General features: G+C 35.6%; 46 protein-coding genes, 1 other RNA gene and 2 other annotated features. Of the genes, 5 read left to right on the forward strand and 42 right to left on the reverse strand.

The window, feature by feature from the left end; translation table 11 throughout:
- The 11 genes from leuS to Q5O86_RS09615 all read right to left on the reverse strand — a co-directional run.
- The coding region (gene leuS, locus Q5O86_RS09565) for a leucine--tRNA ligase (RefSeq protein ID WP_302626922.1) at positions 1-1590 on the reverse strand (1590 nt) is incomplete at its 3' end.
- 75 nt (positions 1591-1665) lie between these two features.
- Positions 1666-3030, reverse strand: coding sequence for a L,D-transpeptidase family protein (locus tag Q5O86_RS09570; protein ID WP_302626923.1), 1365 nt, complete (start codon positions 3028-3030; stop codon positions 1666-1668).
- 151 nt (positions 3031-3181) lie between these two features.
- Complete coding sequence (locus Q5O86_RS09575; RefSeq protein WP_302626924.1) at positions 3182-3841, reverse strand: HAD family phosphatase; 660 nt, start codon at positions 3839-3841, stop codon at positions 3182-3184.
- Positions 3842-3852: 11 nt separating this feature from the next.
- Positions 3853-4623 carry a tryptophan synthase subunit alpha gene (trpA, locus tag Q5O86_RS09580; RefSeq protein WP_302626925.1) on the reverse strand — a complete coding sequence of 257 codons (771 nt, stop codon included), beginning with the start codon at positions 4621-4623 and terminating at the stop codon, positions 3853-3855.
- Positions 4616-5800 (reverse strand): tryptophan synthase subunit beta, encoded by a 1185-nt coding sequence (trpB, locus tag Q5O86_RS09585; protein ID WP_302626926.1) that lies wholly within the window; start codon positions 5798-5800, stop codon positions 4616-4618. The genes trpA and trpB overlap by 8 nt, the downstream gene beginning before the upstream one ends.
- A gap of 24 nt (positions 5801-5824) precedes the next feature.
- A complete protein-coding gene (gene trpC / locus Q5O86_RS09590) occupies positions 5825-6598 on the reverse strand; it encodes an indole-3-glycerol phosphate synthase TrpC (RefSeq protein ID WP_302626927.1) in 774 nt (257 codons plus the stop codon).
- An 8-nt stretch (positions 6599-6606) separates the two neighbouring features.
- Entirely contained in the window at positions 6607-7623 is a 1017-nt protein-coding gene (gene trpD, locus Q5O86_RS09595) for an anthranilate phosphoribosyltransferase (protein ID WP_302626928.1), read from the reverse strand.
- A 44-nt stretch (positions 7624-7667) separates the two neighbouring features.
- Positions 7668-8240: an aminodeoxychorismate/anthranilate synthase component II gene (locus tag Q5O86_RS09600; protein WP_302626929.1), complete on the reverse strand. Its 573-nt coding sequence runs from the start codon at positions 8238-8240 to the stop codon at positions 7668-7670.
- A complete protein-coding gene (trpE, locus tag Q5O86_RS09605; protein WP_302626930.1) occupies positions 8240-9697 on the reverse strand; it encodes an anthranilate synthase component I in 1458 nt (485 codons plus the stop codon). Before trpE ends, Q5O86_RS09600 begins: the two co-directional genes overlap by 1 nt.
- Before the next feature lie 57 nt (positions 9698-9754).
- Positions 9755-10006 (reverse strand) — a binding site (T-box leader).
- 39 nt (positions 10007-10045) lie between these two features.
- A complete protein-coding gene (locus Q5O86_RS09610; protein WP_302626931.1) occupies positions 10046-12118 on the reverse strand; it encodes a translation factor GTPase family protein in 2073 nt (690 codons plus the stop codon).
- A gap of 181 nt (positions 12119-12299) precedes the next feature.
- On the reverse strand, positions 12300-16130 hold the full coding sequence (locus tag Q5O86_RS09615) for a family 43 glycosylhydrolase (protein WP_302626932.1): 3831 nt from the start codon (positions 16128-16130) through the stop codon (positions 12300-12302).
- Positions 16131-16397: 267 nt separating this feature from the next.
- Here Q5O86_RS09615 and Q5O86_RS09620 point away from each other — a divergent pair, with 267 nt between their 5' ends.
- Positions 16398-17516: a prephenate dehydrogenase gene (locus Q5O86_RS09620; protein ID WP_302626933.1), complete on the forward strand. Its 1119-nt coding sequence runs from the start codon at positions 16398-16400 to the stop codon at positions 17514-17516.
- 116 nt (positions 17517-17632) lie between these two features.
- Here Q5O86_RS09620 and aroA read toward each other — a convergent pair whose 3' ends face one another.
- The 5 genes from aroA to Q5O86_RS09645 form a co-directional block, all read right to left on the reverse strand.
- A complete protein-coding gene (gene aroA, locus Q5O86_RS09625; RefSeq protein WP_302626934.1) occupies positions 17633-18913 on the reverse strand; it encodes a 3-phosphoshikimate 1-carboxyvinyltransferase in 1281 nt (426 codons plus the stop codon).
- A gap of 55 nt (positions 18914-18968) precedes the next feature.
- Positions 18969-19994, reverse strand: a complete 1026-nt coding sequence (gene queA, locus Q5O86_RS09630) for a tRNA preQ1(34) S-adenosylmethionine ribosyltransferase-isomerase QueA (RefSeq protein WP_302626965.1) — start codon at positions 19992-19994, stop codon at positions 18969-18971.
- Positions 19995-20038: 44 nt separating this feature from the next.
- Entirely contained in the window at positions 20039-20494 is a 456-nt protein-coding gene (dtd, locus tag Q5O86_RS09635; protein WP_302626935.1) for a D-aminoacyl-tRNA deacylase, read from the reverse strand.
- A 68-nt stretch (positions 20495-20562) separates the two neighbouring features.
- Positions 20563-21189, reverse strand: a complete 627-nt coding sequence (locus tag Q5O86_RS09640) for a response regulator transcription factor (RefSeq protein ID WP_302626936.1) — start codon at positions 21187-21189, stop codon at positions 20563-20565.
- A gap of 24 nt (positions 21190-21213) precedes the next feature.
- Complete coding sequence (locus tag Q5O86_RS09645) at positions 21214-22269, reverse strand: sensor histidine kinase (protein ID WP_302626937.1); 1056 nt, start codon at positions 22267-22269, stop codon at positions 21214-21216.
- Positions 22270-22394: 125 nt separating this feature from the next.
- On the opposite strand from Q5O86_RS09645, the gene Q5O86_RS09650 reads away from it, so the two are divergent.
- The 3 genes from Q5O86_RS09650 to Q5O86_RS09660 are packed head-to-tail and all read left to right on the forward strand — an operon-like array spanning position 22395 to position 25647.
- A complete protein-coding gene (locus Q5O86_RS09650; RefSeq protein WP_302626938.1) occupies positions 22395-23336 on the forward strand; it encodes an ABC transporter ATP-binding protein in 942 nt (313 codons plus the stop codon).
- A gap of 9 nt (positions 23337-23345) precedes the next feature.
- Positions 23346-24494, forward strand: coding sequence for an ABC transporter permease (locus Q5O86_RS09655; RefSeq protein ID WP_302626939.1), 1149 nt, complete (start codon positions 23346-23348; stop codon positions 24492-24494).
- Positions 24481-25647: an ABC transporter permease gene (locus tag Q5O86_RS09660; RefSeq protein ID WP_302626940.1), complete on the forward strand. Its 1167-nt coding sequence runs from the start codon at positions 24481-24483 to the stop codon at positions 25645-25647. Before Q5O86_RS09655 ends, Q5O86_RS09660 begins: the two co-directional genes overlap by 14 nt.
- A gap of 45 nt (positions 25648-25692) precedes the next feature.
- Here the strand turns inward: Q5O86_RS09660 and Q5O86_RS09665 are convergent, their stop codons facing one another.
- The 12 genes from Q5O86_RS09665 to Q5O86_RS09720 all read right to left on the reverse strand — a co-directional run bounded on the left by Q5O86_RS09665 (position 25693) and on the right by Q5O86_RS09720 (position 39495).
- Positions 25693-26535, reverse strand: a complete 843-nt coding sequence (locus Q5O86_RS09665; RefSeq protein WP_302626941.1) for an Rpn family recombination-promoting nuclease/putative transposase — start codon at positions 26533-26535, stop codon at positions 25693-25695.
- A 193-nt stretch (positions 26536-26728) separates the two neighbouring features.
- Positions 26729-29146 carry a phenylalanine--tRNA ligase subunit beta gene (gene pheT / locus Q5O86_RS09670; protein ID WP_302626942.1) on the reverse strand — a complete coding sequence of 806 codons (2418 nt, stop codon included), beginning with the start codon at positions 29144-29146 and terminating at the stop codon, positions 26729-26731.
- 14 nt (positions 29147-29160) lie between these two features.
- The gene (pheS, locus tag Q5O86_RS09675; RefSeq protein WP_302626943.1) at positions 29161-30180 is read right to left on the reverse strand and encodes a phenylalanine--tRNA ligase subunit alpha; all 1020 of its coding nucleotides are present in this window, start codon (positions 30178-30180) and stop codon (positions 29161-29163) included.
- 167 nt (positions 30181-30347) lie between these two features.
- Positions 30348-30575 (reverse strand) — a binding site (T-box leader).
- 57 nt (positions 30576-30632) lie between these two features.
- Positions 30633-31433 carry a hypothetical protein gene (locus tag Q5O86_RS09680; protein ID WP_302626944.1) on the reverse strand — a complete coding sequence of 267 codons (801 nt, stop codon included), beginning with the start codon at positions 31431-31433 and terminating at the stop codon, positions 30633-30635.
- The gene (locus Q5O86_RS09685; protein WP_302626945.1) at positions 31390-32415 is read right to left on the reverse strand and encodes a hypothetical protein; all 1026 of its coding nucleotides are present in this window, start codon (positions 32413-32415) and stop codon (positions 31390-31392) included. Before Q5O86_RS09685 ends, Q5O86_RS09680 begins: the two co-directional genes overlap by 44 nt.
- Complete coding sequence (locus tag Q5O86_RS09690) at positions 32412-33047, reverse strand: ABC transporter ATP-binding protein (protein ID WP_302626946.1); 636 nt, start codon at positions 33045-33047, stop codon at positions 32412-32414. Before Q5O86_RS09690 ends, Q5O86_RS09685 begins: the two co-directional genes overlap by 4 nt.
- A gap of 33 nt (positions 33048-33080) precedes the next feature.
- On the reverse strand, positions 33081-33974 hold the full coding sequence (locus tag Q5O86_RS09695) for a hypothetical protein (protein WP_302626947.1): 894 nt from the start codon (positions 33972-33974) through the stop codon (positions 33081-33083).
- Entirely contained in the window at positions 33967-34587 is a 621-nt protein-coding gene (locus Q5O86_RS09700) for a hypothetical protein (protein ID WP_302626948.1), read from the reverse strand. The genes Q5O86_RS09695 and Q5O86_RS09700 overlap by 8 nt, the downstream gene beginning before the upstream one ends.
- Before the next feature lie 9 nt (positions 34588-34596).
- Positions 34597-36162, reverse strand: a complete 1566-nt coding sequence (locus Q5O86_RS09705; RefSeq protein ID WP_302626949.1) for a DUF6034 family protein — start codon at positions 36160-36162, stop codon at positions 34597-34599.
- A gap of 57 nt (positions 36163-36219) precedes the next feature.
- Positions 36220-37239, reverse strand: coding sequence for a C39 family peptidase (locus Q5O86_RS09710; RefSeq protein WP_302626950.1), 1020 nt, complete (start codon positions 37237-37239; stop codon positions 36220-36222).
- Between the two features lie 149 nt (positions 37240-37388).
- Entirely contained in the window at positions 37389-38831 is a 1443-nt protein-coding gene (locus tag Q5O86_RS09715) for a cell wall metabolism sensor histidine kinase WalK (RefSeq protein WP_302626951.1), read from the reverse strand.
- A gap of 1 nt (position 38832) precedes the next feature.
- The gene (locus Q5O86_RS09720; protein ID WP_302626952.1) at positions 38833-39495 is read right to left on the reverse strand and encodes a response regulator transcription factor; all 663 of its coding nucleotides are present in this window, start codon (positions 39493-39495) and stop codon (positions 38833-38835) included.
- A 183-nt stretch (positions 39496-39678) separates the two neighbouring features.
- Between Q5O86_RS09720 and Q5O86_RS09725 the strand changes: the two genes are divergently transcribed.
- Entirely contained in the window at positions 39679-40536 is an 858-nt protein-coding gene (locus Q5O86_RS09725) for a YihY/virulence factor BrkB family protein (RefSeq protein ID WP_302626953.1), read from the forward strand.
- Between the two features lie 18 nt (positions 40537-40554).
- Here Q5O86_RS09725 and Q5O86_RS09730 read toward each other — a convergent pair whose 3' ends face one another.
- From Q5O86_RS09730 to Q5O86_RS09790, 14 genes are all read right to left on the reverse strand, one after another.
- On the reverse strand, positions 40555-41178 hold the full coding sequence (locus Q5O86_RS09730; protein WP_302626954.1) for a GyrI-like domain-containing protein: 624 nt from the start codon (positions 41176-41178) through the stop codon (positions 40555-40557).
- A 68-nt stretch (positions 41179-41246) separates the two neighbouring features.
- Entirely contained in the window at positions 41247-41471 is a 225-nt protein-coding gene (locus Q5O86_RS10930) for a WYL domain-containing protein (RefSeq protein ID WP_368074769.1), read from the reverse strand.
- Positions 41417-41896: a helix-turn-helix transcriptional regulator gene (locus Q5O86_RS09735; RefSeq protein ID WP_368074770.1), complete on the reverse strand. Its 480-nt coding sequence runs from the start codon at positions 41894-41896 to the stop codon at positions 41417-41419. Before Q5O86_RS09735 ends, Q5O86_RS10930 begins: the two co-directional genes overlap by 55 nt.
- Before the next feature lie 244 nt (positions 41897-42140).
- Entirely contained in the window at positions 42141-42587 is a 447-nt protein-coding gene (locus tag Q5O86_RS09740; protein ID WP_302626955.1) for a GNAT family N-acetyltransferase, read from the reverse strand.
- A 209-nt stretch (positions 42588-42796) separates the two neighbouring features.
- A complete protein-coding gene (locus Q5O86_RS09745) occupies positions 42797-44167 on the reverse strand; it encodes a SpoIID/LytB domain-containing protein (protein WP_302626956.1) in 1371 nt (456 codons plus the stop codon).
- Positions 44168-44464: 297 nt separating this feature from the next.
- Positions 44465-44642, reverse strand: a non-coding RNA gene (gene ssrS / locus Q5O86_RS09750) — 6S RNA.
- Between the two features lie 216 nt (positions 44643-44858).
- Complete coding sequence (locus Q5O86_RS09755; RefSeq protein ID WP_302626957.1) at positions 44859-46550, reverse strand: phosphoenolpyruvate carboxykinase (ATP); 1692 nt, start codon at positions 46548-46550, stop codon at positions 44859-44861.
- 234 nt (positions 46551-46784) lie between these two features.
- Positions 46785-47441, reverse strand: coding sequence for a UDP-N-acetylglucosamine pyrophosphorylase (locus tag Q5O86_RS09760; RefSeq protein WP_302626958.1), 657 nt, complete (start codon positions 47439-47441; stop codon positions 46785-46787).
- A gap of 34 nt (positions 47442-47475) precedes the next feature.
- Positions 47476-49296 carry a glutamine--fructose-6-phosphate transaminase (isomerizing) gene (glmS, locus tag Q5O86_RS09765; RefSeq protein ID WP_302626959.1) on the reverse strand — a complete coding sequence of 607 codons (1821 nt, stop codon included), beginning with the start codon at positions 49294-49296 and terminating at the stop codon, positions 47476-47478.
- Complete coding sequence (locus Q5O86_RS09770; protein ID WP_302626960.1) at positions 49296-51395, reverse strand: DNA topoisomerase; 2100 nt, start codon at positions 51393-51395, stop codon at positions 49296-49298. Before Q5O86_RS09770 ends, glmS begins: the two co-directional genes overlap by 1 nt.
- A 9-nt stretch (positions 51396-51404) precedes the next feature.
- Positions 51405-51980 (reverse strand): 5'-deoxynucleotidase, encoded by a 576-nt coding sequence (yfbR, locus tag Q5O86_RS09775; RefSeq protein ID WP_302626961.1) that lies wholly within the window; start codon positions 51978-51980, stop codon positions 51405-51407.
- 145 nt (positions 51981-52125) lie between these two features.
- Positions 52126-53616, reverse strand: a complete 1491-nt coding sequence (gene thrC / locus Q5O86_RS09780) for a threonine synthase (RefSeq protein ID WP_302626962.1) — start codon at positions 53614-53616, stop codon at positions 52126-52128.
- A 13-nt stretch (positions 53617-53629) separates the two neighbouring features.
- Positions 53630-54115: a 3-isopropylmalate dehydratase small subunit gene (gene leuD, locus Q5O86_RS09785; protein WP_302626963.1), complete on the reverse strand. Its 486-nt coding sequence runs from the start codon at positions 54113-54115 to the stop codon at positions 53630-53632.
- A 9-nt stretch (positions 54116-54124) separates the two neighbouring features.
- The coding region (locus tag Q5O86_RS09790; protein ID WP_302626964.1) for a 3-isopropylmalate dehydratase large subunit at positions 54125-55052 on the reverse strand (928 nt) is incomplete at its 5' end.

The following is a 55052-nucleotide window of genomic DNA, read 5'->3' on the forward strand; positions in this document are numbered from 1 at the left end:
TCTCATATCCACAGGAAGATTGTCATGAGCTCTCTGCTTTGAGACAAGCTCCTTATCATTCTTACTATCAACATATCTCAGGAAATACCACGAGGAACCTGCCCATTGTGGCATTGTATTTGTCTCGCGCTTCGCAGGCTTTCCACAGCAAGGACATGTTGTATTTACCCATTCGTCAATTGCTGCAAGCGGTGACTCCCCTGTGCCTGTAGGCTCATAAGATTCTACATCCGGCAACAACAATGGAAGCTGTTCCTCCGGAACAGGAACAGGTCCGCACTCAGGGCAAAGAATAATAGGAATTGGCTCTCCCCAATATCTCTGTCTTGAAAATACCCAGTCACGCAGCTTATAATTGACTGTAGCCTTTCCAAAGCCTTTTTCCTCAATGATATGAGGCGCTTCTTTCTTTAAAACAGCCGACTCCATACCATTCCATTCACCCGAATTAATCATTACACCGGCTGCCTCTGTATAAGCCTCTGTCATATTTTCAATTTCTTTTCCATCCTTCGCAATTACCTGAATAATAGGAATATCAAACTTCTTTGCAAATTCAAAATCTCTATCATCATGAGCAGGTACACACATAATTGCCCCTGTACCATAATCTGCCAATACATAATCTGACAGCCAGATTGGAACTTTTGCGCCATTTAATGGATTCACTGCATAACTTCCCGTAAACACACCTGTCTTTTCTTTTCCCTGCAATCTGTCTACAGATGATTTATTTGCTGCCATCTGGATATATGCCTCCACATCAGCTTTCTTTTCATCTGTCGCAAGAGAAAGCGCCATATCATGTTCCGGTGCAAGAACCATAAATGTCGCACCGTGTAATGTATCCGGTCTTGTTGTGTAAACAGTAATTTTCTCTTCTCTATTCTCCACCTTAAAGTCAACTTCTGCACCATAGGATTTTCCAATCCAGTCCGACTGCATTTTTTTAACCTTTTCCGGCCAGTCCAATTTTTCTAAATCATTCAAAAGTCTATCTGCATATGCTGTAATTTTAAGCATCCACTGTTTTAAATTCTTCTTTGTTACCTCTGCACCACATCTCTCACAACATCCATTGACAACTTCTTCATTTGCCAAACCGGTCTTACAGGATGGACACCAGTTAATCGGCATTTCTTTCTGGTACGCAAGTCCCTTTTTAAACATCTGAACAAATATCCACTGTGTCCATTTATAAAAGTTAGGGTCGGTCGTATTTACTTCCATATCCCAATCATATAAAGCGGCGATTTCATTAATCTGTCTCTTAATATTTTTAATATTTTCTGCTGTAGAAATTGCAGGATGTGTTTTCATTTTAATTGCATAATTCTCTGCCGGAAGACCAAATGCATCCCATCCCATCGGATGGATAATATGATATCCATGCAGCATCTTATATCTGCTCCACACATCACTAATAACGTAACCTCTCCAATGTCCTACATGAAGCCCTGAACCGGATGGATAAGGAAACATATCCAAACAATAGTATTTAGGCTTTGTTGTGTCAGCGTTTATAGGACTCACATCCCAATTGTGACGCCACTTTTTTTCAATTTCCTTATGGTTATAAGGTGTTTTCATAATTATTTCCTCCTAAAAACTGCATGTATATTTATAATGAAACTAACTTTGCGCTTTCAACGTAATCATAGTTTATTATTTTGCTGTTGTTATCTCCTCTGTATTTTTTTCAGAAGATTTTTTTGTCTTTTCTTCTTTTTTCTTTTTCTTATTTTTTTTCTTTGTAGTCTCCTCTAATCCCGCCTTTTTCTTTCGCTTGGATTCTTCTCCCTTTGACGGTTTATATTGGGCGTTTTCTCCGCCTTTCTTTACCTTAATCTCGACCATCACCTGACAGGAGCCCACATTTCCCGATGAATCCTGAGCTTTTACGACAACCGGAAATTTCCCCTCATCTAATTCCTCCTTTTCCACCGTATATGCTGTAATTGTAACATTGCTCTCGTTTGCCGATGCACTGGACTTTACCATATTGGTGATATCTTTGATATTAGATTCTTTATTCATGTCTTTTTTATCCAGACTGTCAACCTCATAAGTAAACAAATTTCTGGAACATGAAACTTTTGGGGGAGTCGTGTCTCTCACTGTAAACTTCTGCGCAATTTTCAATTTTTTACCTGAAGAATATTTACAATGAAACGTAATTTTTGTTGTACCCAATTCATCCGTATCTATTTTGTTGTATTTTAAAGAACCTGTAATATTTTTTCCTTTTTCATCTAAAGCTAAAAGATTTCCCAGATAGTCTGCTTCCTGTCCCTTTTCCACATACACTGTAGATACGCCGCTAACAATATGTCCGTTTTTAATTTTCCTGTATGGATTATTTTTGTCAGGGTCCGTAGGGTCCCACCCACAATATTTGTGTGCTTTCACCGTTTTTCCCGCAGGCATCGGAAGTTTACTTTTCTTTTTCCCATTAACTATCACAATCTCAGTATTCGTTTTACAGTTATCATAAATCCAGTAAGCGTCGCCGGCTGTCAACATAATACATGCACCGGACTTTTGCTTCTTTCCTATGGCTCTGTATGACGTTTTCATCAATGCATAATCATACTTATCCTTGTAACCTGCTGATTGTATCCACGCTTTTTCTCCAAATTGAGTATTATATTTATGCCAGTTTCCATTGATATCAATCCATGCATAAGTGTTAGACGTCTTGTACTTTCCTTTTTTTACACTACTTCCAATAGAACATGAAAAGACTTTATATGGAGTCTTTTTCTTTTTATTCTTTGAATACTGGTACACAATAACAGCATTTAATCTTTTATTCACTTCAATATAATAATCATCAGAACCCTCTATATCTGCCTTTCTGGTCTCTGTCTGAAGACCTTTTCCGTCGAGAGTCCCCGCCTTATCTGCTTCTTTATTTACCTTTCCCTGGAAATACATAAGAATCCCAAAAATAATGCCTGATACCACTAATATCTCAATCATGGTAACAACAATATTTTTAAACTTCTTACTTTTTACCATCTGTTTCATATCCAAAGCAATTACCTCTAATCAATCATTATATAAGCACATTATCAAATATTATACAATATTACACACATTTTTCAAGGAACTGTTATAACAATTTTCGCTTCTATTTCAATATGAGTATCAAAAAATCTTTTTGACACTCATATCTTACTTAAAAACCAATACGACTTATCACATTTTCATACTCATTCCAATCTCTTACATATATATCAACAATTTCTTTTATTTTTTCTGTGTCTACATCACTCGAAAAATCATAAATCCCTACTGTTTTTATACCTGCTTTATGGGCAGTCCTCAAAGAATATAAGGCATCGTCAAAGAGCCATGTGTCTTCCGGACTGCTCCCCATGGTCTTCATTGCCCTATAAAAAATCTCAGGCTTATCTTTTCCCTGCCCCACCTCACTTGTTGTAAATATTTCTTTAAAATATTTCATAAGGCCTAATCGATTAAAAGCTGTTTCTATCATTGGCCTGTCGGTAGATGTCGCCACAGTCATCTCAATTCCCTGAGCATAAGCATACTCAATAAATTTCAAAACATTTTCTTTTGGCACGGCCTCATCCCTATAAAAATCATAAACCATTCCGTTAATTCCACTCATAATATCTTCAATACTATTTGCAAGATGATGTCTTTCTTTTAAATACTTTGCCCCTTCCAGCATGGTAAGTTCAAACATAATCCTGCCCAAATCATAATCAATATGAACTCCCATTTTTTCCAGATAACGCTTTCCTGCATCTACCCAGATAACCATAGAATTAAGTATTGTACCATCAACGTCAAAAATAAATGCTTTTTTCATTTTCCCTCCATCTATCTTATGGCATCTTTCATTTCTTTTACATACTGTCCAACATATGGCACACTGTCCCTTCCATGTTCTGCCACAATTTTTACTATTGCACTGCCCACAATTGCTCCGTCTGCATACTTGCATACCTCGGCAGCCTGTTCCGGTTTTGCAATGCCAAATCCTATCGCACATGGCACATCCGTTGCTTCTTTTACCAGCTTTGTCATTGCCCCGAGATCTGTTTCGATATCTGTCCGGATTCCCGTAACCCCAAGAGATGATACAACATAAACAAATCCCTGCGCAGACTTTGCGATTTTATTAATTCTCTCCTCTGAAGTCGGTGCAATCAAAGGAATCAAATCAATTTTTTCCTTATCACAGTAAGGTGCTAATTCTTCTCTTTCCTCATAAGGACAGTCCGGTACTATCACACCGGAAATTCCACATTCTGCACATCTTCCCATAAATCTTTCTGTTCCATATCTAAAGATAACATTTGCATATGTCATAAATACCAGAGGTATTGTAACCTGTTCTTTTATCTCTTTAATAGAATCAAATAATTTATCTGTTGTACATCCGCCTTTTAGCGCACGCAAATCCGCTTCCTGAATAACAGGCCCTTCCGCAATCGGGTCAGAAAAAGGAATACCTATCTCAATTACATCTGCTCCGGATTTTTCCATCTCCAAAATTAATTTCTGCGTGGTTTCTAAATCCGGGTCTCCACCTGTTATAAAGGCAATAAATGCCTTACCGTTTTTAAATGCCTGACTAATTTTACTCATAAATCTGTACTCCTCTATATCTTGCTATCGCCGCAACATCCTTGTCACCGCGCCCTGAAACATTCACAACAATAATTTTATCTTTCGCCAATGTGGGTGCATATTTTATTGCATAAGCAATGGCATGTGAACTCTCAATTGCCGGTATAATTCCCTCTACTCTTGACAGATACTCAAATGCCTCTACCGCTTCCACATCAGTAATCGCCACATATTTAGCTCTTCCAATATCATGCAGATGTGCATGTTCCGGTCCGATTCCGGGATAATCAAGCCCGGCAGAGATAGAATACACCGGCGCTATCTGACCATCATCATTCTGACAGAACAGTGATTTCATTCCATGGAAAATACCTTCTGTACCATTTGCAATTGTCGCAGCATTTTTAGGATTATCCACACCAAGTCCTGCGGCTTCACATCCTATAAGTTCAACTTCTTTATCCTCAATAAAATTATAAAAGGCGCCCATAGCATTTGAGCCACCGCCTACACATGCAATCACGGCATCCGGAAGTCTTCCTTCCTGTTCAAGCATCTGCTCCTTTATCTCTCTGCTGATAACGCTCTGGAAATCCCTTACAATTGTTGGAAATGGATGTGGTCCCATAACAGAACCTAATACATATAATGTATCATCCATTCTATTTGTCCACTCTCTCATTGCCTCATTTACAGCATCTTTTAAAGTCTGTGTTCCACTGGTTACTGCATGGACTTTTGCACCTAAAAGCTCCATTCTGAATACATTGAGCGCCTGCCTCTCACAGTCCTCTTTTCCCATATAAATTTCACATTCCATATCCATAAGTGCGGCAGCTGTGGCAGTCGCCACACCGTGCTGTCCAGCTCCGGTCTCAGCGATTACTCTTGTTTTCCCCATTTTTTTTGCCAATAGAACCTGACCTAAAACATTATTAATTTTATGGGAACCGGTGTGGTTTAAATCTTCCCTCTTTAAATAAATTTTTGCACCACCTAAATCCTTTGTCATTTTATCTGCATAATATAAAAGTGATGGTCTGCCCGCATAATTATTGAGAAGTTCGTTTAATTCTGAGATAAACTCCGAATTATCTTTATAATAATTGTAAGCCTCCTCTACCTCATTGACAGCAGTCATTAATGTTTCGGGTACATACTGCCCGCCATGAATGCCAAATCTTCCTTTGCTCATAATTTTATCCTTTCTAACCTCCGTTTATTTTGCCAATTCTTCAAGCACTAGTCTCTTATTCTCTGCTTTCATAAATGTCTCTCCGATTAAAACACCATTTACATTGGCTTTTCTCAACCGTTGTATATCCTGATTGGTTTTAATCCCACTCTCAGCTACAAACAATATATTTTCCGGAACCAGTTTTCGAAGACGCTCACTGTTTCCAATATCAACGGTAAATGTTTTTAAATCTCTATTATTTACACCTATCATTCTCGCTCCTGCTTTTATTGCCCTATGAATCTCTTCTTCATCATGCGCCTCCACAAGAGCTGATAAACCTAAATTATCACATATACTAATATATTTGTTTAGAGCCTCATCGTCAAGTATAGAACAAATAAGCAATACACAAGATGCGCCATGAATTTTTGCATCATATATCATATATTCATCTATCACAAAATCTTTGCGAATCAGAGGAATATTAACATTTTCACTAATCTCTTTCAGGTACTTTTTATCTCCCTTAAAATAATCAGGCTCCGTCAAAACGGAAATACATGCTGCGCCTGCCTGTTCATAATCTTTTGCAATATCTACATACGGAAAATTTCCGGCAATAATTCCCTTTGAGGGAGATGCTTTTTTTACTTCACAGATAAAGCTGATATCGTCACCTGCTATCGCTTTTTCAAAAGAAAATTCCCCCTTTTCCATAGATAGCGCCTGCTTTTTCACTTCTTCTAACGGCTTTTCTTCCTGTTCTTTTTTTATTCTAATTCTTGTTGCATCAACTATTTTATCTAAAATCATTTTTTCTCCTATGCCGCAAAACTGTTTGACATTTCAACAAATCTCTCCATCTGTCTCAATGCCTTTCCACTATCAATAGCTTCTCTGGCAATTTCTATTGCCTCTGCATATGACACATCATCTCTTGCTATATAAATACAAGCACCTGCATTCAATAAAACCGCATCTCTTTTTGCTCCTTTTACTCCGCTTAAAATATCTCTTGTTATCTTTGCATTCACCTCTGCCTCTCCGCCTTCCAGGTCTGCCTTTTTACACAAATGAAAGCCATAATCTTCAGGATTAATCTCATAAGACTTAATCTGTCCATCTCTGATTTCACAGACGGTTGTTTTTGCACTCGGTGTAATTTCATCCATTGTATCCTGCCCAAAAACAACCATAGCCCTCTTTACACCAAGTTTTATCAATACCTGTGCAATTGGTTCTACCAGCTTTTCTTCATATACGCCAATGATATTCATATTTGCTCCCGCCGGATTTGTCAGTGGACCGAGAATATTAAATACAGTTCTAATACCAAGCTCTGCCCTTACGGGACCAACATACTTCATAGATGTATGGTACTTCTGAGCAAAAAGAAAACACATACCTATTTTTTCTAACATTTCCTGACTTTGTTTTGGCTCGATTGTAATTTTCGCTCCTAAAGCTTCCAGAACATCCGCTGCACCTGATTTACTGGAAACCCCTCTGTTCCCATGTTTTGCAATTTTGCATCCGGCAGCAGATGCCACAAATGCCGATGTGGTAGAAATATTAAAGGTATTTGCCTTATCTCCCCCTGTTCCTACAATTTCTAAAACATCCATATCATGTTTCAATTTTACACCATTATTTCTCATTCCCATAGCAGAACCCGAAATCTCATCAATGGTCTCTCCTTTCATTCTCAATGCCACTAAATATGTTCCGATTAATGTTGACGGTGTCTCCCCGCTCATAATTTCATCCATAACCGTCATAACCTCTTCATACGATAAGTTTTTTCCTTCTACTAATTTTCCGATTGCCTCTTTAATCATCTTTTATATTCCTCCTAAATTTATATACTAACTTTTCATTTTGTTTATAATTTCAAAAAATTTCCTACAATTATTTTTCCCTTTGGTGTCAAAACCGACTCAGGATGAAACTGTAACCCATATATATTATAATTTTTATGTTTCACAGCCATCACTTCATTATCTATTTCATCAATTGCAATTACTTCTAACGCCTCTTTTATTGTATCCATATTTGCAGATAGAGAATGATATCTTGCCCCTTTAAACTTTCCATCTAATCCCTCAAATATTGGTACATCTTTTAACACTGTCATAATACTCTGCTTCCCATGCATTAGTTGTTTGGCATAAGAAACTTCTGCTCCAAAGACTTCACATATACTCTGATGCCCCAAACACACTCCCAGAATAGGATATTCTGCTTTTAACTCTCTCACAACATCTTCACATATCCCTGCATCCCCAGGTTTTCCCGGCCCCGGAGACAAAATAATATGTGACGGATTTAGTTTTCTTATATCATTTATCGTGCATTCATCATTTCTAACCACTAAGATATCACCACCGGCTAACTCCCCTACCAATTGCACGAGATTATAAGAAAAACTATCATAATTATCAATTAATAATACCATTATCTGTTTACCTCATTTCCTCTCTTTATTGCATCAATTACTGCACCGGCCTTATGAGCACACTCCATATATTCGTTCTCAGGTATACTATCTGCCACAATCCCTGCTCCTGCCTGGACAAATACTCTATCACCTTTTTTTACCGCCGTTCTGATAGCAATACAGACATCCAGATTTCCTGATAAATCAATGTATCCTATCGCTCCTCCATAAACACCTCTTGGCTCTTTTTCTAATTCATCAATAATTTGACAGGCGCGAAACTTTGGAGCTCCGGACAATGTTCCTGCCGGAAGTAATGAGGCAACTGTATCACAACTGTCCTTATCCTCTCTAAGCGTTCCGCAAACTGTTGATGCAATGTGCATAACTTTTGAAAATCTATGAATTTTCATATATTCCTCTACATAAACACTCCCATATTCTGCGATTCTTCCAATATCATTTCTTGCCAAGTCAACGAGCATATTATGTTCTGCCAGTTCTTTCTCATCCTTTAACAAATCAATTTCAAGTTCTTTATCCTGTTCCTCCGTCTTTCCCCTAGGTCTTGTTCCCGCAACCGGAAATGTGGTAAGTTTCCCATCCACTAATTTCACCATTGTTTCAGGAGATGCTCCTGCAATCTGCATATCTTCTGACTGTATAAAATACATATATGGCGACGGATTCGTAGTTCTGAGAACCCTGTAAGCACTCATCAGGCTTCCCTTGTAACCTGCTTCAAATCTTCTTGAGATAACTCCCTGAAAAATATCGCCCTCTCTAATATAATGTTTTGTTTTCTCGACCATCTCACAATATTCTTCCTTGGAAACATTGCACTGAAAGTCTACGTTTTCATCTACTTTCGTCTCAGGAAGAGAGTGTTGGTCAAAAATTAGTGCAATCATTTTTTCAATTTCCAAAAGCGCTGAATGATACCCCTGCAATCCGTCCTTTGCTTTCATATTTGCGATAACCATAATCTTTTGTCTAAAGTGGTCAAATACAATTACTTTATCAAATAACATTAAATGATAATCATCCATATCACTACTCTTAATTTTTAATTTAGGTTCGGCATAAGCAATCATCTCATATCCAAAATACCCTACAAATCCTCCTGTAAATGTGGGCATTCCTTGTATTTTAGGAGATTTATATTTTTCCAGCTGTTCCCTTAACGCATCCATAGGATTTATTGCCACCGTTGTCTCAATCTCTCCACTTTTCTGTGTAACTTTTCCATCTTTACATGCAATATGAAGAACCGGCTCATATCCCAAAAAAGAATACCTTGCCCATTTTTCTCCACCTTCAACACTTTCTAAAAGAAAAAAATTCTTTCCAAAAACCTCCATCTTCCTTAAAAGAGATATTGGAGTAATCATATCTGCATATATCTCCCTGCAAATAGGAATCATACTGTAATCTTTTAGTAATGGTTCAATTTCTTCAAATTTTTGTGTATTCATATTTCCTCCTCAAAAATTATTAACTTTTGGGACAAAAGAAAAGCTTTTGTCCCTTAAAAAAGGGACAAAAGCTCTAATAAACTTCTGCGGTGCCACCCAAATTAATGTATAACACATTCTCTCACTACATACCATCATATGCATTCTCTTTTAACGGCGAGTCTCCGTCAGCGTCTACTTCTATCAACATTATAGTTTCAAGCTGCCCTCCTAAGTCCATTCGTTACTGATAGTTTATTGTCTCACACCTGCCGACAACTCTCTGAAAAACCTCTCAGTTAACTACTTACCCTTAGTCAACGGTTTATCTTTAATAATTTTAAATCCTCTCTTTCAAAAAGTCAAGTTTTAATTCTGTTCTTTTATTTGTCTCTCCTGTACATCCGGTGGTGCCTGTTCATATCTCGACACTACATATTCAAAATCTCCGCTTCCTCCTGTGATGGAACGAAGCGATGTGGAATACCCATATAATTCAAGCATTGGAACTTCGGCTTCTATCAACTGTTTTCCATCCACTGGTGTCATATTCAGAATACGTCCACGCCTCTTGTTTAAATCACCCATAATATCACCGGAATATTTATCCGGAGCAGTTACACTCAACATAGCAATCGGTTCTAATAAAACTGGAGCTGCATCCATAAATCCATTCTTAAATGCAATAATGGTTGCCATCTTGAAAGCCATTTCTGAAGAATCAACCGGATGATAAGAACCGTCAATTAATGTTGCCTTGACCCCCACAACCGGATAGCCTGCAAGGGGACCTGCTTTCACACACTCTTGCAGTCCCTTTTCTACTGCCGGGAAGAAATTTCTAGGAACTGCGCCCCCAAAGATTTTTTCTTCAAATTCGTATGGCTTAGATAAATCTCCTGAAGGTTCAAATTCCATAACAACATCACCATACTGACCATGTCCTCCGGATTGCTTTTTATGTTTTCCCTGTACCTGTGCCTTCTTTCTAATCGTTTCCCTAAAAGCAATTCTTGGTTTATCCAGCTCTATCTTAACCTTATATCTGTCTTCTAATTTTGATGCTGCAATCATTATCTGCTGTTCACCTATTCCATAAATCAAAGACTGCCTGTTTTCTTCATCAATCACAGTCTTTAATGTCAAATCCTCGATACACAGCTTTGTCAAAGCCTGCGCCATCTTATCTTCATCACCTTTATTCACTGCATGATAAGCCATATAAGTATATGGTTTTGACATCGTAGTTGGATGATATTCTATCGGCCATCCACGCGTAGATAATGTATCTCCGGTTCTTGTACTGGCTAATTTTCCTATTGCCCCAATATCACCGGAATATAATTCGCTTACTTCTATTACATTTTTTCCACGCATCACATATAATTTATTTAATTTTTCTTCAACATCCTTTGTTGCATTATATACGGTATCTCCAGCTCTTAAAATACCCGTTCGAACTTTTACCAGAGAATATTTTCCAACAAAAGGGTCCATAATTGTCTTAAATACATAGGCTGAAACAGGTTTTGCACAGTCGAAATCAGCTTCCACCTCTTCTCCTGTGTCAATATTTGTTGCCTTTTTCATTACCTCTGCCTTATCAGCACTTGGGAAATACTTTTCACACGTCTGAAGAAAACTGTTTACCCCCTGGCAGCTCACTCCCGAACCAATCTGTACCGGTACGATATCACAACTGATAACGCTCTTTCTGAGCGCCTTAGAAATTTCTTCGTATGTAAATTCCTCACCTGAGAAATATTTATCCATCAATGCCTCATCAGACTCTGCAACAGCTTCCATCAGCTGCTCCCTGACCGGCTCCAATTCCGCAGCTACACTATCCGGAATTTCCATCTCTGTATAGTTACCTGCATCATCTAAGAATTTACGTCCTCCCATTTTAACTACATTTACATATCCAGTAAGTTTTTCTTCTTCTATAATTGGCAAATGAAATGGAGCAACCTTCTTTCCAAACATATCTTTTAACTGCTCCACAGTCTCCATATATTTGGCATTTGAATCATCCATATTTGTCACAAAAAAGATTCTAGGAATCTGCCTTCTCTCACAAATCTCCCATGCCTTAACTGTTCCAACTTCAACTCCTGCCTTACCATTTACTACAATTACGGCAGCGTCCGCAACGCTCATCGCATCTTCCATTTGTCCGACAAAATCAAAATATCCCGGTGCATCCAGAATATTGATTTTTAGTCCGTTCCACTCAATCGGAACTACGGAAGCACTGATAGAAAATTTTCTGTTTATTTCCTCCTTATCGTAATCACTAATGGTATTACCATCCTCTACACGTCCTTTTCTGGTAATCACACCTGTAGCATATGCTACAGCTTCTGCAAGAGTTGTCTTTCCCGCCCCTCCATGACCAAGAAAGACAACGTTTCTGATATCCGATGTCTTATAAACATTCATATATCTACCTCCTTTTATTTAATTTTCATCATATCCGTCAGTGAAAAATTTACACCTCAACTATATGTATTTATTCTACTCTATATAATATGACAATACAAGGAAGGTTAATATTTTAACAAGGTGTTTTATAAATTAAATTAAGGCGCCAAAACATGGCACCTTAATTTAATATCCATTATTATTTATTACCTGCACTTATGTATGCAGTCCCTTTATAATCTATTTTTGAATATCCTTGATTCACAATAGAAAGAATATTTGTATACAGATATTCGTGTGAATTTTGATTGTTCATCAAACTTCCCTGATAAAGGATATCTGCCACCTCATAAGCCGAATATGTTTTTGCATCGGTATACACATACGACCCATCAGATAGCTCTGCATATGCCTTTACTTTCCATTTTTCGCTATATTCTGCCGGCTGTTTCGACGTAAACTTTACTGTCATTGCATAACTGGATGCAATATTAGAATCTGAAACTTTTTCAGTCAGCAATCCCTGACCTGTACTTTCAAAACTCTTCACATACTTGTTTGTGCTTCCAACATAAAAATCTTTTTCCTGTACATAGTCAGCAAGGGAATATAACATACCTGAGCTCACAACTTCTTTTCCATTGATTACAGAATCAACAGAGTATACTGTTCTCATTCCTCCAATTGTGGCACTAATCTGATAACCGTTTATTTCTATTCCTCCATCAATTGTCTTTGTTCCCTGAGGCATTTCCTGTGGTGTTATGGTTGGTCCATAAACCTCCAAAACTGTTTTTCCATAATCATCTTCCGTGAAATGGATTCTATCAATGCATAATCTTCTTGGCTCAGTTGTCGTGAGATTACTATGACAATGATACACGATAAACATCTCACTTCCATCCGGAGTGGCAACAATACCGTGATGACCTGCTCCATGAACTAATGTATTGGACTGCATAATCGGATTATTTTCATATTTAGAGTATATTCCAAGAGGACTCGTACCGGTTGCATATCCACTTCCATAATAATCACTTTCAAAATGGGAACCTGAATATGTAAGATAATATACACCATCCTTTTTAAGCATAAACGGACCTTCTACTACTTTTGCCTTATTTGTCTCCCATGATTCTTCCGGTGAAATAAGACAGGTGATTGTCGAATCATCCATTGTCTTCATATCTGCATTTAATTTAGCACCATAAATATAATTTCCATCCGCGACTCCGTTTTTACCATAAAAGCGGACAAAATAGATATAATACTGACCATCATCATCTTTAAATACATGCGCATCAATCTCTTTGCCCTCGTGCATTGGCTTTCTCTCATCTGCCCTCTGTTTAAATGGTCCCAATGGCGAATCACTTGTAGCTACACTCAAGTGTTCGTTTGCCACATAGTACATATAAAAAATACCGTCTTTTTCTATCAAATCCGGAGCCCAGAAACCTGAATCTCCATACACATCATCCTTTGACAAAGCCCAGCCCCTGTCCGTCCAATTTACCAAATCAACAGAAGAATATACCTTAAATCCCTGATTTGCATTCTCTGTATTTGTGGCATACATATAATAAACTCCATTATGATATAATACATCAGGGTCAGCGCATGAATTTAAAACTGAGTTAGTATAAGTTTTGTCAGGAACTTCCGGTTTGTATGCACTTACCTTAAGATTCTTGAAAGATGCACCTGCAAGCCAATGCCGAAATCCAACGGTTCCACTTGAAAAGTCATTATCGACTGCTACTATTTTTGCATAATTCTTTCCATTATAATTGACATATCCTTTTATTTCATTTCCCGATACAGCCACAGAAACATGATAATATTTGTTATATTCTACAGTCATCTTCTTTTTGGCAATCTCAACCCACTGATTTTGGTGTACTTTTCCAAGTATTGCCTCATTCTTTAAAGCATCAATTCCAAAATAATATCCGTCATATCCATCCGAAACTCCACTATACGGATTATTAACCCTGAAAATAATTCCTCCCTGATTGCTATTTTTACTGCTGTCTTCTTTCACTCTAATATCTGCTTCTACCACAAAATCATCAAAGCTTTTATCTGATACTACTATCTTATTAGAATTTCCATCATTAATTGTCAAAGTATGATTACTGTATACCGGTGAACCGGAAACCAAACCCGGATAATATTGTAATCCATTAGAGTTCGTAAAATCATTATGATACAATAAACTTCCTGTTCCAGGAATTACAGCCTGTTCACTGCTATGTGTATAGTCACTGTAATCAAAATTCTGTAAATAATTTTCAAATACAGGAGTCCACCATTCTTTATAACCTGTTGCAGTTGGATGAATGTTATCTGCCATATATCTGGCATAATCTGATGCACTCACATTTCGCATAGACTCGTTATTCCATAAATCAATAATTCCTATATGCCATTTTTCCTGAAGTTTATACAATGCATCTACCATTGCCTGATAATTTGGACTATTATAATACGTGTTTGTATAGAATGTCACAGGACAATCCCATGTGTTTTTTGCATAACTAATAATATATTCCATAGCTCCTATTATCGTTGATTTATCGAAATCAGACGAATTATAGGAATTGCTTATGCTTCCCAGCGGAAGATTTTTGGAAGCATCATTTGTTGAAAGCTGACATATAAAGTGGTCGCACTCTGCCGTACTGTCTAAATTTTTGAGCATACGCTGAATATATGACGTAGAACCATTATCCACTAACGTAGTCCCTGAAACTGCCTCTTTCACACATGTACATCCATTTCTCTGTGCTATATAATCCACAAAAGATACACCTCCGGAAGCATAACCATAGGTTACTGACGAACCTAGGAAGAAAAATGTCTTTCCTTTAATATTTGGCTGCATATTTTCTCCTCCCTTCCCAAGAACATCCATCTGATAAAATCTCTGATTACCGGAAAAATGGTCAATAGAAATCAACACTTCATTGGAAGCTGTTTCAATCATCCCCGGAGCATACGCACCGGAACCATCTGTCCATATCGGAGTCAAATCTCCCCATGTCTCAAAATTATTCAACGTTTTAATATATTTGATATGAGTTCTTCTCTTGGATACGACTTCTGACGATGCATCCGGTGTTCCTCCAAAATCCTCATCTGTACAAAATACAACACCCACCGGACCATTTCCAACACGAATCGCCATTGGACAATATGCGTTATATCTTCTACCGGAGGCTGAGTCTATCTTACTCTCATAGACAATTTTTCTTCCGGAATAGTTCCATGTACGTCCTCCGTCAAAAGACTGTATTGCACGAACAACATTAGAATATACACCACCGGACCTGTCATCTTCAATACCCTCAGTGACAACCATAATCCTGTTATTTCCTAAATCAACAACAGAAGCCATCCCATCACGCACAAATTTGGAAGCATTTGCATCTCTCGAAGCGGCAACTACTCCATATTTATCCCAGGAACCTGTCAAACCATTCCGCCCCTGCATTGCAATCCATTGAGCGCCACTCACACCGTTTTGTGTAGCCAAAGGCTCCGAATCATAATAACATTGTAAATCTCCATTTTGTGCTATAAATAACCATGGAGCACCTACAAACTGCGAACACCCTGCAATAACTGTACTGTCATAAACCCAGTCATATCCGCCATTATCGCTTCTGCAAATCACAACGGCATATTGATTACTTGCATTTTTTTCACGAAAGGCGCAGAATATGGTATCCGTCTGCGGCACCGCAAGAAACATTACATCACCATAATTGATGTTATCATTACTTGCTACTGTTCCAATGCGGCTCCATGAAGTCCCCTTATTGGAACTTGACCATACCTCTATGGCATGACCGGAACTTCGTCCGCCAATCACCACACCATCTTTGCGCGTTGTCATAGAGCGAATCGGTCCCGAACCATAATAAAGTTCACTTATCTCACTTGCCGAAATCACCCTGGGAGCTGTCGTAAATATCATGGTAAAAACCATAATACCTACCAAAAAAACACTTAAACATTTTTTCATTACTGTTTCTCCTCTCAATTTTTTCTGTTAAGTTATTCATCTCTCCACAATATATTGATATTTTACTTCATCTAAAATACCAATACAAGTATATTATTTTTTGAAAATGTATCTGTTTTCGTTTCATTTTCCTCTTGAACTTTTCACGTTAAAGTGTTACACTTTAACGCATTGAATTATGACTGTAAAAATAGAAAGGATTGATTCTCATTTCTTTTTTTATTATAATCTTATCTAAATGCAAACAGCCGCTTTCACAGCGGCAGAATGGAGATTAATATGAGAACTCTTGATAATTTAACATTTGGTTTTATAGGAATAGGACTGATTGGCGGCTCTGTAGCAAAGGCTCTCCGTCGTGTATATCCCAGTTGTAAAATAATAGTATTTAACCGAGGCGCAAAGCCGAGAGTGTTGGCAATGAATGACGGCACAGCAAACATTGCCGTTGACTCTGTTAACAATACATTCAGCGAATGTGATTATATTTTTCTCTGCACCCCTGTTGAAAAAAATGTAGAATACCTTAAGATTTTAAAAACCATTATAAAAGACGATTGTATTATTACTGATGTCGGAAGTGTCAAAGAAAATATCCATAAAGCAGTGAAAATATTAGATATGGAGAAAAATTTTATTGGAGGACACCCAATGGCAGGCTCTGAAAAGACGAGCTACGAACACGCGAGCGACAGACTTTTAGAAAACGCCTACTATCCCATCACTCCGACAGATGCTGTCGATAACAAATATATAGAAGAATATACGCAGATTGTATCAGATATTGGAGCAATTCCTATAAAAATTGACTATAGAGAGCATGACCGTGTTGTTGCGGCTATCAGCCATCTACCGCATTTAATTGCTTCTAGTCTCGTAAACTTAGTAAAGCATAATGACAGCAAACTGGAATATATGAAAACATTTGCTGCCGGTGGTTTTAAAGATATCACAAGGATTGCCTCCTCTTCTCCGGAAATGTGGGAACAAATATGTATGACGAACAATATCAATATTAGTCATATGCTTGGTTTATACATTGAAGATTTAAAGAAAGTACAAAACGAATTAGATACGAAAAACGGACAGGCTATCAATGATATGATTTCTGAGAGTCGTGATTATCGGGATAATTTAGATGAACACAATAACAGTATTATCCAGAGAAGTTACAGTGTTTTTTGCGATATTATCGATGAATCCGGTGCCATTGCCACAATTGCAACAATTCTGGCAACCAATGGTGTCAGCATTAAAAATATCGGTATTATTCATAACAGAGAACATCAGGAAGGGGTCCTTAAGATTTCATTTTATGATGAAGTTTCTGCCAAAAAGGCAATCGAGCAATTAGAAAGACATCGATATAGAGTTTTTAAACATTAATAAAACTGTTTCGCAGGAAGAGGAAAGTTCCCTCGCTTCGCTACGGCGGAAAGGTGCAGAGGCGCGAAAAGGCTGTTGTTTATGCCAACCCGTGCCTCGAGAACTCTCTGTTCTTCTTAGCAGATACTTTCCAATACATCAAAATAATTTTCAAATGTTTTTCTGCAACACATTGGATTCTTAATTATAACGCCATCCACTAATAGCCCTGCCATTGCAAAGCTCATTGCAACACGGTGGTCCTCATAGGTCTCAACCTCTCCACCATGCATTTTTTCCGGTACGATAACAATATCTGTTCTACCATCCGCCTCTAAAATTTCTGCATTACAGCCTAATCGTCTTAGCTCCTTGACAATCACTTGGACTCTGTCAGATTCCTGTCCCCTTATGTGTCCTACATTTTGAATCGTTGTCGGAGTTTTAGCAAACGCAGCAACAACAGCCATTGTAAGCGCCTGGTCTGAAAAATCTGACATATCAATTTCTAACCCATTATATTCTTTGACATCTACTGCATTCACTTCTATTCCCTGTGGTAAATCATTTATGACGCATCCCATTTTTTGTAGTACATCCAAAAATTTTATATCTCCCTGCATGGAGTTAAGGTGCAATCCCCTCACAACGCTTTTTACTCTCAATAAAATCGCCATTGCATAAAAATAACATGCTGCCGACATATCCGGTTCAATATCATATTTCTTTATATGAAAATCTTGTTTTTCAATATAATATGTGTTTTCAACTTTTTTATATTGAATACCAAACTGCTCTAACATCCTCAGGGTTATTTTTATATATGCTCCACACACTCTCTTTCCTGTCAGCTTTACATTCATACCATGAATTGCTGATGCCATAAGTAACGCACTGGCATACTGGCTGCTTGTGGTCGTATCAATAATAATATCTGTTTTATTAATTCCTTTTGAATGTATTTCAAATGGAAAATGTCCCTCCTTTTCGAGACAATTTATTACTACCCCTTTGTGCCTTAAACTGTCAATAAGTTCCTGCATCGGTCGCTTTTTCATCTGCTCTGAAGAGTCTAAAACATAGTCACCACCACATACCGAAAGTAAAACTGTCATAAATCTTGCTGCTGTTCCCGCACTGCGCACATGGATGGCAGCAGAATTATTTGGAATATTTCCATTCTCACCTTTAATTGTGACAACACGTTTTCCTTCGTCAATACCAACCTCAAAACCCAATTTTATCAGACAATCTAAGAAAGCTCTTGAATCATCACTAAATAAAACACCTCTGAGCTCACACAGACCATCTGATATGGCTGCAAGCATTAACGCCCTGTTTGTAATACTTTTGGAGCCTGGAACTTCTACACTAATATTATTTTTTTTTGTTACTTTTTTTACAAAATATTTATCCATATCTTTTAAAAGACTTCCTTTTTTGTTTTAAAACTTCTCATTTAATGAATCAACATTATTTTATAAACATCGCATCGCCAAAACTGAAAAAACGATACTTTTGCTTTACCGCAATATCATAAGCATTTAACACATTTTTCCTTCCTGCAAGTGCGGACACTAACATAAGTAATGTGGATTCCGGAAGATGAAAGTTCGTAATCAAACAATCTATTGCTTTAAACTGATAACCCGGATAAATAAAAATTTGTGTCCATCCACTTCCGGCATGAACAATTCCCTTTTCATCCGTAACTGTTTCTAATGTTCTCGTACTCGTTGTTCCAACAGAAATAATTCGTCCTCCATTTTTTCGACAAGTATTTATAATTTCTGCATCTGTTTCATCTACCATATAAAATTCAGAATGCATATGATGCTCTAATATATTCTCTACTTTTACCGGTCTAAACGTCCCAAGCCCTACATGAAGTGTTACATGAGCTATCTTTACCCCTTTTTCTTCTATCTTCTGCAATAACTCTTTTGTAAAATGCAAACCTGCCGTAGGTGCTGCCGCTGAGCCTTCATTCTTAGCATATACAGTCTGATATCTGTTTTTATCCTCAAGCTTATGGGTTATGTACGGAGGCAGTGGCATTTCTCCTAAACTGTCAAGAACTTCTTCAAAGATACCTTCATACTGAAATTGTATCAGCCGATTTCCTTCTTCCACAATATCAATCACTTGTCCGGTTAATCTGCCATCTCCAAAACTTATTATAGTCCCCGGTTTGCATTTCTTCCCCGGCTTCACTAATGTTTCCCAGATATCGTTTTCTTTTCTCTTTAGCAGCAAAACTTCTATATTGGCATCCGTACCTACTTTTTGTCCATAAAGTCTTGCAGGTAGAACCTTTGTATCATTGATAACTAAACAATCTCCCTCGTTGAGATAATCAACTATCTCTTTAAATACATGATGTTCTACATTTCCATTTTTTTTATCAAGAACCATCAGCCTTGAACTGCTTCTGTCTTCTAATGGGTCCTGGGCAATCAATGATTGAGGTAAATCATAATAGTAATCATGTAGTCTCATTTTCTTTTCGTCACACATTTCCTTCATCCTCTTTCTACATTCTTCTAACTGTTTATTATTTCTGCACTATCTAACACAATAGTAAAAGGTCCATCATTGCACAAACTTACCTGCATGTCTGCTCCAAACTCTCCCTTTTCTACTATTTTCACCTGTTTCTTACACTCGGAAATAATATATTCATACATCTGATTTGCCATCTCAGGACTCCCTGCATTGATAAAAGATGGTCTGTTTCCTTTTTTACAATTAGCATACAGTGTAAACTGTGAAATCAGCAGTAATTCTCCTTCTACATCATGCAATGCCAGATTTGTTTTTCCATTTTCATCATCAAATATTCTCATACCAACCAGTTTTTGTATCATTTTATCTGCGATTTGCTTTGTATCATCGTTAGAAACGCCAATCAATACCACAAAACCTTTATTAATTTTTCCGACCACATTTCCCTCAATAGAAACGCTTGCTTCACTTACTCTTTGAATTACAAACTTCATTTTCTGCTCCTCTTCTCTAAATCTGCATATTAGTTTACAATAACTTTTGTCCTTTGTAAAATATCAAATTATCTTTTTATATTCTGATAATAATAAATTGCTAATTGGGTTCTGTCACGAAGTGATAATTTTTCTAAAATAGAACTGATATAATTTCTAACAGTTCCCTCACTTAAATAAAGTTCCTCCGAAATTTCTTTATTACTGTAACCTTTTGCCACCCATACAATGATTTCATGCTCTTTTTCGTTAATGCCGTATTTATTAAAATCAAACACATCATTTGTTTTCATTAATTCCGGTATTTTATGTACAATTTTTTCTCCAAAAACACTTTGTCCCTGACAGACAGCATAAAGTGCCGGTAAAATCCCCTCAAAATCCTGTTTTAAAATATAACCTTTTGCCCCTACCTGCAAAGCCTTTAAAATATACTCATTATCAAGAAAAGTTGTCAGCAATATTATTTTTGCCTCCGCATTATTTTCTATTATTCTTTCTGCCGCTTCCAGACCATTCATTTCTTTCATTTGAATGTCCATTAGCATTACATCAGGACAATATTTCTCATACAACTCTACTGCCTCTTTTCCATTTTTCCCTGTACAAATAACTTCAATATCTTTATCTGACTCTAAAATAGTCTTTAATGACATTGCGACTAATAAATCATCATCTATAATAATAATTTTCATTTTTTCCTCACTTTAATAAATACCTTATTTTTTTATTATAATAAAAATCTCAAATCCGTTTTCATTTTTAATATTTATATTCCCTCCGATTTGTTCCACACGTTCTCTCATGTTTATTAAACCAATCCCCGAGTCATTACTTTTTTTAATCGTACCGTTATCTTCCACACACAGTTGATAAAAACCGGGATGTTCTCTCAAAATAATAGAAATTTTATCAGCATTACTATGTTTTGCGATGTTTGACATTGCTTCTTTTATTGTAGCAATAAAACAGTATTTTACACTCTTTGGAATCGTGTTTGACATATCATACTCTAATCTTAAATCATACTTTTCACTCATTTCCTTTGTGGCATCCGCAATAACCTGTTTTAAATCCACTGCATCATCATGAAGATTATGCACACTTTTTCGAATACTTGTCATTGCCAGATTTAAAGTGTCATTTACACTCTCTAATTGAGACTGTAAGGGTTCTTCTTTATAAATTGTTTTGAGAGCACCAACCTGTAAAATAGAACGTGTCAGCATATGACCTACATTGTCATGTATTTCTCTTGCAATACGATTTCTTTCCTTGAGCGTTGCCAGATATACCTCATAATCCTGCTTTTCCAATAATTCTTTATTCTTTTCCCGTAACAGCATATCACGTTCCTTACTTGTATCCCTTAACACAATTAATTTATTTTCTAAAATCTCCAAATGACTGGAGTAATATGCCAATAGTGCCGACAATATTAATGTAAATAGCATAACAACACAGCTCCACAACTCAAAGCCACTGATAAACGGAATAAATACAATAAGAACTAAATATGTATAATATTTTTGATACCAAATGCCGTGATACAAAATTACCGGCAAAAATAGGAAAAACATTGGCCATTTGATGCAAAAAAGTACATACCCACACAAAATACCAAACCAAATTTTGGGGTTGTCTACATATATAATGGCAGAGATAATTGAAAGTGCAGATAATATAAAAATAACTGCACCCACAAAATCACTTAATGCTACCGTAACTATAGCACATATAATAAAAAGTATTAAATTATCTACTATTTTTTTCATATTATTACTTACCTTTGAATGACAAATGTCATATACTTTGCTGACATTATGCACTTATTTTTTTTCAGCTTATTTATTATACTATAATCACAATAAAAAAAACAGATAAATTAAGGAGACATACTATGGATACAACGATTGTAAAAGTTGATAATTTAGTGAAACGCTATAAAGAACTTGTTGCATTAGACCACTTTCATCTTGAAATTAAAGAGGGAGAGATTTTTGGATTATTAGGTCCGAACGGTTCCGGAAAGACAACAACTATAAACTGTATTTTATCCCTTCTATCTTATGATAAGGGTTCTATAGAAATTTTCGGCAAAAAAATGACACCGGATTCCTATGATATAAAAAAGCAAATCGGTGTTGTCATGCAAAATGTAGCTGTATTTCAGGAACTTACAGTCTATGAAAATATTGATTATTTTTGCAGTCTCTATATTTCTGACAAACAACTTCGTAAGCAATATGTTCAGGAAGCTATCGATTTTGTTGGCTTAAATGAATTTAAAAAATTCTATCCAAAAAAATTATCCGGTGGACTTCTCAGAAGATTAAACATTGCCTGTGGAATTGCACATAAACCAAAACTCATTATTTTAGATGAACCTACAGTTGCAGTTGACCCACAGAGCCGAAATAATATCCTGGAAGGAATCGTTCAATTACAGCAACAGGGCGCTACTATCATTTATACTTCCCACTACATGGAAGAGGTTGAACAAATATGTACCCGTATTGCCATTATGGACAAAGGTAAAAATATTGCACTTGGAACCAAAGATGAGTTAAAACAGATGATAAAAAAAAGTGAGACAATTTCCATCGAAATATTTAACCTGAGTGATAATGAACTTTCAGAAATTAAAACATTACCTCACGTTTATAATGTATCATATAAAGAGCATTACCTTGAAATTTTATATAGCGGCGGAAAACATAATCTTTTACGAATTCTTGACTATATGAAATCAAAAAATATTACTTTTGGACGTGTCTATTCAGAATTACCAACTTTAAATGATGTTTTTCTTGAAATAACCGGCACAGAACTCAGAGATTAGGAGGGATTTATGTTACAGACAATAAAATACGCATTTTTGCGGCTTCTTCGCAATAAAAACGAATTTTTCTGGATTTTACTTTTCCCAATTATACTTGGAATATTTTTTAAAATGGGTTTTTCGGGTATGAATGAATCTGACGAATTTTCTGCCATCCCGGTAGCTATTGTCAATGAAAATGCTGAAAACTTTTCTTTATTTCAAAAAGTTGCTGATTCTCTGGACAAAAACAGTAATGAATCTATGTTAGATATTACTTACACATCTAACGACAAAGCACAGACATTGCTGGAAAAACAAAAAATAGTCGGAATACTTACTGTTTCTGATACTGTCAAACTAACTATTTCTGCTAATATGCAAAATGATACCATAAAACAGAGTATTTTAAGTTCATTTGTTAAACAGTACAATACCTCACAAAAAGCGGTTTCAACGATTGCTGAACAGCATCCTGAAAAACTACCTGATGCTATTCAAATGATGAACAAGGATTCTTCCTACAATAAAAAAGTTTCTCTTACCGATAGAGAAAACTCTGACACATTTACACAATATTTTTATAATCTTCTTGCTATGGCATGTCTTTTCACTGCCACAGCCGGTATGAGAATTTCAATACATAATCAGGGAAATCTTTCATTACTTGGTGCGAGACGCTGCATTTCTCCAATGCATAAACTAAAATCTATTATCGGAGAACTGATTGCATATGTTCTCTTTAACTTTGCATGCAATTTCATCGCTTATACTTTTATTGTGCTGGTGCTTAAAATAGATTTAACAGCACATCTTCCACTGGAAATTTTAACATTGTTTATTGCGACGTTAACAGGAATTTCTCTAGGTTTCTTTATCGGTTCCTTTGGAAGTGCCAGCGAACACATTAAGGAATCCATCTGTTGGATAATATCAATGTTATTTTGTTTTATGAGCGGACTTATGATAGGAAATATGAAACTAATCATAGAAACTTTCTGTCCGTTTTTAAACAGAATAAATCCGGCTGTCCTCATATCCGATTCCTTTTATTCTCTGTCTGTATATAACACCTATGACAGATATGCAAAAAATATAATCACTCTCACTATCATGATAGTTGTATTTACATTGGGAGGATTTCTACTTACCAGGAGGAAAAAATATGCAAGTCTTTAATTTATTTTTTAAAATAGCTAAAAAACGTTTAATCTCAGCAGCTATTTATCTTATACTATTTATCATTCTAACTATAATGATGAGTGCAAACGCAAAAGATAATAATGAAAAAAATTTTACTGTTTCCTCTCTTGATATTTGTATTATTGACCGCGATAACAGCACAGCCAGCAAATCACTCACAAACTTTTTAGGAACTTCTCACAATATTGTAGACCTAAAAACGGAAGATAGGGATATTTTACAGGATAACTTATATTACCAGAATATTGACTATATTCTTACAATAGAAAAGAACTTTGAACAAAAATTAATTTCCGGTGAAACACAAAATCTTGTATCCTATAGTCAGTTATTTGACAGTATCAGCAGTCATTTTGCCGGTCAGCAAATAAATGAATATATAGATACAATGAATCTATATCTCGCAGGAGGATTTTCTTTGAATGATGCATTATCCAAAACAACTTCCTCTCTTTTAAACACAAATGAGATAACTATGATAGATTTTGAAAATGAATCCATTTCTTCCTCAGATACTATTTTTTACTATTTCCAATATGTTCCTTATGTTATGCTGTCTATGCTTATTGTAGGCTTAGCACCAATATTAATTACATTTCGGAAAAAAGATGTTAAAAGCCGTATCGACTGTTCCTCATTAACACTGCGCTCCAAAAATATTCAGCTAACCTTAGGATGTATTGTTTATGGTCTCGCGCTATGGGTTTTATTTATTATTCTTGGAGGTTTCTTCAGTGGATTTGACATACTATTCAGCACGAATGGCATTTTATGTATAATAAACAGTCTACTGTTCTTAATGGTTTCTATTGCGATTACTTTACTTGTTAGCACTATTACTTTATCAGATAATGTTTTAAATATGATTTCAAATATCATTGGACTGGGAATGAGCTTTTTATGTGGCATTTTTGTTCCGCAATGGCTATTAGGACACACCGTGATATCTATTGCACGCTTCCTTCCCGCTTATTGGTACATTAAAGTTAACAATATGATATCCGGATTTTCGGGTGATAAAATGTCATACTCTGATTACTGGATATACATTGGTATCCAAGGAATCTTCTTTGTGGCAATTATGTCCATATATTTTGTCACATCCAAACAGAAAAAAACAAGAAAATAAGATTTATTTTACTACAAAAGGAATGGGGAAACTCCCCATTCCTTTTTAAATTAAACTGTATTCTTTTAAAAGACTTTGTTGATATTCTTCATCCTCTACAGACTTTTTTAAATCATCCAAACGACCATCCATAATCAGTTTCTGATTCAATTGATTAATCAATTTACTTCCTTCGACTCGACCTTCTGCTCGACCTTCCGCTCGACCTTCTGCCAGCCCTTCCTTTCTAGCAGCTCGTTTTTCGTCTCTCAATAGCAATTCCATGTACATATATTCTTTTCTCCATTTCTTACTATCCTTAATACTCTTTACTTCTTTTTTAAGTATAGCAGAAAATTCGCCGTTCGTAAACTCGCCGTTTATACAATTCAAAAACTCTTTCAGAGCATTACTTACTTCTCCTCTACTCCCTTTTGAGTTTAAAAAGATTGTTGTAGTCCCATCTTCTAATTCTATATTCTCAGAAGAATTATTATAAGAATTAGCTGTAAATACATATTTATAATAACCTTTTTTAAAAATATCGAATGTACAAATAAAAATAACATAGCTATGATTTAATGCCTCATATTCATTTCCCTTTTCCAGCAAATCCAAATCTATTAAATCATGATAATATCTGCTTCTTTTGGGAAGATTGTCATTCTCTGTATTTTGTACCTCTACATTATAAACTACATCCTCTTCATCTTTTACATATACATCCAAACGTATTCCTTTTGCGTCACCACGAATCTCTATTGTCTTCTCATAAGCAGTATAATCAATTTTTACTACTTCTTTACCAATAATCTCAGACAAAATCTTTTTACATAGTTTTTCATTGAGCATAACTTTCTGAAATATGTAATTATCAGCCAAATTAAGCTCTTCCCACTTTTTACCCAAAGGCATTCCTCCTAAAATATATTCCCAGCTAGGTAAAACAAAGGCACCTTTCATATTTATTATATATATTATTTACTTTTTTGTCAATAATTGTATATGTGATATTTTACATTTATTACGATACATTAATTGTTTGATAAAAAAGAGATTAACCAACTGACAGTTAACCTCTTTTACTTTTAAAACTATTATATTATCCTCTAAGTTGTATTCCCAACGCCTCAAGACCATTTAAAATTTTCTTCATTGCTCCTGCAACATCATTCTCTTCTAATGTTCTATCTTTTGCCCTGAATACAATAGAATAAGCCACTGATTTATAACCAGCCTCTATCTGGTCACCCTCATAAATATCAAACAACTTATAACTCTCTAATATTTTTCCTCCCCTCTGTTCAATCACAGCTTCAATTTGACCAACTAATACTTTCTTTGGAACTACCATAGATATATCTCTAGTCACAGCCGGGAATTTTGCAATCCCCTCATACTTTTTATCAAATGTTGCCATTTGATAAATATATGGCATATCAATAACCACAATATATACTCTTGACTTTATATCATAATTATCAAGAACCTGAGGATGTACTTCACCGAGATATCCAATCACAGTATCATTGTATATAATATTTGCCTGACGTCCCGGATGGAGAAATGGCTTTCCTGACTCAGCATCATAACTTACTTTTTTCTCAATTCCTACCTGACCTAAAAATTCTTCTACAACACCTTTCATTGTAAAGAAATCTCCTTCACCATAAAAACCGAGCGTAAACTGCATTCTCTCGTCCGGAAGGTCTGTCACCGGAACCTCTTTTGGAAGATAAATATTTCCCATTTCAAATAGTCTTACATCTTTATTTCTTCTATTATAATTTGTAGCAAGAGATGTAAGCATACCGTGTAACGGTGTTGTCCTCATTACACTAAAATCTTCTCCGAGTGGATTGGAAATAGTCACTGTTTTTCTCAACTCGCTGTCAGATGGCAATAACAGCTTATCAAACACCTTAGGGCTTTCAAAAGAATATGTCATTCCCTGCGAAAATCCACAATAAAGAGCTACACTTCTTGCAATTTCATCTATTCTTAATTTATATGATAATTTGCCTGATGTTGCCTCACCACTAGGAAGTGTTGTAGGTATTCTGTCATATCCATAAAATCTTGCAATTTCTTCTGCAATATCACACATTCCAATCAAATCCTGTCTGAATGTAGGAACTGTAATCATTTTTGTCTCTACATTATATTTTAACTCCAGCGCCGGGAAATAAGAAACCATTTCTTCCTCGGTTAAATGAAATCCTATTAAATTATTTACATAATCCGAGTCAAATTTTATTGTTCTCTCTTTCCTCTTTTCCGGATAAACATCTACAATACCTTTTACAACTTCCCCTGCTCCAAGTTCTTCGATTAACTGGCACGCCCTGTTAATTGCCGCCTCTGCATTATTCGGGTCAAGTCCCTTTTCAAACTTTCCGGATGCATCCGTTCTGAGACCAACTCTTTTTGATGAAAGACGAATATTTGTACCATCAAAACAAGCTGCTTCAAACAACATGTCCTGCACACTGTCTGTAATCATTGAGTTTTCTCCACCCATAATACCTGCAAGACCTACTGCTTTCTCACCGTCACAAATCATGAGCATTTCGTTGTCTAAGCTACGCTCCTGTCCATCTAACGTTACAAACTTTTCTCCATCTTTCGCCCTGCGGACAACAATTTTATTTTCCGCAATTGTTGACAGGTCATATGCATGCATCGGCTGCCCGAACTCCTCCATAACGTAGTTCGTAATATCTACTAAATTATTAATTGGTCTGATACCGCAGGCACTCAACCTTCTCTGCATCCATTCGGGTGATGGCGCAATCTTAACATTTTTGACTACTCTTGCGCAGTAACGTGTACATAAATCTGTATCCTGTACTTCAACCTTAATGTAATCATTTACATCTCCAACAGTACCAACTGTTTTTACTTCCGGAGCTATAAATGGCTTTTTAAAAGTAGCCGCCGCTTCTCTCGCAATCCCAAGGACGCTATAACAATCTACTCTATTAGATGTGATTTCATATTCGAATACGGTTTCATGAAGTCCCAAGACTTCTATGGCATCCGCACCTACCTCTACATCGTCATCAAATACATATATTCCGTTTTCCGGTGCTTCCGGATAAAAGTCTCTTGTAGAGCCGAGTTCTTCAATAGAACACATCATACCATTTGATTCTATTCCACGAAGCTTACCCTTTTTAATCTTAATTCCACCCGGAGTTTTTGAACCATCATGTCCTCCAGCGACTCTGCCACCATCTAATACGACCGGTATTTTTTGTCCTTCAGCTACGTTTGGTGCCCCTGTCACAATCTGAATTGTTTCCTCTCCAATATTTACCTGACAGATAACCAATTTGTCTGCATCCGGATGTCTTTCTATTTTTTTAATTTGTCCAACGACAATCTTATCAATATCGGCATCTAATCTTTCAAAACCTTCACACTTTGTTCCTGACAAAGTCATTGCATCCATATACTCCTGATCCGTACATTCCAAGTCAGGAACATACGCCTTAATCCATGACAATGGTGTATTCATTTTTATTCCCTCCTTTAAAACTGTCCTAAGAAACGGTCATCGTTTTCATATAATAATCTCATATCATCAATCTCATATTTCAACAGTGCAATTCGTTCTAAACCAACACCAAAGGCAAACCCCTGATATTCATTTGGGTCAATTCCACCCATTTCCAGTACATGTGGATGAACCATACCACAGCCCAAAATTTCAATCCAACCCTCTCCTTTACAGAAACGGCAACCTTTACCTCCACATTTAAAGCAGGTAACATCTACCTCTGCACTTGGCTCTGTAAATGGGAAATGATGTGGTCTGAATTTAATTTTTGTTTCTTCACCAAAAAGTTCCTTGGCAAACTGCTCCAATGTTCCTTTCAAGTCTGCAAAAGTGACATTTTTGTCAATCACAAGCCCCTCAATCTGATGGAATGAGGGAGAATGCGTCGCATCTACCTGGTCAGAACGAAACACTCTTCCCGGTGAAACAATCCGAATTGGCGGCTGTGAGTTTTCCATTACTCTTGCCTGTACAGATGATGTCTGTGTTCTGAGTACAATATTTTTATTAATATAAAATGTATCCTGTTCATCTTTTGCCGGATGATTTGCCGGAATATTTAACGCTTCAAAATTATAATAGTCAAATTCAACCTCCGGTCCCTCTACAACTTCATATCCCATGCCGATAAAAATTCGTTCCAGTTCTTCAAGCGCTAATGTATTCGGATGTTTATGTCCCACTTTATTTTTCTTTGCAGGAAGTGTTACATCAATGACTTCAGCCTTCAGTTTTGCTTCTCTTGCTTTCGCCTCAAGCGTAACTTTTGCCTCTTCCATCTTTTCTTCAATGGCCTTTCTCGTATCATTCACAAGCTGACCAACTTTTGGTCTGTCTTCTGGTGCAACATTTTTCATTCCCTTAAGCACCTCTGTCAACTTCCCTTTTTTACCGAGAATCTCAACCCTGATATCATTCAGAATATTCATATCTTCGGCATCTGTAATCTTTGCAATCGTCTCATCTTTAATTGCCTGTAATTTTTCTTTCATGATATTTATCCTTTCTTAAAATTGATTCTATTTATTATTTAGCAAACTAATTGCATTTTCCGCCGTAGCGAAGCGAGGGGGACTTTCCTATTCCTGAGGAACATTTTTATTATATTAGGAAATTCCTTGGAATTTCCTAATATAATAAAAAAGCCCCTGCATAAACATGCAGGGACGAAATATTTCGCGGTACCACCCTTATTTTTACAGATATTATATCTATAAACTCTCATTAATGTTTAACGCACACCAAACGTCACTTACTACTATACTTTCACAAGTGCAGCTCCTGTGAGAAATTCAATGATTACCGTTACCTAAAAGACCTTTCAGCCGCTGAATCTTTCTCTCTAAAAGAATAGTAATCATCTACTATGCACATTCCTTGCCTTTATACAATGAAGATATTCTAACACACTTAATTTTTAGTGTCAACAATAGAATCTAAACCATTACAAATCCAAACTATTATTTTGCTTCCTCCACATTGACCAAAATAAAAGTATCACCGTACCGCACAGTCCACCGATTATTATATGATATTTCACTTTAAGAAGTTTTAAGTTAACAAAATGCTCCATCTCCCGAATAGTATTTACATTTTGAATCATAATACCCAAATCCTCTATTTGTTTTTCCATGCTCCCATTGAAACTCCTTTTTGTAATCAATGCTCTTACTCTACAATTACTCTCCGAAAAATCAATTGCCTTTCCACACCGCAAAGCAATTTTTTTACCGGATAACAATTCATTATCCATCCTCACAAATTTAGCAATTCCTCTTTCTCCTTCTCCTAACTGATATTCTGCCTGAAATTCCCTCCCTTTTTCTTTTTTTCTATCCTCCATTTTCTCAATCATTGCATTATATGCTTTTGATGACAAATAAAATATTTTCATTCCGCTGCTGGCTTTTATTTGATACACTTTTTTTAAATATTCCTCTGAAATATAGCAACACTCTATTTGTTCCCCATTTCCGGAAATATTAACCGTTAATTCATTCCCTCTTTGAATCCCTGCATATTGTACTCCATCAATCTCCAGCAGATTTTTAATAATTTCCGAGCTGCCTTTAGTCAAATCTGCCTCCAAAATATATTCTACAGGTTTATGTAATTCAGAATAGATAGAAATTCCCTCATACATAGCGTTTCCTAACATGAAGCAGCCTAATATAAAAATAATCAATATTATTTTTATCATATCATTCTGTTTCCTGAGTTTTAGAAATTTCTTCAATTTTCCCATGCCTTTCTCCATTCTTTCTGATAATACCGGAAATTCCAATCCCCACAAAAATGCAGAGTATTCCTCCGATTACTGACATAATAATCCACCACTGACCTTCCTTGTCATCTTCCTGCTCTTTTTGCTCTACAGACAACTTTTGAATTTCTAGAGAAAATTTCTTTTTTAACTTTGCTTTTTTTCCCGACTCGCTCTCATAATAATATGTTACCACCCCATTTGTCACACCATAAGGTTCTCCTTTTTTCATACTTCCAACTATCACCTGTGTATTTCCACTGCCCCTTGCTCCGGCTTCAATATCCCCTATGTAAATTGTTCCTTTCGTCACCAATCCATCCGCCTTAATTTTTGCTCTTACATTACAAATCTTTCCTCTTCCTAAATTCATAGCATTAACCTGGGCTTCTATCGTGTCGCCAACCTCTGCTTCTGAAGCTATAATCAAATCATCAAACTTTATTTTAGCTTTTTGATTCACATTCACCTTTACTTTTCCGTCTTCATTATAGGTATTTCCATCTTTATCTGCATAATCCATCGTAAGTGCCAATTCATACTGTCCGGGCGGTGTATTTATCTTTGTCTTAAATTGATAAGAAACTATATATCTTCCCCCTGCATAAATCTGTGGAATATAAATACTATCCGTTTCACTTAATAATTGCATATATTCATTCTCAATCGCAGCAGTAACCATCATATTCTTCACTGCTACATTCCTGCTTGTGTTAACTAATGTAATTTGAACAATAACTTTATCTCCTGCATTAATTACTTTTTTGGAAAACTGATAAGACTCCACCATAATCTTCGGCTCGAAAGTGGGCTGCACCTGAGCGGGACCACTATTCCCACTACTTCCATTCCCTGCTGCATTATCTCCAGTTGCAGCCGAATCGTCTGCCCAAATGTTACAGTACATAATTTGCAGGCTCAACATCAATATTATAATTCCAATAATTTTTTTCAATATTTTCATTTCCATGCTTCCTCCATTTCGTGTACTTCATCACATAATTCTTCAATATCTGCCGCATTATGACTTGCCAATAAAATTGCTTTACCCTGCATTTTTATCTCTTTTAATAATTTTCTCATCTGCAATACTCCTGTTTTATCCAAACCGTTAAACGGTTCATCCAATATTAATATTTGAGGATTTTCCATAATCGCCTGAGCAATTCCAAGCCTCTGCCGCATACCAAGGGAATATTTTGACACAGGTTTTCTCATTTCCGGATTCAGACCAACTTTATGTAACACATCCTTGATTTCTTTTTTTCCTATCTTCCCTTGAAGTGAAGACAAAATCTTTAAATTTTTATAACCACTCACATTAGGTAAAAATCCCGGTGTTTCGATAATTAATCCTAAACTATTCGGAAAATCACATCCATGTCCAATATGCTGACCATTTACAAAAATATTCCCTTTATCAGGATGCATAAAGCCACAGATACATTTCATCAATACAGTTTTACCGCTTCCATTATTTCCTACAATTCCGAAAATGTGTCCCGGCTGTATTTCAAAACTTACATCCGTTAAGACAGCTTCTTTTCCAAAAGATTTATAAACATGCTCTACAATAATTCCCTGATTTTTTTCCATTATTTTCTCCATTTCACGAATCTTACTCTTCTATTATTTTTGTGTTCCCGTAAAATTAAAAGAATACTTTCGTATCTTCCAAAGTGACAACAGGAATAATATCAGACTCCCTGCCACAAAAAACAGATACGATGTCCATAGTTTTGGCAAATTGTCATACCCAAAATTATGCATATAATAAGTTGCATGATTCAGAGGAGACAACCATCCAAAAGCAATATTGGCTATTGCCATCCGCTCTTTTGAAATATGAAACCATGCTGCAATCACATCCGGTGTAAGCAAAAATCCAATTCCACTAAACACAATCCCTCCAATGATTCCCCCTTTTCTCTTCCACAAATTTAGAAACAATATTAAACTAACCATAAACAGGGCATATCCAATCATTAATCCAAAAATATGTAATGTACAGGTATAGGGATATGATATTTCCATCACTTTTACAAAAGACGGCACAAAAATGTTTGAACCAATATCTGAATATCCCAAAACAGCAGCTGCCTGACTCCACATATTTGTTGTAAATGCGTTTTCCATTGATAACATGCAGGTAGACAACAATATAAAAATCATATATATCATAGTTGCCATAACCAAATAAAGAATCTGACCAAACATCCAAATCATTCTGCTGGTCCTGACCAATAAAAAAGGAACCTGGTTGTTTAAATCGGGCATATACCCAAACAATAACAGCAGACATAACGAAATTAAAAGCACCGAAGTTGCATCACCAAATGTCCATATAAACGGCTCTAAAATCTGAAGAGACATATCACTATTCTTTGCAAATTCCATCGCTTTATCTGAGAGCAAAAAACATACAACAAATCCCAGACAGAATGTCATGATAATTTGCGGATTGTTTTTCCATTGGCGAAAATTTTCTATGGCTATTATCCAAACCTGTTTCATTTTATACATTTTTCAGACACCTCCCAAGAATACAGTAATAAATAAATGCAAAAATAAGTGTTATCCCTGATACCAAAATAATAATTCCCATTTTATCAAATATCCAAATATGTTCCGGTTTTATCCACTCATAAGGATAGAGACAATAATAATCTTCAAAATATCTCTCGTGCAGAATCACTAAAATATAATACACAACGAAAGGTCCCCCATAAGCGATGTATCTGCTGTTTGACCAAGCCGCAAGCATTGCCGCTAAGACAGCCCAAAGTATTCCGGATACAAATATCAATTCAAGATTTATTTCACTTTCCTTATCGATTTGCATATAAATCCAACAGCCTAAAAATTCTACACTCCCTCCGCTAATGCCGCAGGCAAATAATTTTGCCCAAATATATTGTGTAAGATTACATCTTGGAATATATTCTTTTATATATCCACTCTGATATTCCATAAGCCATGTAGTAGAATAAGGAAATGTCGCCAAAACAGGAATACTAACCTTAAATAAGTCCGAATCTTCCCCTGATACCAACAGGATAATCAGCTCTAATATTACACCCGTGATAAATGGAATTGAAACAACTGCCCTTTTCAAATCCGTTTCAAAACTATTCAAAACTCCCTCCTAGTATCCTACTTTCTTATCAATAATCGTTCCATCTATTGCATTCACTGTAAGTATACTTTCCTCTTTATCTGTGTTTAACTTTGTTTTTTGTGAATAAGATTTTGTACCAATAAATTCCCATACAGGCACAAGCAATCCCGTATCAAAACTATTCGCCTCGCTAATTCTCATATATCTTAAAATAACCTGGTTTACTTTTATGGTAATTTTCTCTTTTTCTTTTTGGTCTTGTGCATATGCAGTGACAACCATATTTTCAAATATTTTCTTGATTTGTTTAAAACTTTTTAGATTTGAATTTTCAACGACAGTTTCTGTAATCTCGTTTGGTGAATTATAATTAAAAGTGACGATTCCCTGATTATTAATGCAAAATTCAACACTTTCCCCAGACCACATTTTTTTTACAAAACTATTATTTTTTCTATCCTCAGAATATTTTGCACCACTCTCATTATTTACCAACACTCCATTAATGTTTCTTAAATATCTTAAAATCCACACTTTTCGATATCCTGCCTTTTCTCCTTTTGGAGCAAAAGTCTCACAATAAAGTCCTTTATCGTCACACTGATAATCCCCAAGACCAACATTCTTTAAAAATTTTTCTGCAATATCCTTTGCCATTTCTTCTGTCAATGTATTTTCTTCATTCTTATATTGATAAAACTGATTTGGCATATCAAACCCAAGATCCTCCTGCCTCGGCTCTCTATCTGCCGGCCACAACCCGGCATTTGTATCCATACATCCTTCCTGTCCTTTAACAACTGCACCATAAATATCATTTTCTACAACATTTTTGCTGCGGAAAAATCTCAATACATTGCCATAATTTTCATTGTTCTGCACATACAAAGCAAGATGCTCTCCATCTTTTCCATCGGATACTCCATAATAAATTTCTCCATTTTTATTTAAATCATATGCCCAACTATAAAACGTATTTTCTTTATCTCTGTTATATAAATCCTTTACTTTTTCTATTTTTCCATTCGATTTATATTGCTCCCATGATACATTATCCGGTGCACTTTTATATTCTTTTTCTAACTCTGAGAGAGACGCTCTGTACTCTTCTTCATATACTTCTGTATCCTCTCCTGTTTTATCTATTTCTGCATACCACGCTTTTAATTCCTGAATCTCTTTTTCAACTTCTTCCTTTGTCTTTATATTGGTTACACATCCATCATATAAAGTCTGTTGTATGTTTAATTCTTTTTTCACCTTATCAAGAAAATTCTGGTCAATTTTCTTTTGTTTAACCCTGACCACAGACATCTGTTTTTTCTTTGGAATATCTACTTTTGCATTAGCCTCCACTGTAACCCCCAACTTATCATTTGAAAAATTATTCTTATAAGAAGTATATTTTTCTGCCATAATATCTGCCTGTTCTTTTTCATCTCCGGTTTTCTTTGCCTGTTCAATCATCTTGTCCAAATTCTTATTTTTTACTACTGCATCCTCCGGCGCCTTTTGACAGCCTGTAAAAATAATAGTTGCTGCTACTCCCATTGCCGTTACTTTTCTAATCACATTTCTCCTTTTTAAACGCATTACTTTATCCTCCATTTCAACATCCTTAAAACTTGTCTCTTACTCTTCTAATTTGTACTAATAAATTACAACTGCCATTTTATGGTACTGTCTGTTTCTTTTTTGAATTACTTTCATAGAATACTCCCGGATTCCTTTTGCCGGATTCGCTATAATCAGCTTTTTTCTCTTTTTATTAAAACCAATGACCGTCATACAATGTTCATTAGATTTCCAATAATACATTTTTCCGTTAATTTTCCATTTACCTGTAACTTTTGGGCTTTTGTCTAAATCATATGTTGTCCATATACAAACAGGATACCCTTTGGCAACATATTTACATATCTTTGAAATACTACTGCCGGTTACGTCATACGCCCTTAATTTGGTATTTTGTTTTTTCAAATAGCTATTTGCTGTTTTTGTAAGCCCTGGTGCATAAATCCCCAATCCTGATTTTGAAAAAGGATTTCCAATAAAATAATTATAGAAATCTCCAGGAATCTCTCTTTTTTCCATATATTTAGATGCCATTGTCTCTTTACTTACCTCAAACCCATGAAAATTTAAAACCATCGTTAATGCCGTCGCTTCACATCCTGTAGGCAAACTGGGGTACTGGCACAAATACTTTATGGGTAGCATAATTTTTTTAATATTTACTTTTTTTGCCTTATATCTTTTCTGATAAACCTTTTTTCCATCTACTATTTTCCATGAAATAACCCGATAATATTTTTTACCGTTTTTCACCAAACGATAAGACCGGTATTTATTTCCTTTCATTGTTTTAAAATATTTCCAATTTGCCTTTTTATGTTCTCTTATCTGTATTTCATACCCCTTCGCCTCAGTATCTTTTTTCCAAGTAAGATAATTCACTCCCCGCTCTGTTTTTAAATAAACTTTGAATTTATTACTTTTCTTTAATATTTTTCGTTTATTCGTTGTACTTTTCACATTTACCTTATCTGCATTTACATCTTTGTTTATTTCCTCACCTTTCTCCGTTCCCAAAACTTCTGTTCTTCCTCCAAAAGCCAATAGCTCTCCAAATATCAACAAACACAATATACCTTTACTTATATTTTTCATTTGTCCACTCCTTGAATTTAACTCCTTGAAAAATTTTCTATATAAAAAGAAATCCATGTTAGAAATCCCTTACAGGAAATATCCTAACATGGATAGATTCAACAAGTATTCGTCAAATTGTAAACAAATTGTAATTTGTTATACTCCTTCTATTCCGGAAATTTCAGAATGAATCTGCTTCCCTCTCCCAGTTCACTAACTATAGACATCTTTATATTATGTTTTTCTAAAATCAATGAAACCAGAGCAAGACCCAAACCTGCACCTCCATTTTTTCTACTGCGAGATTTATCAACCATATAAAATGGTTCTAAAATTTTATTCTGCTCATCCTTTGGAATCCCTCTTCCAAAATCCTGCACTTCAATACATCGGTCAGTTGCACGCAATACAATTTTTGCGCCTTCTTCACTTGCCTTTACCGCATTATCTAAGAGATTGATAAGCACATCTGTCATCAAATCAAAATCAACAATAAAATATTCTCCCTGCTCCACAATTTGGAGAGCAATTTTTTTATTTTTTAAAATCATCTCACAGGACATTGCCGCTGATGAAAATAGTTTCTTTATTGCCACCTCTTCCAATTCTAATTCCGCATTTTGTCCCAATTCCAGCAGATTCGTCATTTTTCTTGACAACCGTTCCAAACGCCTGCATTGTTCTATAATATAAGTCAATGCTTCCTCTCTATCTTCATCACTAATCCTGGCACTCAACAATGTTTGAGCATAACCTGAAATTGCCGTCATTGGTGTTTTTAATTCATGCGTTAAATCTCCCATAAATATAGTTTTTCTCTGTTCAGACTCCCGAAGCCGATTGGTTCGAACTTCAACTGCCTCTGCCATTTTATTAAAATTCTCTCCCAGCTGACCAACCTCATCTTTTCTATTCACCACAATCCTCTGGTGATAGAACCCTTCTGCAATATTTTTTGCATTCTCATTCAGCTCCTGCAATGGTCTTAATTCTTTTTTTAATATCAAGCGAAGAATCAAAACTGCCATGAAAAGAATAAAAAATGTAATACCAATCATTAAAGTCATTAATTTCAGCATTTTTTCCTGTACATAAGTTACATCATGTATTTTGTATAATAGCATTGCATCATCAATAACCACTCGGAATATTGTATAATTACGCCCTTCATAATGCAGACTACTGTAGAGTATACCGGGATTATCCTGTACATTTTTCCTATCGTTAAGAGAAATCTCTTTATAATCTAATATTGTTAGCTTTTCAAAAGAGAAAATTGTATTATTAAAGACTTCATTCACATCTTTTTGAGTTAATCCTTTCTCTCCAATATATTTCTCCGGATATTTTAACGTGTAGCAGACATTATAATTATCTCCATACATCTTAAAAATATAGTTTAAACTCACAAGATTATTATAAGTAATCTGCCGTTTTTCCATATCTGTCTTCACTTTATCCGTTACTTCCATACTTTCCTGGTACGCTTTAATAAATGCTTCTTCTCTAAGGCTTCGGTACATAAAAATTCCAATTATTATTACACAGAGCAATGCAGATAATAAGACCGTTATACTACTAATCCATATGATTCTTGTCCTTAATTTCACATTATTCCTCCAGACGATAACCCATTTTGGAAATCGTTTTAATATGTTCTCCCAAGCCTAATTTCTTTCGAATCTGTCCAATATGAACATCTACGGTCCTAGTCTCTCCAATATAATCATACCCCCATACCAGACTCAAAAGTTTTTCTCTGGAAATTGCTATGTTTTTATTCTTCACAAGAACTGTTAGCAACTCAAATTCTTTGGGTTTTAATAATATCTCTTTTCCTTTTTTTCTCACTGTATGTTCTTCGATATTAATTTCCAAATCCCAAATTTTCAATATATTTTCCAGCTTGTTTGAGCGTTCTAAAACTTTTTCAATTCGAACCATCAATTCTAATACCTCGAAAGGCTTAACAATATAGTCATCTGCTCCGCCTTTTAGTCCACGAATTTTTGATTCTAAATCATCTTTTGCAGTCAAAAATATCACTGGGATTCCATATTGTTTCACGATGTCAAATAATTGAAAACCATCTATTCCCGGCAACATCACATCCAGTAATATCAAATCATATGTATGATTCATCTGAATTTCCTCTGCCGCTTTGATTCCATCCATGAAAATTTTTGTATCGTATCCCGCCACCTTCAAATTCATGGCTATCATTTTAGCAATAGCTTCTTCATCTTCCACAATCAAAATTTTGTTCTTTAACATCTTTTTTCCTTTAAAAAATTTTTATTTTATTATAACATCGACCTATTATATATTCAAACCAGAGGAAAATCAAATATTACTTAAATGCCATCATTGTTACTTTCATGAAAAAATGTTATAATCCCTACATATAATTTTACATAAATGGAAAAATTATTATAAGAGTGAAAAGCAGGTATCTTTATGAAAATAAGAGTGAAATATTTTGTTCAATTTATTTATAGATTTTTTGATAGAATGGGGCAGGACAGAGTTGGTATTTATACAGCTCAGGCTTCATTCTTCATTATTTTATCTATATTTCCTTTTTTATTACTTTTTTTGAATGTAATTGGAATGACCAACATAAACGAAAGCTCTATTGTTCATATGATAAACTATTATGCACCAGACATTGTAAGACCACTTCTTGTACAAATTATCAATGAATTGTATACCCATGTATCTGGAACAGCAATATCTATCGCTGCTATTGTTGCCATCTGGTCCGCATCTAAAGGTGTTCTATCCGTTATGTTCGGTTTATATGAAATCAGTAAAATTCATAGAAGAAGGAATTATTTTATTTCCCGTTTTATTTCTATGATATATACACTCCTTTTTTTAATCACAATTATCGTTACCATGGTGTTACTTGTATTTGGTAATAGAATTTTTAATATATTAATTTCACTTTTACCTGCACTGTCAGACATCACTATTTTATCTTTAATATTAAGATATTTAATATCTTTTGTAATTTTATCAACCTTCTTTTTGATTATTTACAGAATTGCAAATATCAAACTCGCAACTGTGAAAAAATGCCTTCCGGGTGCTCTTTTTTCAGCACTGGGATGGATGATTTTTTCATATGTTTTCTCCATTTATATTGATAATTTTTCAAACATGTCATATATGTATGGCAGTCTGACTGCTGTTATTATTATGATGCTTTGGATATACTTTTGTATCTATATACTGTTCATGGGGGCTGAAATTAATAAATTTCTTCATCCCGAAACAGAAGCTCTCTATATTGCGGAACGCCGGGACATCTAATTCCTTTTTTACAATTATTCATTTTGCTATCTTTGTAACTTTGTATCTCAAGATTGTTTTTAAATTGGCTTTTTTTGTACGGTTGGCATTATTCAAATAAATTTCACGATGCTCTTTTCCCATACGCTTATAACCGTGTTCCATACAATATCTATCCATAATCTCAAACGATGCAGGCTCATCATCAAACGCTCCTTTATGCAATACTTGAATACACCTGCCATCGCAGAGTGTTTCAAAAGAAACATCTATGAGATACGGATTGTCTTTCTTGCTCTTAACATCCTCTAATGCATTATCAAACATCTCTCTGGTAATAAAATCCGGTTGCCGTATCATGATACGGTACTGCAATTCTTCTTTTACCAAATATTCTTTTTCAGAAGCCATGCTCCATATTCCCTCTAAAGGATATACAGTATAATCTGTTATTTTGTTGCTTTTTTCGGCAAGCACTTTATATGCCATTTTAATTTTATAAGCTATCAAAAACAGAGCAGCAACCTTATCTGAAAAAATTTCATCATTAGGATTTCCACTGCCAGAAAGAATGATATATTTCCAGGCAGGAATATCAATCACGCAAGGTTTTATTTTTGCACCATATATTTCTTTCTCCTGCTTTTTCCATTCATGTTTCATTTTCATTCCTCGCTTTCTCAAATAGAATTTACAGGAGAATTATATCACATATATACTGACACCCTATGTCAGGATTTATATTTCTCATAGATTTTCTTTGCCTGTTCTGCCACAATGTCTTTCAGATATGCAGGCTCTATAATATCTACTTGTGTTCCAAATGACAATAAATACCCTATTAGCCATTCATCTTCTGGCATTTCAACAGATACAATTAAATCTCCATTTTCTTTTTTGCTTACCCTCGTATTGTCATTACTCCGCAGGAATTTGCATAAATTATTTTTACACATCTTTGATGAATTATCGCTGATTTTAGAAAATCAAATTTCTCATTGTCAGTTCCCTTGTTGCCCCATCTGGAAAAATCTACTTCAAGCCAATTTTCCGAACTAATATTAAATATCGCAGAAAGTTTTTGCAATGTTTGATTGTTGCCAATATTGTTCGTAGAATTGATACTTTGTAAGGCCGTTAGAATTTCCTGCTTTTCTTCTTCTGACAGCACTGCCTTATCTAAAACAAAATCATTCATTAGATGAATGCCGCCGTTTCGCCCTGCTTCTGCATAAATAGGAACACCCGCACCACTTAGAGCGTCAATATCCCTGTAAATCGTCCTTACAGATACTTCAAATTTTTCTGCTAATTCTGGAGCAGTAGCCTGTCCTTTATCAAGTAAATGATACACAATCCTAAATAATCTGCTTTCCTGCATTGCTAGTTTCTCCTCTGATAATAGAATACCATCAAATTCCTGACACTATATGTCAACATTTATTGTAATCATTTTTTTACTCGTTATCAACTGAGTAGGCATAAATAAATTTTATTTCACCCCAAAGCAAGGATAAATAGGGAATACTTTTCTATTCTGTACCGCCTATATCTTTGACACTTTTCAAAGCTAATAAGAGAGCAATGTATCAGCAGGCTGTATACATATACTATCTTATTGAAATTTATCTATCTAATCTCATATATAAAAGAGGATATGGATTGCCTTGTTCATCACACTCCGTTCTTTTATAAACTTTAAATCCTATATGTTCATAAAAACCTTTTGCAAGAGGATTTTGCTCATTAACTGCTAAATCATTAACTGAATGTTTTTCTATTCCATATTTAAGCAATTTTTTTCCTAATCCTTTTCCCCTTTCTTCATGAGAGATAAAGAGCATTTCAAGATGTTGCTCGACAATCCCCATAAAACCAACAGGAATTTCATTTTTGTTTTCTATGATGATTAAACAAGGTATTTCTTTTAATGCTTGTGGTACATACTTCTTAATGTCTTCTATTTCATCCTCCGATAGAAAGAGATGTGTTGCTTTTACAGAACTTTCCCACACATTTAATAATTGCTCTATCAAGAATGCAGTTCTATCTTTTACCTCTATAATTTTCAAATTCTTATCCTCCACAAACTCCTATCTTTATCTTACAACAACATTAACAATATACCACTCCATTGAATATAATTCCACATAGTGTTTAAACGAAATGCAGAGCTTTTTATTACCCTGCACTTCATTACACCTATGCTATTGCCGACAAGCCATCTGCTTATCTTTACCGTATATATTCCTCATTGTATGGAATGTTCGTCTAATTTATATTATATTGAAGAAAATTTTATTCCATAATAAAATTTCTTCAATATTTTTTTGTATGACAGACCTTTTTTTGCCAGTTCTATCGCTCCATTCTGACTCATACCGCTTCCATGTCCGAAACCTCCACCATAGATTTTATATCCTATCCCATTTCGTTCATCAGTAATTTTTTCAATATAAATAAATGCACTTGGAAGCATTTCTATCTCATTTCTCACCTGCTCATCACTTAAATGTAGTTTTCCGTAACACGAACACAATGCTTTCCTGATTTCATTTTGATTCTGCATTACAATCTGCCGCTTTTCACCATATACTGTAATCTGAGATGCAATTCCACCGGTTCCTCTGCTATTTACTTCAATATTATGTATTTTCCCAACATTTACCCCCATTGTCTTATAAATTGAATTTTCTATCTGCTCTGATGATAAATAAATAGTCCATCTGTAATATGGATAATCCTTTTCATAACCTCTTGGTTTCTTTGTTATAAAGTTTTTAAATTCATTGTTATCCTGATAATTTATAGTATCTCTTCTTGTCAGGTTACTCCCCTTTAAATACTTTTGTTTTTGTTTTCCCCAAATTTTATAATCTGTTGTATATCCACATGATGTTGAAAAATAGTATGCCCTTATTACCTTTCCCTTATATTTCATTATAATATTTTTTGTCTCTTTTGCCGCCCGCTCACATCTCTTTCCCGGTCTTATCCTGTTATATACCTGAAAGTTTGTACTGTCATCTGCTATGGCATCATACTTTTTATATTCTTCCGCTTTCGATTTTATAATAAAATTTCTGGCACATACTGCCTGTGCTTTTAATGCTTCCATTGGCGCCTGCTCACCAATTTCACTGGATATTACACCGGCAATATAACTTTCTATATCTACCTGATTTACTACAACAAGGCCACTTCCAGTCTTATATATGTAAAACATTCCACTGTACTCCGGCGAATCATGTTCTATGTTATGTCCTTCCCACTTGATTTTTCCTTCGGAAGAAACCTTTAATACATTATTATTGTCAAAATATTTACTCTCTGCACTAATACTTGCTGTTTTACATCTCTTCTGGTTGCTATAATTTTTATCATAAAAAATCGTGAGTGCTTTTGCCTTCAATTTTATATCAGTGTGATAAATCGATGTATAATTATCCTTCATTATTATTACTCTGACACTCCTACTTTTTTCTCCTGCATTTTCCTTTTTTATTTCTGTCGCCTGTTCTTTAACAACTTTTGCTGCCGGTTCTGCTTTATCAATTCCACTTATTTTTTGAAGTACCTCTTGACATTTTATTCCCGTTATTACAATTGTAAATAAAAATACCAGCGTTACTAATAACGTTATCTTTTTCATACTCCCCCCTATTTTAGTTTATAAAACATTTTTTCGAAGAACAAAGTGTCTTCGATACCCATCGGAATCAAGGACACTTTGTTTATTATCTGCCTTTTCATCTTCAAATAAGACAAAGAACTTTGCAAGGCAATATCATTTTCTGTCGAAACATAAAAGAAAAAACGCAGCATATTTATGCTGCGTTTTTTTGTATAAGCGACAAGGAAAAATAATTCGCTTGCTGAATTACTTTTGATGCCACATATAATCCCAGAATACGGCTAATGTCGCTTCTGGTGATTCTTATTTTTCTTATGTATACCCGAAATGCCGCTCCTGTGTTTTGAGTCCTAGCAAACGCCAGGTGGGCAACCGCATCTAAAGTTCTGAAGTCCACTACTTTGAGGCCTGACATCTCTCTAGAAATATAGGAATCCCTTTTATCAAACTGTAGGTTCAAAATTGACAGGTATTTCAAACATTTCAGGTAACTCTATTATAAAGTATGAGTAGAATTTTTGCAATAATTTTTGTATGGCAAAATTTGTGTAATTTCGGCAAGGTGGAAACAAGCCATGCTTCACCTCGAATATGCTTCGCTTCTTCTCGGTGAACGGGCTTTCGCCCTATAAGAATAAAAAAGAAAAGATGCTCATGAAAGCAAGCTTTCTTCGCATCTTTCCTTTTTTATTCTTGCATGGCTTAATGCTTACGCAAGTTCATTTACTACTTTCTTGACTGCTTCTAATGCTTCGTCAGGAAGTTTATCATATCCTTCTTTGTTTGTTGCAAATCCTTCAATGGCTTTTACTCTGTTTTCCATTGCTGCCTTAAGTGCTGCTTTGTAATCAGTATCATTTAAGTCTGCATTGAAGTCTTCCCATTCCATGATTTCTATATCAGATAATGGACCCCACTCCTTAAATTCTGCTCTCTTTTCTACGATTGTTTCAAGGATTCCAAGTGTGTCTTTTGGCTGTACCTTTTTACCCATGAAATCACCTGTGTTAATAATATAACAATCAACGTTCTTCTCTTCTACTAACTTCTTAAACTTAACATAATCATTTACCAATGGATATGTTCTAAATGGGTTAGCATAAGGAACAATTCTAAGTGCATTCATATCTGTACCGGCTGCAACACGCTCTGCTGTAGATGTCTTTGTTGCGAGTGTTGCTCCCATTACTGCTGCAAGAGAAGCTCCTTTTAACTTAACTACCGGTGGAATTGTAGGATCTTTCATAATCCAGAAGATTGCATTTACTGGTGCGTCAATCTTATCTACACGGTTTGGTGACCATAACTTTGACTTAATTGCACGTCCGTTACCATTTCTGATATCTTCTGTCACTAACTGAATCTTTCCATCCTCGTCCATTGTTGCGCCACAGTTCTGTACTGTTAAAAGATACTGATTATCAGGGCATCCTGTTGGATAATCTGCTGTCTTATCAAAATATGTAGGCTCTAATGCTACAGATGCACATGTATCTGTATTGATAATAAAAGCATCATCATGAAGAACTTTGATTTCATATTTTCCATTATGCTTAGCATGTGTAAGTGTTGATTTTCCTGAACCTGAAAGACCATATACAGAAGCAACATATTTTGAACCATCTTCTAATAAATACTCTTTCTGTCCACCATGACATGAAGCATATCCATTTCTATTGGCAAGAGCCCAAGCCATTGTAAGCGTACCCTTCTTGTGTTCTCCAAAATACTTCATACCAAGAATGGCTGCACAGTTCTCGTCTGTATCAAAATAGCAAAGTGTAAGAGGGTCACTCAAACAACTATAATCTACATCCGGACTTTCTGTCGGCATCCACTGTGGATTCGAGAATATGTAAATATCAGGTTCTTTTCCATCACCTACCGGTTTTGAATTTTTATACATCTTTACATATTCATCTGACTGATACTGGAAATTTAACATCCAGTTGTAAAGTAAATTTTCTTCTCCTTCTGGAATAAGAAGATGAGCTTTTACCATAAATTCAGGGTCAAGTCCTACAAAACATGTTGCATGATACATTTTTGTATTGCGTGTTTTGTAAACTGCATCCATTACTACCTTATCAAGTTTTGTATCATCTACGCCCGGCTCTCCTTTAATTCTACGAGCAGCAGCGTAACGTCCTGTTACTGCACCATCATTGAAAAGTAATACCTTTGCATCACTATCAAGACCAAATTCTTCTCCTCTGTAAACAGGCATATCTGTTACAATTGTTCCCGGAGAATTTTTCGCTAAATTATAGGCTTCTTTAAGAGTGTTTACTTTAACAACATTGTTACCATAAAATGCTGTCTCAATGATTGTTCTTGTCTTAGAAAATCCTACTTTACCAGCACCAATTTCGTCAATTTTGTAATTTGCTTTTGTTGACATTTTTAGTCCTCCTAATTTAATTATATTAAACCTGATAATGCAGGTTTGTTAACATTTTAAAAAACCATTTGCCATCGATTATCTCATTATTCACAATGAATGTCAAGAATTTAACAACTTTTTCATAATATGTTTATTTTATAAAGTGTACACTTAAGATTGTTATCACCTTACTTTTTCACATATAATAACAAGAAGCTATTTGCCAATCTTTTATCGGCAAATAGCTTCTTTCTAAAATTTCTGAACAATACTGTCTTTATTCTTAAAAATGCTGTTCTCCGGAATTACTCCCCTCACGCTGGACAATGGATAGATATTTGTATTTCTTCCAACAACCGTTCCCGGATTCAGAACAGAATTACATCCCACTTCTACATAATCACCAATCATGGCACCAAATTTTTTCAAACCTGTCTCAATCTTTTCATGACCGTTTTTCACTATAACTAAAGTCTTATCAGATTTTACATTTGATGTAATAGAACCTGCTCCCATATGAGAATGTGTTCCAAGAATACTATCTCCCACATAATTGTAATGTGGAACCTGAACCGTATTAAATAACACAACATTTTTTAATTCTGTAGAATTTCCAACAACACAGTTTTTTCCAACAATTGCATTCCCTCTGATAAACGCTCCCGGTCTGACCTCTGTATCTGCATCTATAATGAGTGGTCCATTTAATGTTGCCGTCTTTGCTATCGTTACCGATTTGTGAATCCAAATATCTCCTTCACGATATTGAAATTCCTCTTTCGGCAGCGTAGGTCCTATTTTTAAAATATAATTTCCAATATCAGATAGAACCTCCCAAGGATATTCCTTTCCCTCAAACAGTCCTGAGGCAATCGTTTCATTCAAATCATACATTTCTGTAATCTTCATTTTATAATCCTTTCACTGTAAACCAGACTAATATTTACTCAACTGTAACTGATTTTGCCAGATTTCTTGGTTTATCAACATTTAATCCCTTGAGAACGGTAGTATAATAAGCTACTAACTGCAACGGAATTACCGTAAGCATTGGCATCAAAACATCCTCAAGCGCAGGAACTTCAATTAATTCATCCATAACACCCTCGCTAAATTCTGTTCCCTCTTTACAAACCGTTATTGTAAATGCGCCTCTCGACTTAACTTCCATAATGTTGCTGACAGTTTTTTCTAATAAATCTGATTGTGTAGCTACACCAATCACCGGCATACCATCTGTCACTAATGATATCGTTCCATGCTTTAACTCTCCTGCCGCATAGCTTTCTGAGTGAATATATGAAATTTCTTTTAATTTCAGAGAACCCTCCATACTAAGCGTGTAGTCAAGCCCTCTTCCAATATATAAAAGACTTGTCGCCGTAATAAGCTTGCTTGCTACATATTTACATCTATCTTCACATCCCATCGTCTTTTGAATCATCTCTGGAATCTTCTGCAATTCGTCCGTCAGTCTTCTACATTCATTCTCATCAATACACCCCTTTGCATATGCCAGTTCAAATGCCAGGAGATACATTACTGCCATCTGTACAGAAAATGCCTTTGTAGAAGCAACCGATATCTCCGGACCTGCATGTGTATAAATTACCATATCAGACTCTCTTGCAATGGAAGAACCTTTTACGTTTACAATAGATAGCACTTTCGCACCTTTTTCATGCGCTAAATGCAGCGCAGCTTTGGTATCAGCAGTCTCACCTGACTGCGAAATAACGATAACTAAATCTTCCTGCGTTACAATTGGGTCCCTGTACCTAAACTCTGATGCAATATCAACAGTTACTTCTGTTCTTGCTAATTTTTCGATGACATATTTTCCAACCATCCCTGCATGCATGGCAGTTCCACATGCAACAATAAATAATTTTCTATATCCTTTTAACATTTCTGCTGTAAGACCACATTCAGATAAATCCGGCATACCATTTACAATTCTTGGCGCTATTGTCGTTTTCACAGCTGTAGGTTGCTCATGAATTTCCTTTAGCATAAAATGTTCATATCCACCTTTTTCAGCAGCATCCATATCCAGGTTTGACTCTTGAATTTCCTTTGTAAGCTGCTGTCTGTGTATATTACAAAACTCAACTCTGTCCTCTTTAATTGTTGCTATTTCATTTTCTTCCAGCAAATAATATTTTCTCGTATATTTTAAAATTGCCGGAACATCTGAGGCAATAAAGTTTTCTTCCTCTCCGACTCCTATAATCAACGGGCTGTCTTTTCTTACAGCAAATATTCTATCAGGAAAATCCTTAAAAATAATGCCGAGTGCATAAGCCCCTCTGATATCATTTAAAGCATTAATAATAGCCTCTACCGGATTGCCGGTATAATAATAATCTAATAATTTTGCCACTGTCTCTGTATCGGTTTCACTTACAAAGGTATACCCTTTTCCAACAAGAAAATTTTTTATATCTTTATAATTTTCAATAATTCCATTATGGACAATAGATACTCTTTTACTCCCATGAGGATGAGAATTAATGTCAGACGGCTCTCCGTGAGTTGCCCATCTGGTATGTCCTATTCCACAATGTCCATCCGGCTTATGGTTTTCTTTTATCTTATCTCTTAAATTTTTCAATTCGCCTTTTGATTTTTCAACAGAAATCTGTCCATTTTCAAAAACTGCAATTCCAGCTGAATCATATCCTCTATATTCAAGCTTTGATAACGAGTCTAACAGCACATCTGTACAATCTCTCTCCCCAACATATCCTACGATACCACACATTATTTCTTCCTCCTATAAAATTGCGCTACATAGTTATAATAACCGGTCATCTGTCCTGCATTGTTCAGATGAATAACATTGTTAAATCTGCCTCTAATAAAATCATTTAACTTCTGCATATATTCCTCTGACGTAATCTGACCTTCTGCCACCTGAGTAAGCCCCAATTCCCAACTGGCAGTCAATTCCGGATTAAGCAATGACTTAATTGAGCCATGCACTACCCCAAAAATCATTTCACCCAACTGTGTAGGCGTGATAACCTGTGTTTTTTTGTTTAAAGATAAATATTTGATATTTACCAGTTTCTTGATAATCTCAGCCCTTGTAGCACTTGTGCCAATTCCTGAACCTTTTATTTGCGCTCTAAGGTCCTCATCTTCAATAAGCTGTCCTGCATTTTCCATAGCAAGAATTAACGAACCTGATGTATATCTTTTTGGTGGTGATGTCTCACCCTCCTTTATCTCTGTTCCGGTTATTTGAATTTTATCACCTTTTGACATATTATGCAAAAGATTAAAAAACTCTTCATCCAGACTTTCTTCCTTATTTTCATTTTGGTTATCATCGGATTTTTCCTGTGTACCTTTTTGTTCTGTAGCTAATGCCTTTTTCTTTTCCTTCGGCACTCCGGCAATTTCTAAATACCCTTTTTGTACCAATATTTTAAAATTAGAGGAAAACTGTTCTGTTGTTGTACCTCCGTCTGAAAATGTTGCAGGCATAATTCCCGTCAGAGTTGCCTTTTTATAAATCGCTGGCGGATAAAAAATGCTTAAAAAACGCCTTACGATAACCATATACACTTTCTGATTTATCGCCTTTTGTCTGGATAATCCGTTCAGTCCCTGTCCTGTTGGAATAATTGCATAATGGTCTGTTATCTTTTTATCATCTACATATTTTGTCTTTTCCATCCCTTTATAAGAACCTTCTTTCAATATATTGAGAGCGAAGTTCCCACATGGCTGATAATTCTGTAATCCACCGATATTTTTATGTATTTCCTTTGCAACTGCCGTAGATAATACTCTTGCATCTGTTCTCGGATAAGTCACCAGCTTACTCTCATACAATTCCTGTACTACGCTCAAAGTCTCATCCGGACTTATTTTAAACATCTTAGAACAATCATTTTGTAATTCAGCAAGATTATAGAGCAATGGCGCCTGTTTTTTTTCATCCTTCATTGTAATTGACTTGATTGTCATCTCTAAAGGATATATCTGCCCGTTGTTTTGTTCCGGTTTGTGAAGCTCTAAAGCTTTCACTAATGCCTCAGCCGTAGTTTTTTCCTTGAACCCATTTTCTTTGTATAAAAACGGTGTTTCAAAAAACTTTGAACCTTTGACAGCTTTCCACTCGGTAACTATACTTCTTCCTGAAATATCTGCATTCGCCAAAACACGATAAAATGGTGTTTTCACAAAATTTCTAATTTCTCTTTCACGATTACATATCATACCTAAAACACAAGTCATAACGCGTCCTACGTTGATAGATTTCCAACCACTCTTCAAATAATTTTGAATTGAATTACCATATTTTAAAGTAAGAAGCCTTGAAAAATTAATTCCCATCAAGTAATCTTCCTTTGCCCTTAAATATGCCGCATCAGACAAATTGTCATACGCACTCAAATCCTTTGCCTCTCTGATTCCCCTCAGAATCTCTTCCTCTGTCTGTGAGTCAATCCATACGCGTTTTTCTTTTTTTCCTGTAACTCCAGCCTCCTGAGCTACTAATCTATATATGTAATCTCCCTCTCGCCCAGAGTCGGTGCATACATAAATCGTGTCGACATCATCTCTGTTTAAAATACCTTTTACAATTCCAAACTGCTTTTTTACCGCCGGAATCACTTCATACTTCCACTCGCCCTCCGGAATAAACGGCAGGTCTTGTAAACTCCATTTTTTGTATTTTTCATCGTAAACTTCCGGATAGCTCATAGTGACTAAATGTCCAACACACCATGTGACAATGGCATTATCACTTTCCATATAGCCATCTCTTCTGGAAGTATTAAGTTTTAGCGCCTTTGCAAACTCGGCAGCCACACTGGGCTTTTCTGCAATAAATACTGATTTTCCCATGAAACTCCTCTATTTGTTAATTTCATCTAATGTCATATTATATGATGGTAAAAACTTTTCCATAAAAATTTCTACTTCTTCCATCTCCATATTCTCTACCGATTTTTTAAGTGTTTCTTCTGCCTTTTTAAAATCTGTATTTCCCATATTTTTCTCTTCTATGCATTTAATATATGCAGAAAGCTTGTCGGCTGCCTTTACATATTTCCAGGAAATACTTTCATCTTCAAGCAAAATATTTTCATAGGCACTCTGCATTTCTTCGGGAATTTCTGACAAGAGCTGATTTGCTGCAATATTCTCCACTTTCTTATAAGCATCTCTGATTTCAGGAGCATAATACTTTATAGGTGTCGGTAAATCTCCTGTAATAATCTCAGTTGAATCATGCATAATTCCCAACATAGCAATATGCTCTGCGTTTAGCTCCTTCCCACAATATGTATTTCCAATCACAGCGAGCGCATGGGCTATCACAGCCACCTGAAGACTATGCTCTGCAATATTTTCCGAAATTGTATTACGCATCAACCCCCAGCGATTTATATATTTCATTCTGGCAAGCATACCAAAAAAATTGTTCATAACCTATCTCCTACATTTCAAAAATAACTTATATATTATAACAAATTTTCTAATAATAAGCCACTATTCATTTTTATACAAAAAGAGATTGGTTTTAAGCTTTGACTCTTAAGACCAATCTCTTTTTGTATCAGTAATTCTATTACTATATGCTTAAAAATTTCTTAACAATGTCTTCCATTCCGTCCACTTCTACTAAGTTATTATGACGAACCTCTGCTGTTCTAATTTCCTCAATAGCATTTGGAATGTCTACATTTCCAATCTTTGATAATTCATCTACTAATTCAAAATCTCCAAGTGCATCATACTTAGAATCAATGGCATTCATAACACTTCTGGTAAATTTAAACGGACTGGCAGTGGAAGCAATCACTGTCACTTCTTTATCACCTGTCTCTACAACATATTTCTTATATGTGCTGGCAGCTACTGCCGTATGTGTATCCATTACATAACCTGTCTTCTCATATGTTTCTTTTATGATAGCTGCTGTTTCTTCTTCTGTGGCATAGTTTCCATAAAAATCAACAAGTTCAGCCTTCATGTCATCTGTAATCTCATATTTTCCATCTGTTGTAAGACTTGTCATCAATTCTCTATTCTTTACCGCATTATTTCCTGCAATCTTATAAATTAATCTCTCAAGGTTACTTGAAATCAATATGTCCATCGATGGTGATGTTGTTAGAATAAACTCTCTATTTTTATCATATTCACCTGTCTGAAAGAAATCAAATAATACTTTATTTTCATTAGAAGCACAAATCAACTTTCCAATCGGAAGTCCCATATTTTTTGCATAATAAGCGGCTAATATATTTCCAAAATTTCCTGTCGGTACTACCACATTCATTTTCTGTTCTTTTGCCAATTTCCCTTCCGCATATAACTTAGCATAAGCATAAACATAGTAAGCTACCTGTGGAACAAGACGTCCAATATTGATAGAATTTGCTGACGAGAACTGGAATCCTTTTTCGTCCATTTCTTTGGCAAGTTCTTTATTCCCAAAAATTGCTTTTACGCCACTCTGTGCCTGGTCGAAGTTTCCTTCAATCGCCACAACATATGTGTTATCCCCCTTCTGGGTTACCATCTGTTTTTCCTGAATCGGACTAACACCGCCATGTGGATAAAATACAATAATTCTTGTCCCCTCTACATCCGCAAAGCCTGCCATAGCGGCTTTTCCGGTATCTCCTGACGTAGCTGTAAGGATTACGATTTCATTTTTTACGTTATTTTTCTTGGCTGATGTAGTAAGAAGATGAGGCAGTATTGATAATGCCATATCCTTAAATGCAATTGTCTTGCCATGAAATAATTCCAGATAATAAGCACCGTCAACTTCAGCTAACGGAGCAATCTCCTCTGTATCAAATTTAGAATCATATGCCTTATTAATACAATTCTTTAATTCTTCCTCAGTAAAATCTGTAAAATATAATTTCATAACCTCATATGCAACCTGTTGATATGTCATCTTAGACAACTCTTCAATTGTTACATCAAGTTTTGGTATTTCCAAAGGTACAAATAAACCACCGTCGTCTGCTAACCCTTTTAAAATAGCCTCTGATGCTTTCAGTGTTCCCTCTTCACTTCGTGTGCTCTTATAAAGTATCTCTTTCATCCTTTTCTCCTTACTATTTATTATTTATGTAATTTATCAATCCGCCATTACTAATAATATTCTGCATAAACTCCGGAAACGCCTGTCCCTGATATTCTTCGTCTTTTGTCTTATTATAAATTTTTCCGCTGTCAAAGTCTACTTCAATTTCATTTCCTTCTTCAATTCCTTTTGCAGCCTCCGGACACTCTATAATAGGAAGTCCGATATTAATAGCGTTACGATAAAAAATTCTGGCAAAAGTCTCTGCAATAACGCAGCTCACTCCTGCCGCTTTAATAGCAATCGGAGCATGCTCTCTCGACGAACCACATCCAAAGTTTTTATCCGCTACAATAATATCCCCTTCTTTTACTTTATTTACAAATTCTTTATCTATATCTTCCATACAGTGTTTTGCAAGTTCTGCCGCATCCGGTACATTAAGATATCTTGCAGGAATAATAACATCTGTGTCTACATTACTTCCAAATTTAAAAACTCTTCCTTCTGCTTTCATATATACCTCCTATAATCCTAATTCTTCCGGTCCCGAAATTTTTCCTGTAACTGCACTTGCGGCTGCCACTGCCGGGCTTGCCAGGTAAACTTCTGATTCAGGGTCTCCCATACGGCCTACAAAATTTCTATTTGTTGTTGCGATTGCTCTCTCTCCCTTTGCCAAAATTCCCATGTGACCTCCAAGGCACGGGCCACATGTAGGGGTGCTTAAAGCACAACCCGCTTTTATAAAAATTGAGGCAAGACCTTCTTCAATACACTGTAAATAAATAGCCTGTGTAGCCGGAAAAATAATACATCTTACTCCCTTCTTAACTTCTCTTCCTTCAAGAACTTTCGCTGCTATTCTCATATCTTCAATTCTTCCATTAGTACATGAACCAATAACAACCTGGTCAATCTTTACATCACCTACATTATCAATCGTTTTTGTGTTTTCCGGAAGATGCGGAAATGCAACTGTCGGTTTTAGTTCACTTAAATCAATTGTATATTCCTCATCATACTCTGCGTCTGCATCCGGTTCATATACTGTAAATTCTTTTGTGGAATGTTCTTTCATGTATTCTCTTGTCAGTTCATCTACAACAAAAATACCATTTTTCCCACCGGCTTCAATTGCCATATTTGTCATGGCAAATCTATCATCCATAGACAGATATTGAACACCATCTCCCATAAATTCCATAGAACGATATAGCGCCCCATCAACTCCAATCATACCGATAATATGAAGAATGACATCTTTTCCACTGACCCACTTTGCAGGCTTTCCTGTCAAATTAAACTTAATGGCAGATGGAACTTTAAACCATGCCTTACCTGTTGCCATTCCGGCCGCCATATCTGTACTTCCAACACCTGTGGAAAAGGCTCCAAGAGCACCATATGTACATGTATGAGAGTCAGCACCGATAATTGTGTCACCTGCGGTA

Origin of the sequence: uncultured Eubacterium sp., from assembly GCF_937958975.1 — a bacterium.
Taxonomy (GTDB): domain Bacteria; phylum Bacillota; class Clostridia; order Lachnospirales; family Lachnospiraceae; genus Eubacterium_G.

What these genes read in the sequence shown, in the direction of transcription:
- Q5O86_RS09720 (WP_302626952.1), bottom strand. Translation starts at nt 39,495, where the DNA reads ATGTTAAAGAACAAAATTTTGATTGTGGAAGATGAAGAAGCTATTGCT.
- Q5O86_RS09690 (WP_302626946.1), bottom strand. Translation starts at nt 33,047, where the DNA reads ATGGAAAAAAATCAGGGAATTATTGTAGAGCATGTTTATAAATCTTTT.
- dtd (WP_302626935.1), bottom strand. Translation starts at nt 20,494, where the DNA reads ATGAAGTTTGTAATTCAAAGAGTAAGTGAAGCAAGCGTTTCTATTGAG.
- Q5O86_RS09695 (WP_302626947.1), bottom strand. Translation starts at nt 33,974, where the DNA reads ATGTATAAAATGAAACAGGTTTGGATAATAGCCATAGAAAATTTTCGC.
- trpB (WP_302626926.1), bottom strand. Translation starts at nt 5,800, where the DNA reads ATGAGCAAAGGAAGATTTGGCATTCATGGCGGGCAGTATGTACCCGAA.
- Q5O86_RS09745 (WP_302626956.1), bottom strand. Translation starts at nt 44,167, where the DNA reads ATGAAAAAGATAACGTTATTAGTAACGCTGGTATTTTTATTTACAATT.
- trpE (WP_302626930.1), bottom strand. Translation starts at nt 9,697, where the DNA reads ATGAATACACAAAAATTTGAAGAAATTGAACCATTACTAAAAGATTAC.
- Q5O86_RS09730 (WP_302626954.1), bottom strand. Translation starts at nt 41,178, where the DNA reads ATGAAACATGAATGGAAAAAGCAGGAGAAAGAAATATATGGTGCAAAA.
- thrC (WP_302626962.1), bottom strand. Translation starts at nt 53,616, where the DNA reads ATGAAAGAGATACTTTATAAGAGCACACGAAGTGAAGAGGGAACACTG.
- Q5O86_RS09705 (WP_302626949.1), bottom strand. Translation starts at nt 36,162, where the DNA reads ATGCGTTTAAAAAGGAGAAATGTGATTAGAAAAGTAACGGCAATGGGA.
- Q5O86_RS09685 (WP_302626945.1), bottom strand. Translation starts at nt 32,415, where the DNA reads ATGAAAATATTGAAAAAAATTATTGGAATTATAATATTGATGTTGAGC.
- Q5O86_RS09770 (WP_302626960.1), bottom strand. Translation starts at nt 51,395, where the DNA reads ATGGGAAAATCAGTATTTATTGCAGAAAAGCCCAGTGTGGCTGCCGAG.
- leuD (WP_302626963.1), bottom strand. Translation starts at nt 54,115, where the DNA reads ATGAAAGCAGAAGGAAGAGTTTTTAAATTTGGAAGTAATGTAGACACA.
- Q5O86_RS09735 (WP_368074770.1), bottom strand. Translation starts at nt 41,896, where the DNA reads ATGCAGGAAAGCAGATTATTTAGGATTGTGTATCATTTACTTGATAAA.
- Q5O86_RS09620 (WP_302626933.1), top strand. Translation starts at nt 16,398, where the DNA reads ATGGAGATTAATATGAGAACTCTTGATAATTTAACATTTGGTTTTATA.
- Q5O86_RS09655 (WP_302626939.1), top strand. Translation starts at nt 23,346, where the DNA reads ATGTTACAGACAATAAAATACGCATTTTTGCGGCTTCTTCGCAATAAA.
- Q5O86_RS09660 (WP_302626940.1), top strand. Translation starts at nt 24,481, where the DNA reads ATGCAAGTCTTTAATTTATTTTTTAAAATAGCTAAAAAACGTTTAATC.
- Q5O86_RS09575 (WP_302626924.1), bottom strand. Translation starts at nt 3,841, where the DNA reads ATGAAAAAAGCATTTATTTTTGACGTTGATGGTACAATACTTAATTCT.
- Q5O86_RS09640 (WP_302626936.1), bottom strand. Translation starts at nt 21,189, where the DNA reads ATGAAAATTATTATTATAGATGATGATTTATTAGTCGCAATGTCATTA.
- Q5O86_RS10930 (WP_368074769.1), bottom strand. Translation starts at nt 41,471, where the DNA reads ATGTGTAAAAATAATTTATGCAAATTCCTGCGGAGTAATGACAATACG.
- yfbR (WP_302626961.1), bottom strand. Translation starts at nt 51,980, where the DNA reads ATGAACAATTTTTTTGGTATGCTTGCCAGAATGAAATATATAAATCGC.
- Q5O86_RS09680 (WP_302626944.1), bottom strand. Translation starts at nt 31,433, where the DNA reads ATGGGAAAATTGAAGAAATTTCTAAAACTCAGGAAACAGAATGATATG.
- aroA (WP_302626934.1), bottom strand. Translation starts at nt 18,913, where the DNA reads ATGGATAAATATTTTGTAAAAAAAGTAACAAAAAAAAATAATATTAGT.
- Q5O86_RS09755 (WP_302626957.1), bottom strand. Translation starts at nt 46,550, where the DNA reads ATGTCAACAAAAGCAAATTACAAAATTGACGAAATTGGTGCTGGTAAA.
- queA (WP_302626965.1), bottom strand. Translation starts at nt 19,994, where the DNA reads ATGAGACTACATGATTACTATTATGATTTACCTCAATCATTGATTGCC.
- Q5O86_RS09615 (WP_302626932.1), bottom strand. Translation starts at nt 16,130, where the DNA reads ATGAAAAAATGTTTAAGTGTTTTTTTGGTAGGTATTATGGTTTTTACC.
- Q5O86_RS09645 (WP_302626937.1), bottom strand. Translation starts at nt 22,269, where the DNA reads ATGAAAAAAATAGTAGATAATTTAATACTTTTTATTATATGTGCTATA.
- Q5O86_RS09600 (WP_302626929.1), bottom strand. Translation starts at nt 8,240, where the DNA reads ATGGTATTATTAATTGATAATTATGATAGTTTTTCTTATAATCTCGTG.
- Q5O86_RS09610 (WP_302626931.1), bottom strand. Translation starts at nt 12,118, where the DNA reads ATGAATGTTTATAAGACATCGGATATCAGAAACGTTGTCTTTCTTGGT.
- Q5O86_RS09760 (WP_302626958.1), bottom strand. Translation starts at nt 47,441, where the DNA reads ATGAAGATTACAGAAATGTATGATTTGAATGAAACGATTGCCTCAGGA.
- Q5O86_RS09710 (WP_302626950.1), bottom strand. Translation starts at nt 37,239, where the DNA reads ATGAAAAATATAAGTAAAGGTATATTGTGTTTGTTGATATTTGGAGAG.
- trpD (WP_302626928.1), bottom strand. Translation starts at nt 7,623, where the DNA reads ATGATTAAAGAGGCAATCGGAAAATTAGTAGAAGGAAAAAACTTATCG.
- trpC (WP_302626927.1), bottom strand. Translation starts at nt 6,598, where the DNA reads ATGATTTTAGATAAAATAGTTGATGCAACAAGAATTAGAATAAAAAAA.
- glmS (WP_302626959.1), bottom strand. Translation starts at nt 49,296, where the DNA reads ATGTGTGGTATCGTAGGATATGTTGGGGAGAGAGATTGTACAGATGTG.
- trpA (WP_302626925.1), bottom strand. Translation starts at nt 4,623, where the DNA reads ATGAGTAAAATTAGTCAGGCATTTAAAAACGGTAAGGCATTTATTGCC.
- pheT (WP_302626942.1), bottom strand. Translation starts at nt 29,146, where the DNA reads ATGAATACACCATTGTCATGGATTAAGGCGTATGTTCCTGACTTGGAA.
- Q5O86_RS09650 (WP_302626938.1), top strand. Translation starts at nt 22,395, where the DNA reads ATGGATACAACGATTGTAAAAGTTGATAATTTAGTGAAACGCTATAAA.
- Q5O86_RS09725 (WP_302626953.1), top strand. Translation starts at nt 39,679, where the DNA reads ATGAAAATAAGAGTGAAATATTTTGTTCAATTTATTTATAGATTTTTT.
- Q5O86_RS09570 (WP_302626923.1), bottom strand. Translation starts at nt 3,030, where the DNA reads ATGAAACAGATGGTAAAAAGTAAGAAGTTTAAAAATATTGTTGTTACC.
- pheS (WP_302626943.1), bottom strand. Translation starts at nt 30,180, where the DNA reads ATGAAAGAAAAATTACAGGCAATTAAAGATGAGACGATTGCAAAGATT.